51 protein-coding genes and 2 pseudogenes are annotated in these 51072 nt (G+C 60.7%); 26 read left to right on the top strand and 27 right to left on the bottom strand.

The window, feature by feature from the left end:
* Positions 1-274: 274 nt before the first annotated feature.
* From NKI58_RS29785 to NKI58_RS29775, 3 genes are all read right to left on the bottom strand, one after another.
* On the bottom strand, positions 275-568 hold the full coding sequence (locus tag NKI58_RS29785; RefSeq protein WP_352843855.1) for a hypothetical protein: 294 nt from the start codon (positions 566-568) through the stop codon (positions 275-277).
* Between the two features lie 483 nt (positions 569-1051).
* Positions 1052-1408 carry a hypothetical protein gene (locus NKI58_RS29780; protein ID WP_352854133.1) on the bottom strand — a complete coding sequence of 119 codons (357 nt, stop codon included), beginning with the start codon at positions 1406-1408 and terminating at the stop codon, positions 1052-1054.
* 682 nt (positions 1409-2090) lie between these two features.
* Positions 2091-2444, bottom strand: coding sequence for a hypothetical protein (locus tag NKI58_RS29775; RefSeq protein WP_352854131.1), 354 nt, complete (start codon positions 2442-2444; stop codon positions 2091-2093).
* Positions 2445-2620: 176 nt separating this feature from the next.
* Between NKI58_RS29775 and NKI58_RS29770 the strand changes: the two genes are divergently transcribed.
* Both NKI58_RS29770 and NKI58_RS29765 read left to right on the top strand, forming a co-directional pair.
* Complete coding sequence (locus NKI58_RS29770; protein WP_352854129.1) at positions 2621-2923, top strand: hypothetical protein; 303 nt, start codon at positions 2621-2623, stop codon at positions 2921-2923.
* Entirely contained in the window at positions 2910-3098 is a 189-nt protein-coding gene (locus NKI58_RS29765; protein ID WP_352503331.1) for a hypothetical protein, read from the top strand. Before NKI58_RS29770 ends, NKI58_RS29765 begins: the two co-directional genes overlap by 14 nt.
* 316 nt (positions 3099-3414) lie before the next feature.
* Here NKI58_RS29765 and NKI58_RS29760 read toward each other — a convergent pair whose 3' ends face one another.
* Complete coding sequence (locus NKI58_RS29760) at positions 3415-3852, bottom strand: KTSC domain-containing protein (RefSeq protein WP_352854127.1); 438 nt, start codon at positions 3850-3852, stop codon at positions 3415-3417.
* Between the two features lie 282 nt (positions 3853-4134).
* On the opposite strand from NKI58_RS29760, the gene NKI58_RS29755 reads away from it, so the two are divergent.
* The gene (locus NKI58_RS29755) at positions 4135-4644 is read left to right on the top strand and encodes a ferritin-like domain-containing protein (RefSeq protein ID WP_352594625.1); all 510 of its coding nucleotides are present in this window, start codon (positions 4135-4137) and stop codon (positions 4642-4644) included.
* 474 nt (positions 4645-5118) lie between these two features.
* Positions 5119-6651 carry a hypothetical protein gene (locus NKI58_RS29750; protein ID WP_352594623.1) on the top strand — a complete coding sequence of 511 codons (1533 nt, stop codon included), beginning with the start codon at positions 5119-5121 and terminating at the stop codon, positions 6649-6651.
* 933 nt (positions 6652-7584) lie between these two features.
* On the opposite strand, the gene NKI58_RS29745 is transcribed toward NKI58_RS29750, so the two are convergent.
* The 8 genes and pseudogenes from NKI58_RS29745 to NKI58_RS29710 form a co-directional block, all read right to left on the bottom strand.
* The gene (locus NKI58_RS29745; RefSeq protein WP_352854124.1) at positions 7585-7767 is read right to left on the bottom strand and encodes a hypothetical protein; all 183 of its coding nucleotides are present in this window, start codon (positions 7765-7767) and stop codon (positions 7585-7587) included.
* A gap of 393 nt (positions 7768-8160) precedes the next feature.
* The gene (locus NKI58_RS29740; RefSeq protein WP_352643334.1) at positions 8161-8544 is read right to left on the bottom strand and encodes a hypothetical protein; all 384 of its coding nucleotides are present in this window, start codon (positions 8542-8544) and stop codon (positions 8161-8163) included.
* Positions 8545-8987: 443 nt separating this feature from the next.
* Positions 8988-9758 (bottom strand): hypothetical protein, encoded by a 771-nt coding sequence (locus NKI58_RS29735; protein WP_352643332.1) that lies wholly within the window; start codon positions 9756-9758, stop codon positions 8988-8990.
* Complete coding sequence (locus NKI58_RS29730) at positions 9755-10624, bottom strand: hypothetical protein (protein WP_352854122.1); 870 nt, start codon at positions 10622-10624, stop codon at positions 9755-9757. Before NKI58_RS29730 ends, NKI58_RS29735 begins: the two co-directional genes overlap by 4 nt.
* Positions 10621-11016, bottom strand: a complete 396-nt coding sequence (locus tag NKI58_RS29725) for a phage holin family protein (RefSeq protein WP_352594613.1) — start codon at positions 11014-11016, stop codon at positions 10621-10623. The genes NKI58_RS29730 and NKI58_RS29725 overlap by 4 nt, the downstream gene beginning before the upstream one ends.
* Before the next feature lie 4 nt (positions 11017-11020).
* Positions 11021-11536, bottom strand: a complete 516-nt coding sequence (locus tag NKI58_RS29720; protein WP_352854136.1) for a hypothetical protein — start codon at positions 11534-11536, stop codon at positions 11021-11023.
* Between the two features lie 73 nt (positions 11537-11609).
* Positions 11610-12171, bottom strand: a pseudogene (locus tag NKI58_RS35645) (transposase); the annotation flags it as partial.
* 62 nt (positions 12172-12233) lie between these two features.
* Positions 12234-13274: a YihY/virulence factor BrkB family protein gene (locus NKI58_RS29710; RefSeq protein WP_352643326.1), complete on the bottom strand. Its 1041-nt coding sequence runs from the start codon at positions 13272-13274 to the stop codon at positions 12234-12236.
* Positions 13275-13523: 249 nt separating this feature from the next.
* On the opposite strand from NKI58_RS29710, the gene NKI58_RS29705 reads away from it, so the two are divergent.
* The 3 genes from NKI58_RS29705 to NKI58_RS29695 all read left to right on the top strand — a co-directional run bounded on the left by NKI58_RS29705 (position 13524) and on the right by NKI58_RS29695 (position 15272).
* Positions 13524-14189 (top strand): alpha/beta fold hydrolase, encoded by a 666-nt coding sequence (locus NKI58_RS29705; RefSeq protein ID WP_352854120.1) that lies wholly within the window; start codon positions 13524-13526, stop codon positions 14187-14189.
* Entirely contained in the window at positions 14167-14607 is a 441-nt protein-coding gene (locus NKI58_RS29700) for a hypothetical protein (RefSeq protein WP_352708776.1), read from the top strand. The genes NKI58_RS29705 and NKI58_RS29700 overlap by 23 nt, the downstream gene beginning before the upstream one ends.
* 86 nt (positions 14608-14693) lie before the next feature.
* Positions 14694-15272 carry a methyltransferase gene (locus NKI58_RS29695; RefSeq protein WP_352594603.1) on the top strand — a complete coding sequence of 193 codons (579 nt, stop codon included), beginning with the start codon at positions 14694-14696 and terminating at the stop codon, positions 15270-15272.
* A gap of 220 nt (positions 15273-15492) precedes the next feature.
* Here NKI58_RS29695 and NKI58_RS29690 read toward each other — a convergent pair whose 3' ends face one another.
* The 5 genes from NKI58_RS29690 to NKI58_RS29670 form a co-directional block, all read right to left on the bottom strand.
* Positions 15493-16080, bottom strand: a complete 588-nt coding sequence (locus NKI58_RS29690) for an alpha/beta hydrolase fold domain-containing protein (RefSeq protein WP_352843846.1) — start codon at positions 16078-16080, stop codon at positions 15493-15495.
* A gap of 231 nt (positions 16081-16311) precedes the next feature.
* On the bottom strand, positions 16312-17592 hold the full coding sequence (gene otnK / locus NKI58_RS29685) for a 3-oxo-tetronate kinase (RefSeq protein ID WP_352594601.1): 1281 nt from the start codon (positions 17590-17592) through the stop codon (positions 16312-16314).
* Positions 17589-18401, bottom strand: a complete 813-nt coding sequence (otnI, locus tag NKI58_RS29680) for a 2-oxo-tetronate isomerase (protein WP_352643371.1) — start codon at positions 18399-18401, stop codon at positions 17589-17591. Before otnI ends, otnK begins: the two co-directional genes overlap by 4 nt.
* A 16-nt stretch (positions 18402-18417) precedes the next feature.
* Positions 18418-19365, bottom strand: a complete 948-nt coding sequence (gene ltnD / locus NKI58_RS29675) for an L-threonate dehydrogenase (RefSeq protein ID WP_352843854.1) — start codon at positions 19363-19365, stop codon at positions 18418-18420.
* A 29-nt stretch (positions 19366-19394) separates the two neighbouring features.
* A complete protein-coding gene (locus NKI58_RS29670) occupies positions 19395-20708 on the bottom strand; it encodes an MFS transporter (protein ID WP_352843845.1) in 1314 nt (437 codons plus the stop codon).
* Between the two features lie 246 nt (positions 20709-20954).
* Between NKI58_RS29670 and NKI58_RS29665 the strand changes: the two genes are divergently transcribed.
* The 13 genes from NKI58_RS29665 (at position 20955) to NKI58_RS29600 (ending at position 38684) form a co-directional block, all read left to right on the top strand.
* Positions 20955-21932, top strand: a complete 978-nt coding sequence (locus NKI58_RS29665; protein WP_352708783.1) for a LacI family DNA-binding transcriptional regulator — start codon at positions 20955-20957, stop codon at positions 21930-21932.
* Positions 21929-22594 carry a 3-oxo-tetronate 4-phosphate decarboxylase gene (otnC, locus tag NKI58_RS29660; RefSeq protein WP_352594593.1) on the top strand — a complete coding sequence of 222 codons (666 nt, stop codon included), beginning with the start codon at positions 21929-21931 and terminating at the stop codon, positions 22592-22594. Before NKI58_RS29665 ends, otnC begins: the two co-directional genes overlap by 4 nt.
* Before the next feature lie 191 nt (positions 22595-22785).
* Positions 22786-23229, top strand: a complete 444-nt coding sequence (locus NKI58_RS29655; protein ID WP_502897023.1) for a hypothetical protein — start codon at positions 22786-22788, stop codon at positions 23227-23229.
* Positions 23230-23535: 306 nt separating this feature from the next.
* Complete coding sequence (locus tag NKI58_RS29650; protein WP_352708787.1) at positions 23536-25812, top strand: PAS domain S-box protein; 2277 nt, start codon at positions 23536-23538, stop codon at positions 25810-25812.
* Between the two features lie 1423 nt (positions 25813-27235).
* Positions 27236-28243, top strand: coding sequence for a LacI family DNA-binding transcriptional regulator (locus NKI58_RS29640; protein ID WP_352594645.1), 1008 nt, complete (start codon positions 27236-27238; stop codon positions 28241-28243).
* A gap of 262 nt (positions 28244-28505) precedes the next feature.
* Complete coding sequence (locus NKI58_RS29635; protein WP_352594587.1) at positions 28506-29297, top strand: 3-methyl-2-oxobutanoate hydroxymethyltransferase; 792 nt, start codon at positions 28506-28508, stop codon at positions 29295-29297.
* Positions 29298-29304: 7 nt separating this feature from the next.
* On the top strand, positions 29305-30309 hold the full coding sequence (locus NKI58_RS29630; RefSeq protein WP_352594585.1) for a sterol desaturase family protein: 1005 nt from the start codon (positions 29305-29307) through the stop codon (positions 30307-30309).
* A gap of 105 nt (positions 30310-30414) precedes the next feature.
* A complete protein-coding gene (locus NKI58_RS29625) occupies positions 30415-31356 on the top strand; it encodes a substrate-binding domain-containing protein (RefSeq protein WP_352594583.1) in 942 nt (313 codons plus the stop codon).
* 67 nt (positions 31357-31423) lie between these two features.
* The gene (locus NKI58_RS29620; protein ID WP_352594581.1) at positions 31424-31750 is read left to right on the top strand and encodes a MocE family 2Fe-2S type ferredoxin; all 327 of its coding nucleotides are present in this window, start codon (positions 31424-31426) and stop codon (positions 31748-31750) included.
* Positions 31751-32319: 569 nt separating this feature from the next.
* Complete coding sequence (locus NKI58_RS29615) at positions 32320-33357, top strand: YncE family protein (protein ID WP_352594579.1); 1038 nt, start codon at positions 32320-32322, stop codon at positions 33355-33357.
* A gap of 1222 nt (positions 33358-34579) precedes the next feature.
* Entirely contained in the window at positions 34580-35722 is a 1143-nt protein-coding gene (locus tag NKI58_RS29610; RefSeq protein WP_352594643.1) for an MFS transporter, read from the top strand.
* A gap of 802 nt (positions 35723-36524) precedes the next feature.
* Positions 36525-36716 (top strand): DUF6494 family protein, encoded by a 192-nt coding sequence (locus NKI58_RS29605; protein ID WP_023679340.1) that lies wholly within the window; start codon positions 36525-36527, stop codon positions 36714-36716.
* A gap of 750 nt (positions 36717-37466) precedes the next feature.
* The gene (locus NKI58_RS29600; RefSeq protein WP_352594577.1) at positions 37467-38684 is read left to right on the top strand and encodes an OmpP1/FadL family transporter; all 1218 of its coding nucleotides are present in this window, start codon (positions 37467-37469) and stop codon (positions 38682-38684) included.
* 345 nt (positions 38685-39029) lie between these two features.
* Here NKI58_RS29600 and NKI58_RS29595 read toward each other — a convergent pair whose 3' ends face one another.
* Positions 39030-39305: a hypothetical protein gene (locus tag NKI58_RS29595; protein WP_352594575.1), complete on the bottom strand. Its 276-nt coding sequence runs from the start codon at positions 39303-39305 to the stop codon at positions 39030-39032.
* Positions 39306-39427: 122 nt separating this feature from the next.
* Complete coding sequence (locus NKI58_RS29590) at positions 39428-39712, bottom strand: hypothetical protein (RefSeq protein WP_352594574.1); 285 nt, start codon at positions 39710-39712, stop codon at positions 39428-39430.
* 155 nt (positions 39713-39867) lie between these two features.
* On the opposite strand from NKI58_RS29590, the gene NKI58_RS29585 reads away from it, so the two are divergent.
* Together NKI58_RS29585 and NKI58_RS29580 are read left to right on the top strand one after the other, a co-directional pair.
* Entirely contained in the window at positions 39868-40110 is a 243-nt protein-coding gene (locus tag NKI58_RS29585) for a hypothetical protein (protein WP_352594572.1), read from the top strand.
* A 68-nt stretch (positions 40111-40178) separates the two neighbouring features.
* On the top strand, positions 40179-40682 hold the full coding sequence (locus NKI58_RS29580; RefSeq protein WP_502898412.1) for a recombinase family protein: 504 nt from the start codon (positions 40179-40181) through the stop codon (positions 40680-40682).
* Positions 40683-40870: 188 nt separating this feature from the next.
* Here the strand turns inward: NKI58_RS29580 and NKI58_RS29575 are convergent, their stop codons facing one another.
* Genes NKI58_RS29575 through NKI58_RS29550 form a run of 6 tightly spaced genes read right to left on the bottom strand, consistent with a single transcriptional unit; the run spans position 40871 to position 47198 of the window.
* Complete coding sequence (locus NKI58_RS29575; protein ID WP_352594571.1) at positions 40871-42019, bottom strand: response regulator; 1149 nt, start codon at positions 42017-42019, stop codon at positions 40871-40873.
* A gap of 12 nt (positions 42020-42031) precedes the next feature.
* Entirely contained in the window at positions 42032-42397 is a 366-nt protein-coding gene (locus NKI58_RS29570; RefSeq protein ID WP_352594569.1) for a response regulator, read from the bottom strand.
* Complete coding sequence (locus tag NKI58_RS29565) at positions 42394-44502, bottom strand: sensor histidine kinase (protein ID WP_352854118.1); 2109 nt, start codon at positions 44500-44502, stop codon at positions 42394-42396. The genes NKI58_RS29570 and NKI58_RS29565 overlap by 4 nt, the downstream gene beginning before the upstream one ends.
* Positions 44468-45055 (bottom strand): SCO family protein, encoded by a 588-nt coding sequence (locus NKI58_RS29560; protein ID WP_352854116.1) that lies wholly within the window; start codon positions 45053-45055, stop codon positions 44468-44470. Before NKI58_RS29560 ends, NKI58_RS29565 begins: the two co-directional genes overlap by 35 nt.
* Complete coding sequence (locus NKI58_RS29555; protein ID WP_352594565.1) at positions 45052-46161, bottom strand: ABC transporter substrate-binding protein; 1110 nt, start codon at positions 46159-46161, stop codon at positions 45052-45054. Before NKI58_RS29555 ends, NKI58_RS29560 begins: the two co-directional genes overlap by 4 nt.
* 32 nt (positions 46162-46193) lie before the next feature.
* A complete protein-coding gene (locus NKI58_RS29550; protein ID WP_352594563.1) occupies positions 46194-47198 on the bottom strand; it encodes an ABC transporter substrate-binding protein in 1005 nt (334 codons plus the stop codon).
* Between the two features lie 700 nt (positions 47199-47898).
* Between NKI58_RS29550 and NKI58_RS29545 the strand changes: the two genes are divergently transcribed.
* Positions 47899-48348, top strand: coding sequence for a GNAT family N-acetyltransferase (locus NKI58_RS29545; RefSeq protein WP_352854114.1), 450 nt, complete (start codon positions 47899-47901; stop codon positions 48346-48348).
* Between the two features lie 346 nt (positions 48349-48694).
* Here NKI58_RS29545 and NKI58_RS29540 read toward each other — a convergent pair whose 3' ends face one another.
* Together NKI58_RS29540 and NKI58_RS29535 are read right to left on the bottom strand one after the other, a co-directional pair.
* On the bottom strand, positions 48695-48961 hold the full coding sequence (locus NKI58_RS29540; RefSeq protein WP_352828142.1) for a YjiS-like domain-containing protein: 267 nt from the start codon (positions 48959-48961) through the stop codon (positions 48695-48697).
* A gap of 167 nt (positions 48962-49128) precedes the next feature.
* Positions 49129-49290, bottom strand: coding sequence for a hypothetical protein (locus tag NKI58_RS29535; RefSeq protein ID WP_167522729.1), 162 nt, complete (start codon positions 49288-49290; stop codon positions 49129-49131).
* Between the two features lie 224 nt (positions 49291-49514).
* Here NKI58_RS29535 and NKI58_RS29530 point away from each other — a divergent pair, with 224 nt between their 5' ends.
* From NKI58_RS29530 to NKI58_RS29520, 3 genes and pseudogenes are all read left to right on the top strand, one after another.
* Positions 49515-50186, top strand: a complete 672-nt coding sequence (locus NKI58_RS29530) for a Crp/Fnr family transcriptional regulator (protein ID WP_029356805.1) — start codon at positions 49515-49517, stop codon at positions 50184-50186.
* 224 nt (positions 50187-50410) lie between these two features.
* Positions 50411-50656 carry a hypothetical protein gene (locus NKI58_RS29525; protein WP_352594028.1) on the top strand — a complete coding sequence of 82 codons (246 nt, stop codon included), beginning with the start codon at positions 50411-50413 and terminating at the stop codon, positions 50654-50656.
* A gap of 105 nt (positions 50657-50761) precedes the next feature.
* Positions 50762-51072, top strand: a pseudogene (locus tag NKI58_RS29520) (IS110 family transposase); the annotation flags it as partial.

Raw genomic sequence — 51072 nt, 5'->3', positions numbered from 1 at the left:
TATCGAAATGCACGGCCTGCCGACATTGTCGATCAGGTAACGGACAAACGTCCGACAGGGTGGGCATCTGCGCGAGCGCAGGCATATATGGCCTACGAATGGAGCCGTGGTTCTACGACATCGGCTGTTTTTGCATCGAAAGCGACGGGCACACCGTGAATTATGGATGCCGCCGCCAATAGCTCCTCCTGGAGAGGACATAGGCTTCGGCGGCTCTTTCAACCGTGACGGTGTGAAAAGTGTTAGTGATGTGAGTTCCTCCCTGAAACCCAAATCAACACGATTTATGGCACCAATTCGGCCGCCTGCAAGAGTTTGTCCGATTCCGAACAGTTAGGCGGAGGCGAGGCCGAAGTGACTTTGCTCCTCGTCGCCGTAGGCACCATGTGTGAGTTGTATCATTCCAACCGGTCGACAATTGTGATCTCGCCGCGCCTGGCGTGAACCAGCCCCCGATACTCAGCATTTGGAGGGCGGTGGTAACGCCCGGGCGCCGAGTGCCAAGCATGGTCGCCAGAAACTCATGCGTCAGGTAAATCTTGTTTCCTTCGACCCGGTCTTGGACCATCAGCAACCAGCGGGCCAGCCGCTCCTCGATTTTGGAGTGGCCGTTGACCAGTGCCGTCCGGGACGACTGGATGAGGAACGCGTGGGCATAGCGAAGCAGTGACTCGCGAAGGAATTGGCTCTCTGCAATCGCAAGGCGAAGAGCTTAAACCGGGAAGATCCAGCCATTACCTGCGACTTGGATAGTACTTAATGTCTATTTTAGACAGTCGCCGCGACCTAACTTTTGATAACAGGTCAGGGTCGCGGGATGCCGAGCTGCTTGAAATACCGAGTTACGTCCGGATGCTCGCGATCGTCCCGCCTCAACCGCGCAAGCGCGTCATCATCGCCGACGAGCGCCATAGCCAAACCAGGAGCGTTATTCTCCACGGAGCACCGGGCATTGTCTGGTTGTGAAGACGGTGCTTGATCACCAGCCGCCTGAGTGTGTCTTCGCTTACGTTGTAGTCGTACCTGAACAGATCAATGGCCCTCTGGACCGTCATCGCCTCTGCCGTGGGATGTAGAGCGGCCGAAGCCGTTCGCCTGTTTCCGGCGCTGTTTTAACAGGGCGCGCATTGGTCATTCGGCCCATCGCGCTTTTCTGCGGCCCGCCGTTTCGCCCGACATCAGGGAACGATATCGCCCCCCATGTCTTTTGACATCGGAAGTTGCCAATGCCAGGCAGCGCATCCACCGGACCGAGCTCGCGCTTCAACGCACTGAAGAAATGCTGGCCGAAAATCTCGCGCTGTGCAGCAGGATACGAACTGCGGTCGAGGCCGCAGACCGCTTGGTGAAGATCGATCCCCCCAGCTTTGAAGGACGTCGCGCGGGTTGAACTGGGCCGGCGTTTCATTCGTCGCGACCTTCAGGCCACCGGCGCCACGACTCGCGCTCAAGCACGGCGGCAACCAGGTCGACAGACGGCGAGCGCGGCTCATCGTGCGCGGCCTGGTGCTCGGCGAGGAACCTGTCATACGCAGCTTGTCGATGAGGCCTACTTTGATCAATCGCAGGCCGTTCATGAGTTCCGCCGTTTTACAGGTCTGACACCCACGGAATTTTGCGAGCTGGCGAGACGGTCCGCTCACTTCTACGAGGTTGAGATCGCCGACTTTGGCTCGCACCAGTCAGTAGTGGGTTGAGCCCGCCAGGCAACGCGGCGGAAGCTCCGTTCCTCCGGAACCCACTGCAAGCCGGCCGCAAACGATCAACCCCGAAAACGTTTGTCCGATGTAGGGGTTCGAATCGCTCTAGCGCTATCGGCAATACGGCGCGTCGATCGAAATCACCTGTTAGCCTCTCCTCTGAGCGCGGCCGCAGCTCCCTTCAGCAAGATGCGGGAGCAGACGGATATCTATCTGACCGAAAGCAAACACAAGCCAGGCGTGCCCCACTGAAAGCACAAGCAAGCGCAAAGGTTCCTCGACTGATGCTCGGCTGGCGGCAACTTGCTCGCCAGCCGAGTTGAGTTCAGGCGGTGGTCAGGGGAGGCTGGCCAGCCACACTGGTGATTCCAACCTGTGCCGATGTACCAATCAGCAACCTTCGTCGGTCTTTTTCACCTGGCCTGGCGCGGCGGTGTTGGCTGTCGTGTCCTGCTGGCCAGGCGCCGCCTGCTGAGCGCTGCCAGTCTGCTGGCCGGGCGCGCAGTCTCTGGCCGAGTTCGGATTTGTGGTGCCGCTGGTGGTGGTCGTGTCGGTGCCCTGATCGCCGGACATGTTGGTCCCGCTGCTCGTCGTGCCGGTGCCCTGATCCGTCGTGCTGGGCATGGTCGTCGTGGTCGAGGTTCCGCTCGTTGAGGTTCCGCTCGAAGTTCCGCTGGTCGTCTGGGCAAAGGAAAGCCCGGCCGACAGCGCCAGCACGGCCGAAGTCAAAAGGATGCGTTTCATCTTCTTTCTCCTGTCTGAATGCGCGGGATGCGCCTGGCAAATTGAACAGGCAGACAGAAAGAGTGTTCCCCGATCAAGTTCAACTTTTGTAACTCTGGTCGTAGGTCAGCCTTAGGATGGCTGGCGTATATTAGAAGCCTCTTGAAGAAGACGCTGCCCGCACCAGAATCCATGGCATGGCTCGGAGAATAGGCATTGGTGACCAGGTGGCGATTACGGCCAGGGTTCTGACGCGGGTAACAGAGGACCGCGTAAGGGTCTCGATCCCAGGTTACGACTTCCCACATTCCATTATCGATCACACCAAGGTGAACCGAGGCCAGCAAATCGACCTAAAAGGCGAGGTCACGCGCATCGACGAGAACACTGTGACGATCGACCTCGGGCCATTGGTCCCGGTCGACCGTGAGAAGGTCCGGTTGGTGGAGAAGTATCGGCCGCCAAAACGACCAAAGGCACTTGCAGATGCCCCGGATTAGAACCGACAACATCGCGACCGGCTATGAGGGCAGGCCGCATGACGGGCCGGTCGAGGACGAGTCAAAGCACTTGGTCTACTGCCCAGTCTGCGGCCAAACGTTCGACGCGCGCGATCTTGGACAGGTGTTCCACCACGCTGAGCCGCAGCACGAGCCGCTTCCGGTCGAGCAATAGTCCAGCTAGTTGAGCTCCGGCGGCAGACCGACGTTGAGACCCTTCAGCGCGCCACCGACGTACGTTGTATGAGAAAAGGGTCCTGCGTGCACCGCGCCTTCCCCGCGCGCCGATGTTCCACCTGGACCGCAAAAAAGTCCCGCCGCACTGCCAGAACGGCGGGACCGATCAAACGCTTTGCACCAGGCGGGGGGATGCGGGGGGTTGGGCTTGCCAAGTGAGCGCGGACCGTAACCAACCCTAAGCGCAACAGTGGCAACGCGTCCACCAACCGCCGGTTGGAGCGACAGGACGATTGAGCCGCCGGCAGGTCAGGTCATCCCGGGTCGCTATCGCTCGCAACCACACGGTAGCGGAAATTGTTGCGGATGTGGTCGTTGAAATAGCGGCCCTTGGCGAACGCGGCCCGGAACGCGGCAAAGGTTTCCGGCGGTACCCCCTCAAACTCGTACCGCTTGCCGCTGGCGACGAACCACACCGAGAGGGTCCTTCTATCCAGATCATATTCCATCTTGCGGATCGATGTGGAGGGCATGACGGCGGCTCGATTCGAAAACCAATCAACGAGCGGAGAGGCCGTCGCGTTCCTTGTGACTGCGGTGGTGCGGTGAGGCACAAGGCTCAATGCGGAGCGCCAGCCGCCGCGATCAGCGCCTCGTCGAGAATCCACTTCAGCTTCGCCGAGCGCTGGTAGCTTCATCTGCTTGCCGTTCTTACTTGCCAGGAACGACATGCAGCGGTCGCAGTATGCCATGCGGGGACCTTCAATATGTCGCCGTATGTCGCCGCGTCGGATGGCCAGGAAGCGGCCAGTGCCAGTTGGACTTTGTAATGGAGCGGCGCAGCGGCGAGCGTCCACGGGCCGTTTTCCTTGCGCCGGTCTTCCGCGATCTTGGCGTTTCCCACGCATCGCTGCAGGATTTTCGCGAGGTGAATTGAGACCCGGCACGACTGTCAAGAGCCGTTCCGCGGGCTCTGCTCCGGAACAATGTCCTCTTCTGAAAGTTTTTTCCTTAGACCGCAAAGGAGATTCGAAATGTCAGAAAGCCGCGAATGGTTTGTCCAATGGCTTAGAGATGCTCATGCCATGGAAGAGCAGGCCGAAACGATGTTGAACGGGCAGTTGAGCCGTATCGAGAATTATCCCGAACTGAGCGACCGGATCCGACAGCACCTCGACGAAACGAAGCAGCAGGCTGCCCGGCTGAAGACCTGTCTCGATCAGATGGACGAGGGTTCATCCACGATGAAGGACGCTGGCGGTAAGCTGACGGCGATGGCGCAATCGCTGAGCGGCGTCTTCGCCGGAGACGAGGTGATGAAAGGATCGCTGGCGAGCTACACGTTCGAGCACATGGAAATCGCCTCCTACACGATCCTGATCGCCGCTGCTCGATCGCTCGGCGAAACCGAGGTCCTTCGGGCTTGCGAAGAGAATCTGCGAGAGGAAGTCGCGATGGCGGATTGGCTGAAAAGCCATCTTCCCTCCACGACCGAGCAGTTCCTTGCGCGGGCCGAAGCGGACAGCGACAGCGCCAAGCGGTGAGCGGGTCGGAACGTAGGATCGTGAACTGGGTGATGGGGATTCGTCCGCTAGCGAGTCCCCTTCGTGAACGCTGGGCGACGAACAAGGCTGACTGTAGCAGGCGGTCGTCGAACTGAGCATTTCGAGAAATTGCTACGACGAGCGACTTGCGGCGTAAAGCGTTCGTCTGCGCAAGCCTGGTCAAATACGCATGGCAATAGCCAGATCGGAAGGGCTAGCGCCGCGCTCGGCGAGATCAAGCTCGAATGGGCGTGTTAAAACGTTCGGAACGAGGTCGCGAGCGGAGATGCCCGAGAAAATGACTGAGCAGTTGCGTGGGCGGGCACCGACGAACGCCAAGCCGGATCGGAGAAAGTTCGTCCCGAGCGCGGACAGAGGGCGCCAGCGACGGGCAGAGGTCCCTGTCAGCCCAGCCCAACCAGGGAACTTACATGGAAAACTGGCGTTAATATCGCGCAATGCGGGAGCGTGCAGATGTTTTTGCTCGCAAAAGATACAATTAAGTTCAGCATTCTTGTGGCGCTTTCGGCCATATTCGTCGATGCGTCCATCGCGCACGGCCTGCTTTGGGAGAATGATCCATACTGGACCTATTGGATAACCAAGACTTTCCTGATCGCAACCGTCTTTCTATTTGGTACGGCTTTTCTCGGCATCGGGATCATTCCAGGCTTGGTCCTGACGGCGGTCCACACGCTCATTCTGGAGATTTACTATCAATGGCTTGCGCCCGTGGGGCTGCCGCAGGAACCCGAATGGCTCGACTTCAATCACCTGTGGATTACCGGCGTGCCGGTGCACTTCTTAGCGATCCTAGGTGGTTATCTGATGGCGCTGTGGCTTTGGCGGCGAAACCATGTTGTTGCTGAGACCGAACGTGGGGAGACGTGGCGGTTCGTTGTCTACGGGCTCGTTACTGCTGTGATCATCGTTGCGGCAGACGGTGTTTTGACCCAGACGGTGCTATTGCGCGACTTCCCAGGCATCACCTTCTTCGTCCAGCACCTTTTGATCAGCTTCGTTTTTGTCTGTGTCTGGACTGCTTACGCCGGTGCCGGCCGGCTGGGCTGGACCATCGGCGCGCTCATGCTCGCCTTCGTCTGGACCACTTACAGCATGTATCTGGGCCCACGTGGCCTGCCGCTCGATCAGCCTCATTATTCCGGCTACAGGGATCTTTGGTGGCTGTCGTTTCCAGGCGGTTTCGTTTCGGCACTTATCGGCTGGTGGGTCGGCGGTTGGCTGATGAAGAAGCGACGGGTAATCGGCCTGGCTGGGATCGGCACGCTAGCCGTCCTGCTGGGTGTCCCTGCCGAACCTGCCCACGCTCAATCGAGGGGCACCGACGGTTTGATCGCAACCGCACGGGCTTCAGGCGAGGGCATGCGGGTGACCGGGGCCGATCCGTACGCAATGAACAGCACCGTGCCTATGAACGGCACCATTGCAATCCAAACCGTGGAAATGGGCAACCGCTGGTCGCACGTTCAGAACACGGATGGTTTGCGAGTCTCGGCCGGGTTCACCTCCGGCGACGTCGCCTATACGGTCAGCATTGACAAGCCAATGCCGCGCCACCCGCTCGGAAAATATACGACATGGTCAGGCGTAGCGTATGAACACGAGATGCACGGCAACACTGGCATCGGCACGGGCAAGCTGCCGAAGGTACGGCCGGAAATCGCCCTTTGGGGCTGGGCACAGGTGAGCCGCAACGGGGAAGTGATCGCACGAGAAGCTCCTGCCCATGTCATGGTGATGACGAAGGGCCCCATCAAAGGCGTAATGCTCGAAATCGACACGGAGGACCAAGGCCTAATCGCAGAGCCGGATGGTTATATCAACGTGATGTGGCCGAAGGTCGAGGCGCTTCAAATGCCCGAGGGGCAGGAGCGGATACGACAGATCATCGGCTGGATCGCAATCGTCGGTTTCGTTGTCCTCTTCGGGGGCTTGGCCATTGTTGACCGGAACGACGTCTCGCGCGCACGGGCCAAAGAGCTCTGAAAGGTTGCCAAAGGCATTCGGGTCCACGGCGAAGCGCCAGCATCGCCGCCGGCTTGAGCTGCCAGTCGTCGCTCGACCACCGCCGAGCCAAACTGACTTTGCCTTTCATGGATTTTGCCGGACAAGGCGCGCCCGCCGCCATCCAGTTGTCGATTGACTCGTATGTCTCCTCCGCCGAGCTTGGCGCGGGATCCCGATCCGCTCCGGGGCCCAGCCGCAGGTAACCAATTTGTCGTCGCGCACATGCAGCGCCACATCCTGCAGGCTGCGCCCGCTATTGAGGGCGGGACCCTTGATCTGGGCGCAGATTTCCGGCGAGGACTTTTCATGGGAACTATCGGTATTCGAGTGGGCTGATCCGGCTGGGTCGGCTCGACGGCGGCATCGAGCCACGGCTGGTGCCAGGGAAGTTCGACCTCCACATCGAACTCATTCCCTGGCGATCCTCTCACACAGAGCAGACATGCTGGAAGCGATCCCGCGGTCCAATGCTTCGTAACGGTGCTTCGACGAAATTGGAGGCTCAGGGAGTCTCGAGTACATCTGCAGTTGGATGTAGCGACCGCCGAGAGCTACGCGGCTTGGAGCGCGGGCGTATCGTCTGTGAAGCGACCGGGTGCGTCGACTGGATCAACTCGCAGGTTTGGAGAAGCTTATGGCTTGGCAACTGCACGGCACGTCACCGGCAAACCGAGACGCGTTCTCTATCAAATACCCGAGCCCCATTCGCGGCAAGGTATTCCAGAAGCGTTCCTGAGGGTGGCGTGTGCCGGAATGAAGGGGTACGGGGGCTTCCCGCGAGCCAGTTATCCAATCCCCGCTCAAAAGTCTCTACCAAACATTTTGACCCATCATTGCACACGAAATCGCATGAGGGCGCGCCTGTCCTGCATGAATACTAGGGAACAATTCCGCTCGAGCGGGAGTTCGATCCTATTTCGCCGGCAGGCCCCAGCCGAGACCGCTCTCGAAGAAATAGACGGTGTCAATCGGGACCGAGGCCTGCTCCAGATGCGTCCTCAGTCCCAAGTGACGGGCTTCGAGGTGAGGCTGCAGCAACGCCAGATCCGGCGCGCTCAGGCGCCGCAACAGTTCGTTTTTGAACGAGGTTTCCATCTGCGCTGTCTCCCGATCGGGGCGGAAGCGCGATGGTCGCTCACAGCTGACGACGCCCAAACAAATTGTCGACAGTCAGGGAAAGTATACTAAAAGGCGGGGAGTCTCAAAAAGCTACTATGCTGACCAGAGAATCTCGTCAGTCTGGCGATCATCAAGATGCTGCTAACAAGCAGTCTCCGCCCTACCGGTCGAAGGTTGCCTTCCCAATCTGGTGTGCGCCTTTTGTCGAAGCATACGGCCCCAAACTGATTCATCCTCTGGGGAAGCCAAGCGGATATCGACGCTGCCTGAAAACTTACGCGCAAGCGCTCCACACTCTCGGGGCGGCGCTTTGTCGATCGCCCAGAGTAGCCAAGCACCCCTTCTCTATCCCATAGTATTCGTCTTCGCCTATTGCTCCGGAACGGCAGAGGTTTGCGGACGATTTCGTGCTGCTTCGGCAATTTCCGGGATGTATTTCGTCGCCGTGCAGCTTCGGTTCACATTGGCGCGTGCGTCGAATACCTCTTTCTCGCAGACCCGCTTGGCGAGCTCGATAGGCACATGAACTGCCAGAGGCACTTCTACCTCGGATATTCCAAGCTCCCTTGCGACCTGCTGTTTCACTTCGTGCCTGCCAAGCGAAACGTCGACGCCGACATCCTCGGCATCTTCGGTTGTCGATGATGCGCCTTGCCCCGGCAGATCTTGCTGCTCGGACTGAGCAAATGACTGCACGGCAAAGAGTTGCAACGCGAACACGGCGAGCGGCAAAATTCGTTGGAATACTCTCATGCCCGGCTCCTGCAAGTGCCTTTAACAACGGCAAAGTATTTGAAGCGTTCCAGAGGCGGGGATGCGCGCGCTCAGCGGCAGTCGAGGCGGGTTTTTTCTGTTGGCGTGGAACACGATATGGCGACCGTGGTTGCGTGCCGACAGCCGACTGTGCTGGCACATCGGAGTGTAGGAAGTTGGCTACCGAGAAAGAAAAACAAGCCAGAGACGTGTCAAACGGCTTTCGGCGGTTTCGCTGAAAGCCGTGACCGACCGGCCGACGATCATCATGCTCGAAGGGGTTGACCGCTTTGTCCGATCTTCTCCGCCGCGCGCATTGTCATCGCGCCGTTCGTGGTTCCAGAATATGCAATCCGATGGCTGAACTCGTCGGGACTCGATAAATGTGAGCGCGGCATCATACTTTGCCTTCAGGACGACTGTTTCTCTGCAATGACCTCTGTCTACGCTCTTCCAGTTCGGTCGGTGTCCATCTGCTCATTCAGACGTCGTTGATAGGCAAAGCCGACAGCCGCGGCGACTGCTAAACCTGCCGCCGCCAGAAGGAGTTTGTCCTCGGTATGCTCATCGCCCGATGCGTCTTGAACAGCTAACGAAGCTTCATCGAAGGGTGCGGATGCTCTTGCGGCAGTCTCGCCCTCGTGCGGCCCAACGCCGCTATGGCGGATACCCGCAGCCAGGCGTTCTGTCTTCTCTTTAACAGTTTCCTTGGCCACGCCGGTCAACTCGGCAGCCTCGCGTTTTATTTTACCAGCCGTTTCAAGAGCGAAATCACTGACGCTTTCCGCCAAATCACTAGATTGCTCCTTCAGGCGCTCCTTGGCGTACGATAGATGATCCACCTTCTGCTCGCCGGGTGGCCGGGCTGAATTGGTCCGCAATAAGCTGAACAATCCCGCTCCGACAAGTGCGGTTGCGATCGGCGGACGGCGGAGGAAACGCCACCCCAAACCGGCCCCAATCGCCAAAGCAGCGCTCGGATTGGCAGCCGCCTTTGCCTTGAGATCGTCAATAATCGCCTGCGCCACCGATTGCATTGAGGCTCTTGCTTTCTCCACTAGCGCATCCTTTGCCTCAAGCGCTTCGTGTTTCAAATCGTCGGTAAACTCGGAGAGCATGTTTGGCGACCGAAGTGTCGACAAGTCCTCGGCGAGCTTAGCCCGGGCGGCCTCAACTTCGTATTCAAGATGCTCAAGTTGCGGATCGGCCATCATAAATCTCTCTTGCCACCGGGGCGGGCAGGTTTGCTCGACCGAGGGTTGTCCGACCGCTGCGATTTGGCCGTTATTCCTTCCGAAGGGGTGGCGCTGCCCGGTTGCAGCTTGGCGGTGGATGGACCGCTCGATCCACTTGGGCTTGGCGAAGACGGCTGCACGGGTTCACTTGATTGCTCTTCTGATAAGGCGCTTCCAAAGGCGCCCGCAACGTCCCTTGCGACCTCCTTGAGGCCGTCCGAATTCAGCCCACGTTCCTCGGCTGCGCTCTTGAGCCGTTCGCCCGCCTTTGCTGTCGAAGACTTCAATCGGTCCCCAGCTTTTACCGTCAATCGCTCTCCTACTGGGCCGAGCGTGCGCCTCTCGACATCGCTGGCCGGTAAAGCAGCAGCTATAGCGGCACCGGCTGCGAAGCCGGCCAGGACAAAAGCCAATGGTTGTTCTTCCACCATGCGGCCAATCGTGTCCTGGAACGTTGATTGAGCTTGCTGCACCACGCGCCCTGACTTCTCGGATACGGTGCGACCGGCCTGTTCTGCGTATGCCGCGGCCGATGATGCGTAGTGACTTGCGGTTTCACTCACCTTCTCCCCAATGCCGGCTAAATTGTCGCGCATGGCCTCTGCTGTCTCGCTAGCCTCTTCCTGCGTTTTTGACGCCCCGCCGCTGGCGGTGCGTACGTGCGGAGCATTTTGGCGCCCGTTGGTTCCACGGGATTGCTCGCGATGCCCGGCACTTGAACCGCGGCTGCGCATTAGCAGCGCGCACCCTGCTGCGACGAGCAGAAGGCCTTCGGGATTGTTCCTAGCGGAGCTGAGAAGCCATTCTTTCGTTCCAAAATCCTGGACCTGTGAATTGCGGCTCATGTTAGTTGCTCCTTGGTTGTCGCAATATCCTGCTTTATCTGGCTTATGGAGTGTGTCGGCAGAAGTTCTTTTTGCGCATCAGCGCGGCCCCTATAGTAGGCGAAAGCAGCGGCAGCCGCCGTTGCGGCCGCGACGATCAGACACGACCAGTGCAGAGCTATCCCTAAGCTCGCGATTCCAAGTACGAGGGCTTGCATTAGAAGCAGAGCGGCGACCACTCCCAGCGCGCCAGCAGCAGACATCCACACACCTGCTTGGAGCTTCGTTGAGACGTTGGCGGACAGCTCCGCATGCGCCAGGCGCAACTCTTTCTGAAAGAGGTCCGCGACGTCCGCCAACACTGCCGACAGTGCTTGAGGGAGAGGCGAATTCTTCAGTTGTTCCTGTGCCATCAGATCAGTTCGCTCCCTGCCGCCTTTCCTTGATGGATTCTGGAGCGGGAGGCGCGCTCTTCAGTGTGCGGAATGTCAAAAAACCCGCTACGGCGGCCAGCCCAAACACCAAACCCGGCTTGCGCCTGGCCAAATCGGACGCTGCAAGAACCAGTTGATCGACGGATCTGTCTCGCAGGTCGTCTGCGTATCCATCAAGCCTATTCGCGAAGGTGCGCACGACCCCAGCGACTATCGGTGCATTTGTGTCGAGGTCCTCGGCCGCACGTTTGGTCGAGCTCGCCAGTTGGCCGATCACCTCGGCGCCGCTGCCGACCTGACGGTCCAACATCTCCTTCACCTGATTGGTCACGGTCGACGCGCCACCAGCGGCCGCCCGTTTGGCGGTTCCCGCTGCCCCTTGTGCTATGTCCGACGCTTTGGATAACGCGCCGCTTACGGTCGCTCCTATGTCTTCCGAGGTACCGTCACCAGCTCTTACCGCAGTCGGGGGACGCCGTTCAGAATTCCGGTTGTTCATGGTTTCCTCCATTCGAGGAGCAAACGGAGGTAAGGCCCGTTGGTTCCCAATGAGCGACTGGCTGGGGTGTCCAAGTTGCATTTTCCAACTCGGTGCGCGCATCGCGTGCCTTTGCATTCGGAATGACGAGTAGCTTGCGGGCGAGCGCAATGCGAATCACCACCTTTTCCTTTCCTGCCTGCTTCACTCTGATGGAAGGCGCCGGGGCGGGGACCATATCTGGCGACGGTGAGCGCGAGGAGGGAGAGGCTGGAGCGCGGACCTTCACGGCCGCCGCGCACCGGTCTTCGACCGCTGCGCCTGCCGCTGTCACTGGCGATCGGCGCCAAGCCTACGAGTTTGGCGATGGCCTTATTGGAAAGGGCGCCAATCTCGGGCAACTCGGCCATCAGGAGTATCGGGCGACACCCTTGACCGAACGGAAGACCTAATCGAGACAGGCCCACAGCGGGTCGTCGTCGATTAGCGAGGCGATCTCGCCCTTCAAGTCGGCGGCTCTGACGCTTGAGCAGAACAATGACCTCGTCGAGGCTGGCGAGGGGTTCGGCATCGGCGACGGCGCTTTTGCGTTGCTTCTGGATGGTGAGATCGCCAGTCACCTGGGCAAGCCGGGCGATCAGCGCCTTGAGCCGTTCTGGCCACGCTCCGCGGCGTTGGTTACAGCCGCTTGACGATGGGGTGCAAAGTGATCTGCGCGCTACGCGTTGCGCTCGTCAAAACGCGACTGCTGGTCGGCGGCATCGGCCGATCCGCCCAGCGTGTCGGCGACCGTGGCACCTCGCGCACCCATCGGCTGCTGCGCACCTGTGGTGGTGTCCATCGCTGTCTGATGCTCCATCTCGGAATTTAGCTCCGCACCTACAACCAGGATAATCACAGAAATCCAAGTCCACATCATCAAGCCGATGACTGCCCCAAGGGCTCCATACGTCGCGTTGTAGTTGGCGAAGTTTTCAAGATAGTAGGAGAATCCTATCGAGACTGCGATCCAGACCACAGCCGCGAGGAAGGCGCCCCATGTCGCCCATTTCCACTTTGCCCTTTCACGGCTGGGCCCGTAGCGGTAAATCAGCGTGGTCCCGACGCCAACCATGATGAGCATCATCGGCCACCGAAGGATCCGCACAAGGGCTTCGATCCAGCCGCCGAGGTTCAGCAGCGCAAGCACGGCCGGCACAATCCCCACCGAGACGATAAAGCCGATGCCAATGAGGATGGCGCCAAGTGTGAAGCCCAAGGCCAGGAGATTCAGGTGAATGAAGCCGCGCTTTTCTCTCTCCTCGTAGGCGATGTTCATGGCTTCGAATAGCGTCTTTATGCCGTTACTGGCGCTCCACAGTGTGACGGCAAGGCCGAAGATGAAGCCGAAGCTGAGCGCGCCAGTCTTCTGAGCGGCTAAGGACGCAAGCTGAGATCTGATGATATCCAGACCTCCCGAGGGCAGTACGCCGCCAAGGAACGCAACGTGCTCAGCGATGGTCTGAGGATCGGCGACGAAACCGTAGATGGACACGAAGGCGGCAAGCGCTGGAAAGAGGGCAAGAAGCAGATAGAATGCGGCCCCGGCCGCGATAAGCATAACACGGTCCTCGGTGAGCTCAGCGAAGACCCGCCACAGCACGTCCTTCCAGCCGCGGCCAGGAATCTCTGACGGCCATTCGGCATTGCGTCCGCGGCCCTCCGGGTCGGGCGGCCGCACTTTACCTTCGTAAGGGTCCTCGGTTGTTTTCTTCGACATAGCCGCCGGTCCGGAGCACCTTCGTCGCGGGGAAACGTATAATAGCGCCAAAGGATGCAGGTGCAGACCTGCGCTTGCAAAATAACATCCCGGCTTCAGAAACACTGGCGTCATCCCACTTGGACCTTCGGCTCCCATGCCCATCTGGCGGGGGATGCGACGGCTGAGCGTGCATGTTGTCGGGACGACGCAGCCCGATCTAAATCCTCATTGCGCTGGATCAGTTTTAGGACACCCGGGTTTCCAGCCATGATCTCACTCGCGCCTGAACATCAGTTCGTCAACGCCGGAAGCATTCGGCTTCATGTCGTTCAGGCCGGGCCTGCCGGGGGTAAGCCGGTCATGCTCCTGCACGGCTTCCCGGACTTCTGGATCGGCTGGAGACGGCAGATCGGTACGCTCGCTTCCGCCGGATATCGGGTCATCGTTCCCGACCAGAGGGGCTACAACACCAGCGACAAGCCAGAGGGCATCCGCGAGTACACGCTCCCCAAGCTCCTCGGCGATGTCGTCGCCCTGGCCGACGCGCTCGGCATCGGAAGGTTTCACGTCGTCGGCCATGACTGGGGCGGCATCGTCGCTTGGGCCGCCGGGGCAAAGTTGACTCATCGCCTGGACAAGCTCGTCATCCTGAATGCGCCACATCCCGAGGTGCTGTTTACCCATGCCCTACGATCTCCGACGCAGTTTCTGCGGAGCAGTTATGTGGTTTTCTTCCAGATCCCATTGCTGCCCGAAGCCGTTTTGGGTGCGCGCCGCTCGGCCTTGCTCGCACGAGCACTCATGACATCCAGCCGCGATGGTGGGGCAGTGATCCTCGCCCGGGCGGTTGACGACCCTGCGTTTTCCGATGAGGTGCTGGAACAGACGCGTGCCTGGATTTACGCAGGGCTTGATCAACAGTCAGCCAGCTAGTCACGGTTTCGACGTCGAATACCAACTGGGCACGTATATCGGTCTGGTCGACCATGCTACTTCAAACGCTCGTCGGTTCCGTGACAAACTTCTGATCGCCGGTCCTGGATCGTGGAAGGGATATGGTATGGTGGATTCTGATCGGATCGACAACCTGATCGCAGCGGTGCCCCCCGCCTTGGCGCTTCGCGCCGGGCTGGACCTCGGCATCTTCACCGGGCTCGGTGGCAGCGCGATGACTGCTGACAGCCTTGGGGCCGCGCCCTCTACGCGCTCGCCAGCATTGGTCTCCTCGAAGTCAAGGATGGTCAATTTCGCAACGGAGCCGAAGCGTCAGCCTTCCTCGACGCGTCCAAGCCGACATATCGCGCCGGCGATCATGCGCTCCTGCTCGAGCTCTGGCGAGCCGATCTACTGACCGCGGAGTCGCTGCGACAGAACCGGCCGGCTGCGCTGCACGACTTTTCCGAAGCGGGGCCCGAGGCCGCGGCGGCCTTCAGCCGCATGCTCGCACCGGGCGGGGTGATTTTTGGCCGACATCTGGCCCGGGCGATGGACCTCTCGGCGATCGGTTCGGTGATCGACATCGGCGGGGGCCGCGGGACCATTCTCGTCGGACTTCGCGAGCAGCGGCCGCAGATTGCGGCGACGCTGATGGAACTGCCAACGGTCGCAGCGGTCGCGCCAGATATCCTGTCAGAATACGGTGCCGACGACGTGGTTGTCGAAGAGGGGGACATAACCGTCGCGCCATCGATCGGTCGGCACGATCTGGCGATCCTGAAGGCCGTCGTCCAGGTCCTTCCGCCGGACCAGGCGCGCAGTTCGATCCTGAACGCGGCGCGTTGCCTAACACTCGGAGGCGAGATCGCAATTGCGGGGCCGGGCGTCGTCGATGACGACCGCCTTGGCCCGCCTGAGGGTGTCTTTCTGAATCTCACCTTCTTGAACCTCTACCGCCACGGTGAATCGTACACTGAAGGTCAATATCGCGCATGGATGACCGAGGCTGGATTCCGGGATATCTCCAGGTCGCGCCTGACGGACGGCTCCACGTTGTTTCGTGCGCGCCTCACGGGCTGATCGTGGCTGAACAGTTGGTTTTGGATCTCCGAGGCGCCCCGACCCTATCCGGGCAGCCCACAACCTCAGCGTCGAGAGCATTGCTTGTCCTGCGTCAACCCGGAGAGAGCCATATCTCGCGCGGTACGTCCCCGGGGCTGGTCGGCTTGTCGCGCCCTGTCGTGCGTTCCTTCAGCCGCGCGAGGTAGGCGCGGGCGGCTGACCTGTCGCGTGCGTCCGTTCAGCCGTCCTTGAGTGCTTCGTCCAGTGCCGTCGTCTGGGCGTTGACGAAGGCCCGGGAGATGGCGGCTTTCGCTTCGATGGAGTCGAAGTTGTGGTAGGCGCCGGGCACTACGTGCAGGGTGCTGGCGACGCCGGCCTGCTGCAGTCGCCGGGCGTAGGTGACGTCCTCGTCGTGGAACAGGTCGTTGGTGCCGACGCCGATCCATGCGGGCGGCAGGCCGGAGAGGTCGTCGTAGCGGGCCGGCGCGGCCAGCGGGGGCACGTTGCCGTCCGCGGTGGTGGGGCCGAGGTAGGAGCGCCAGCCGAACCGGTTGCTGGCCGGGCTCCAGAGGCGGAGCCGCCGCGGGTCGATGTCGGTGCGGGTGGTGGTCCGGTCATCCAGCATTGGGTAGGACAGCAGTTGCAGAACCGGATGGATCACGCCACGTTCCTTCGCCAGCAGCGCCAGCGCGGCGGCCAGACCGCCGCCGGCGCTGGCGGCACCGATGGCGATGCGTGCGGGGTCGATGTCGGGTAGCCCAGCTGCACCTGCGGCCCATGAGCAGGACGTCTGTGGACCGCATCTGGACGGCCGGCGATCGCGCATCTTTGATGCTTGGCGGCCGGCACATCCGCCCAGGCCGAGGCTGTCGCTCCCAACTTGCTTGCCGCTGAACTCTGTAGCACATTCAGACGGACCGTGTGCTTCGTCCGGAGGTGCCCCGCCGATCGTGAGGATGATCTGGACGTCAGCGGGCTGATCACCCACCGCGTCGGCATTCACTACAGGCTAGGGGGAGGTCCGACAAGCGGGACAGCCAATTGCGCGATTTGTCGCTTACGCAATGATGGCCAAGGCGTCCGCAAAGAAGCCTTCGCCACCGAAATTGCCTGATTTGAGGGCCAGCGCCATTTCGCCGTACTGAGTTCCCAATGTTCGCAACACGGGTACGCCCGCCGCGATTTCCGTGCCTAATTCGAACGCCGGAATCGCCAGGCGATCGACGACCGCGCCAGATGTCTCGCCACCGGCAACGACCAGCCTGCGGACTCCCAGCTCGACCAGCCCCCCTGCAATCATCGCGAGGGTGCGCTCGATAGTGTGGCCGGCCGCCTCCCGTCCATGGCGCTCCTGGAGCCTGGAAACCTCATCCGGGGGCGCGCTGCTGGAGATCAGAATAGGACCTTTGGTAAGGTGCTCCGTCGCCCAAGTGAGGGCACGTTCTACTGTCTCCGAAGGGTCGGTTACCAGCTTTTCCGGATCAAGCCTCAGTACAGGCATGGTCTGCTCGGCTTTGGCAATCTGCGCCAGCGTCGCCCGTGAGCAGCTGCCGGCAAGGCACGCTGCCGGACCTCCGATCGGTTGTTCACGAATGGTTACCCTTTGTTGGCGCCGTGCGGTGCCGGCGGCGATCAGGCCGCGAGCGAGGCCCAATCCCAGCCCGGACGCTCCGACCGACAGGCGCTGGGCTAACGCTGCCGTGCCGATTGCTTCGAGGTCCGTCTCGAAGACGGCGTCGGCAATAGCCGCTCCGGTCCCGCTGGTAGAAAGCAGCTCTAGTCTAGTGCGGATTGCATCCGCGCCCTGAGCAACTGTAGCGAGCTCGACAAGTCCAACTGCCGCGGTGCTCTGCCGAGCCAGCACGCGGACCAGATTGGCATCGCGCATGGGATTGAGAGGATGATCCCTGAGCGAGCTCTCATTCAGCGGAACCGCACCGACGAATAGATTGCCCTTGTAGACGGTGCGATCGGTTTCAGGAAAGGCCGGTGTTACAAGGACCGATGTTTCAAGGGCATCAGCGCGCAAGGCATCGAGAACCGGGCCGATATTGCCTGCATCGGTAGAATCGAAGGTCGAGCAGATCTTGTACATCACGTGCGCCGCGCCGCGGGTGCGGAGCCAATCTTGGGCAGCGCGGGCTCGTTCAACCGCATCAGATGCGCCAACCGAACGGATTTTCAGCGAGATGACGATAGCATCGACTTCGGGTAGCGGCAGGTCAGCCGATGGAATCCCGATGGTCTGAACCGTACGTAAGCCTTGTTTCGCCAGGGTGTTCGCCAAGTCTGACGCGCCGGTATAGTCGTCCGCTATGCAACCAAGGGCGAGGGTCATAGAAGAGATCCAACAGCTTTTGAGACCCGGTCCTGCTCCACGGCAAAGGAGGCGAACCAGCCGAGCCCGTCAAGCGTCTTGGCCTTGGGACGATATTCGCAGCCAACAAAACCGCCATAGCCCAGCCGGTCCAACTCCGCGAAGATGAATCGATCGTCAAGTTCTTCACAGGTGGGTTCGTGCCTAGAGGGCACGCTCGCGATCTGGATGTGGCCAATAATCGGCAACAGGCTCCGCAGAGCCATGGTGACATCCCCATGCAGGATCTGACGGTGGTAGATGTCGAACTGAAGCTTGAGATTGGGCAGCGCAAGGTCGTGGATCAGCCATTCCGCAAAGGCGAAATCGTTCAGAAAATAGCCCGGCATGTCGCGGCCATTGATCGGTTCGATCACCAGGTCCATGCCGCGATCCGCCAGTTTTTCGGCGGTCCAGGTCAACGCTTCTCGATAGGCATCGACGGCGCCCTTGTCCTCGCGCGAGCCGAGCCCGGACATCAGATGGAGGCGCTGTGCGGCGGTGGCTTCGGCGTAAGAGAGCGCGGTCTCCACGCCGGCCTTTAGCTCATCGAAGCGCTCGGGCAACGCGGCAAGGCCGCGTTCACCTGCGGCCCAATCGCCAGACGGGAGATTGAACAGGGCCTGGGTCAGACCGTTCCGCGCCAGGCGCTCGCCGATCGCTTCCGGCGTGTGCTCGTAAGGGAACAGGAACTCTACCGCCGTGAAGCCGGCGGCCGCGGCCGCTTCAAACCGGTCGAGGAATGGCCATTCGTTGAACATCATGGTCAGATTGGCGGCGAAGCGAGGCATGATCATGCGTTCCTGGTCAGGGTTGCGTTGTGCCGGGCAGATCGATGCCGGTGATGCGGGCGTAGACCCGGGCGACCGAGGCATCGTCGTCGCGTCCCATTCCGCCAGCCGACGTCATCAGGAACATCTGCAGCGCGGCGGCTGCAACCGGCACCGGGTATTTGGCGCTGCGGGCCATGTCCTGGATGATGCCGAGATCCTTGACGAAGATATCGACCGCGCTGCGCTGCGTGTAGTCTCCGTCGAGCACGTGCGGCATCCGGTTCTCGAACATCCAGGAGTTGCCGGCCGAGGCCGTAATCACCTCGTAGACCTTGCGGAGGTCTAGCCCCTGGCGGGCGGCAAACACGATGGCTTCGCTCGCTGCGGCGATATGTACGCCAGCGAGCAACTGATTAATCATCTTGAATGCGGCGCCGGTGCCCGGTTCGTCCCCCAGTTCATAGAGTTTGGCTGCCATGGCATCGAGCAACGGGCGCGCCTTTGCGAACGCGGCAGGGCTGCCGGACGCGAGAATGGTGAGGGCGCCTTCCGCGGCCCGGACCGAGCCGCCACTGATTGGCGCGTCGAGATAGAGCCGCCCCGTCTCTTCCAGGCGGGCCGCGAACTTGCGTGCGAGATCGGGGTCCATCGTGGCCGAGGAGACGAAGACCGCTCCTTCGGGCAGTGTCTCGCCAACGCCATGCTCACCAAAAAGGATGGCTTCGGTTTGTGCCGCGTTGACGACGACCGAAACCACGACATCCGCATCCTGAGCCGCCTGGGCGGGGGTCGAAGCACCCCGCCCGCCTTGGGCGACGAAACGCGTAACCGCAGCTTCATCGACGTCGAAGCCGGTCACCTCGAATGCTGCGCGCTGCAGCGACTGGGCCATCCCGAACCCCATCGAGCCGAGGCCGATCACGGCGACCCTGGTCGCTTTGGTCACCACGGGGTTTTCCCTTTGCACAGCCTGAACAGTCATCATGGAAACTCCATTTTCCGTCGGTGTCATCACTTGTTGACCAGCTTGGCGGGCGTCGTCAGCACCAGGATCGCGCCGGCCACGAGGATGGCGGCGAGCGCGTACATGGCGACGTGCGTCGTCCCGGTCAGGTCCTTGAGGTAGCCCACAAGGTAGGGACTGGCGAAGCCGGCCAGATTGCCTACCGAATTGATCAGCGCAATGCCCGCTGCGGCGCCGGTTCCCCCCAGAAAGGCTGTCGGCAAAGACCAGAAGAGCGGCGCGCAGGTGATTGCTCCAGCCGCTGCCAGCGACAGGAAGGCGATGGCGATCGTCGGGTTCGAGGACGTTGCGGCGACGATAAAGCCGACGGCTCCGAGCAGCGCCGGCACGACCAGGTGCCAGCGGCGCTCGCGGTGCCAGTCCGCGCTGCGACCGAACAGGTTCATGGTGACGACGGCACAGATGAATGGGATGGCGCTGATCAGCCCGATGTTGAGATTGCCGGTGACGCCGGTCGCCTTGACCAGGGTCGGCATCCAGAACGTCAGCCCGTATTGGCCCATCACGAAGCAGAAATAGATCAGGCACATCAGCCAGATGCGGCCGTCGCGGAATACCCCGGCGACCGAATGCGCTTCCTCCTTGCGGCGTTCCTCGCGCTCGATCTCTTCTTCGAGCACCCGCTTTTCCGCTTCGCTCAGCCACTTGGCGTCACGGATGCCATTGTCGAGGAAGAAGAAGACGGCGATGCCGAGCAGCACGGCGGGAACCGCCTCGATGAGGAACATCCACTGCCAGCCGGCAAGACCGCTATCGCCGTGGAACGAATCCATGATCCAGCCGGAAAGCGGGTTGCCGAAGATGCCGGATATCGGAATTGCGGACATGAAGACAGCGATGATCTTGGCGCGGCGGTGCGAAGGATACCAATAGGTCAGGAAAAGAATTATCCCCGGATAGAAGCCTGCCTCGGCAACGCCCAACAGGAAGCGCAGCAAATAGAACATCGGAGCCGATTCGACGAACATGAAGCCTGCCGAGATCAGACCCCAGGTGATCATGATGCGCGCGATCCACATGCGCGCACCAACCTTGTGCAGGATGATGTTGCTCGGCACCTCAAACAGAAAATAGCCGATGAAAAAGATGCCGGCGCCGAGGCCGTAGACCGTTTCGCTGAAGCCGAGTTCGGCGGACATGTCGAGCTTGGCGAAGCCGACATTGACGCGGTCTAGATAGGCGACGACGTAACACAGCATCAGAAACGGCACGATTCGCCAGAAGACCTTGCTGTAGGCGATTCTTCGGGTCTCGATTCCTGCCACTGTTTCAGCTCGCAGCGTTGGGGTGAGCACCGTCATTTCATTCCTCCCTGATTGAGGGCGTTCGTCGCCAGTTTCGCGCCACTCATCCTCACTTTTGGCAGCGCTTGCATTGACGGATAACATGGATTGGCAGCGCTGCCAACAGAAAAGTGGCAGCGCTGCCAAAAGTTTGTTGAGTTGGCCACTGCGACGTGCCAAAATGGGGCCAGACAGCTCAGAGGCGGCGGTGGATAGGGGCTCGGAAATGGTCGACCAAATAGCCGAGGGATGGGAGCGGTGCCGATGATTACCCTCACCGACGTCGCGCGCGCAGCCGGCGTTGGCGAGAGCACCGCCTCGCGCGTGCTACGGGGGCATGGATCCTTCTCGGCAAAGACGCGCGAGAGCGTTCTCAATGCCGCCACAAGCCTCGGCTATGTGCCGAACCGCATTGCCGGAACGCTGGCTTCCACCGGTTCCAGGCTCGTAGGGATTGTCATCCCCTCGCTCAGCAACATCGTCTTTCCGGACATGCTGCGGGGGGCGAACACAGTCCTCGTCGGCGCCGGCTTTCAACCCGTCATCGCGGTAACCGACTATGAATTAGGACGTGAGGAGAGCCTCATCGAGTCGCTGCTGAGCTGGCGCCCCGCCGGCGTCATGGTAGCGGGCCTCGAACACACCGAGCGCGCGGGCGCAATGCTGCGCAACTCTGGTATCCGCGTCGCCGAACTGCTCGATACCGACGGCGAGGGTATCGACATCGTCGTCGGCTTTTCCAACCGCGAGGCGGGACGCGCCACCGCGGGCCATCTGGTTTCGCGCGGCTACCGGCAGATCGGCTATGTCGGCCACGACCTTAACCGCGACCTGCGCGCCGCCAAGCGCTTCGCAGGATTTCGCTCGGCACTTGTCGAGGCAGGCCTCGATCTCGCCGGAGAAGAAATCATTCCTGCCTCGTCTTCGATCCAAGCTGGGCGCGACGGGCTGGCGCGCCTCCTGGAGTGCAGCACGAATTTGGACGCTGTCTACTTTTCCAACGACGACATGGCGATCGGCGGCTATTTCCACTGCCTCACCCGCGGCATCACCATCCCCGACCGGCTGGCGATCTTCGGCTATAATGGTCTCGACGTGGCGCGCAGCGCCCCGCAGCCGCTGTCGACTATTCTCACGCCCCGCGTCGCCATAGGGGAGATGGGCGCGCGGCTGGTGTGCTCTGACGGACCACCGACGGTGGTCGATCTCGGGTTCGAACTGGTCGAGGGAGACACGACATGACCGACGTGAGGTTGAGGGAAGAGATCTGCCGGTTCGGGCGTTCGCTGTTCGAGCGCGGTCTGACGCCGGGATCGTCAGGCAATATCAGCCTGCGGCTGGATGACGGCGGCTGGCTGGTCACGCCCACCAATGCTTCGCTGGGATTTCTCGATCCCGCCCGCATTGCCCGCCTCGACGCACAGGGAAAACTTGTCTCGGGCGATGCTCCGACCAAGGAAATTCCCTTGCACACGGCTCTCTATGAGACGCGGGCAGGGGCCCGCGCCATAGTTCATTTGCATTCGACCCATGCAGTGGCCATCACCATGCTGCCCGAAATCGATCCCAAGGCGGTATTGCCGCCGATGACGCCCTATTATCTGATGCGGGCCGGCCAGACGGCGCTGGTTCCCTACTTCCGCCCCGGAGACCCGGCTGTCGCGGATGCGATCAAGGGCCTTGCCGGACGCTACTCCTCAGTGCTGCTGGCAAACCACGGTCCCGTGGTCGCGGGCGTAACGCTCGAGGCGGCCGTATTCGCCACCGAAGAGCTGGAGGAGACTGCAAAACTCTATCTGCTGTTGCGCGGCCTAAACCCCCGCTACCTTTCGCCGGAGCAGGTCAGCGATCTCGTTCGGGTTTTTGGGCTGACTTTGCCGAGGCATGACGAGCATGGCCATTAAGCAAGCCGTCTTGTCGGATGCCGAGGATGGTTCGAGCGAGGTAGCGGGCCGAAAAATTCGCCCTCGAGTTCTGCATGGAGCACGACCTCAGATCATACATCTCATGGGGACAATTCTACTGCGGCCTGGCGCAAGTGCGCCATGGAGAACACCACAACGGACTCGACCTGATGCGAGCCGGGATGTCCGGCATGGACAAGATCAACTTTCGGATCCTTTGGACGGCTCATCTCGGCCACCTCGCCTGGGCGCTTGCGTCGGCGGGTAAAGTCGGGGAGGCGATGGACGTACTCTCGAAGGCATTCCGGGCCGTCGACCAGTACGGCGAGAAAGCGTACGAGGTGGAGCTTCACCGCCTCCGCGGCGACTTGCTCTGGCAAAGGGGCGCAGTCAAGGAAGCAGAGATCGAGTTCTGCAGAGCGGTTGAGATCGCGCGGGCTCAAAAGGCTAAGTCGTGGGAGCTCCGCGCCGCCACAAGCCTTGCACGGCTACACGCCGAGCGAGGAGATAAGGCTCAGGCCCTCGAAGTCCTCTCGCCGGTCCAATCTTGGTTTATCGAGGACTTCGACACAGCCGATCTACGGGCCGCCAGAACACTTCTCCACACTTTGGAGCTGGACGCTGGGGTTGGGTGAGCCAATTGCCGTGCGGTCGCAGCGCCAACTTTGGTCGCTCGGCTTGCCCTTGGCGAATGGCCCGTATGAGTCCGACTTCCGCTGTTCAGCCGCACAATGACTGGCAGCAAATGGCGCTCTGTGCTCGTTGCCGACGACCGATTCAAACGGCAAGGCTTGGCGCTCCTCGTCCTGCTGGTGCAAGCGCTTCCCCACCTCCGCACCGTACTGCGGTCGGATTCAGCATCTTGCCGGAACTCACGATAATCGACATTCTTGCCTGCCCGACGGCCAGCGTTCCGACGGGTCGTCACGGAGCGCCCGCCCTTGCAAGAAGACGACGCCGAAAACGCATTCCAAGAGGCGATCCTCGCTTCGGTGGTTCGCTCATCGCTCGACTGCGTGATCGTCACGGACGAAGCCGGATTGGTTGTGGAATTCAACCCAGCGGCCGAGGCGACCTTCGGCTATTCGCGCGCTGAAGCGGTCGGCAGACAGATCTCGGAGCTCATCGTCCCGCCGCATCTGCGCAAGGCGCACGCAAACGGGCTTGCGGCATATCTTGCGGGTGGCGCCCCGCGGTTGCTCGGGCGTCGAACAGAGCAGACTGCCATGCGAGCGAACGGCACCGAGTTTCCGGTGGAACTAACGATCACCGAAGCCCGGAGCGGCAAACGTCGTTTCTTCACGGCGAGCTTGCGCGACCTGTCGCAGCGCCACGCTGCCGACGCCGCTCTGCGTGCCAGCGAAGCCCGGTTGGCGGCGTTCATGAAGCATGCTCCCGTAGGCATGTACCTGAAGGATACCGACGGGCGCTATCTGATCGCCAATCCCGAAATGGGAAAGGTCTTCGGCCGGCCGGCCGAGAGCGCGATCGGATTAAGCGCGGCCGACATTTTCGGACCCCAGGAGGCCGCGATGATCGCGGAAAACGATCGCCGCGTCCTGGAATCGGGACAGGCGATTGCAATCGAGGAATTTCTAAACAACGCGGTCGACTATGCCTGGAGCCTTGTCGTCCGCTTTCCCGTTCTGGGGGCCGATCAGCAGCAGGCGCGCATCGGCGGCTTCGATATTGACATTTCCGAGCAGAAGCGCGCGGCCGAGCGCCTGCTGCGAAGCGAGCGGCGCTTCCGAGACCTCACTCACCATCATCCGGTTCCGGTCGTGTTCATAGACTCGCGAACGAGGCAGCTGATTAGCGCCAATCCCGCCTTCCGCGAGATCATGGGCATAGGCCCGGATGACGAGGACCGCTTCCGGCAGCACCGCTGGTTCGCCACACGGGAAGACTATCGGCGCCTCAAAGCCCTGTCACGTCAGCAGCCGCGCGCCGACGGCGTGGAGGCTCAACTTCGGCGTCTGGACGGCTCCGCGTTTCCCGTGTCGCTGAGTTGGCGCCACATCGAGATGGACGACCGACCGGTGATCGTCGGCAGCATTCTTGATCTCACCGCAACCAAGGCGGCTGAAGCCGAACTGGCGCGGTCGCGCGAGGCATTGGCGCAGAGCGAGCGGCTCAACGCACTTGGTTCGCTGCTTGCCGGCGTCTCGCACGAACTCAACAACCCCCTGGCGGTCGTCGTCGCGCAGGCCCAGTTGCTGGAAGAATTTGTAGCCGGAACCGCCCACGCACAGCGGGCCGGCAAGATCAGGCTCGCCGCCGAGCGCTGCGCGCGCATCGTGAAGACCTTCCTGGCAATGGCGCGACAACGCCAGCCGGAGCGCCGCAGTATCGACGTCAACGATCTGATCCGCGCGGTTCTGGATATCGCCGGCTACGGTTTGCGCACGGCAGGCATCGAGGTGCAATGCCGGCTCGCCGAGGGCCTGCCGCCTCTGGAACTTGACCCTGACCAGATGCATCAGGTGTTCTACAACCTGATCGTCAACGCGCAACACGCCCTGCAGGAGATACCGGGACCGCGGCGGATCGAGATCGAAACGGCGCTTGAAGGCAATGACCTCCAGATCGTGATCGCCGACAATGGCCCCGGTGTGCCCGCCGAGATCCGGAATCGCATTTTCGATCCGTTTTTTACCACCAAGGCTCAGGGTGCGGGCACCGGGATCGGGCTCGCTTTCTCGCTCGGCGTGGTGCAGTCGCACAATGGACGGCTGGCCCTGCTTGACCGTGCGGACGGCGCGCATTTCCGATTGCTTTTGCCGGTGGAGGCCTGCACTTCGTCAGATTCAGTCGAAGGTGTTGCGGCGCACTCGGTCGCGGGCATCGGTTGCACCGCCCTTGTGGTCGATGACGAGCGGGAGGTTGGAGAAACGATGGCAGAACTACTACAGGCTGAAGGTTTTGCCGTCAGGATCGTCGAGGACGGCGCCGGCGCCAAGGCAGCGCTGATGAGTGCTGTTTTCGATGTGATCTTTTGCGATCTGCGGATGCCGAACATCGACGGCCCCGCCTTGTTCGACTGGGCCTGTCAGGCAAGCCCGGGCATAGCGGAGCGATTCGTTTTCGTTACCGGCGACACGCTCGGCGGCGCTGCGGCGCGCTTCCTTGAACGGGCCGGTCGACCAGTTGTCGAGAAGCCGTTTTCGCGCGATTCCATCCGCCGGGCACTAAGCTCGTTGGCAGACGTTCCGCGCTAGCCAACGACCCTCTTTGCGCGCTGGCGCCTTCGGACAACACCGCAGCTTCAGCGAACACGCATCGCAGTCCAGCTTGCTCGCGCAATACCGCATAAAGCCTTCATCATCGACACTGCGTTGGCGCATGGGCTCTGATTATACCGCGATGGAGCGTCCTACGTCTCAATCGGGTCGACTCAAGCCCTAGCGCGAAGGTCAGGTTTGGAGAAGCGCCGGGAATGGCAGCTCCTGGCGCATTTGGGTCCTTATCGGCTGCCGGAGAGCCAATCGCTCTCGAGTGCAGGCACTCCAGTGGAGTCCAGACGTTGCATTGGACCCTCGACCTCTACAAAAGCACACTAAGCTTCCGGTCGGGCTACGACGGCATTCCGAAGCGATCGCTTCGGCGAGAAGTCGTCGTTCTCAATCGGGCGATGGGGATACATCGGCGAAGACGGCATAAGGGAGGATGGGCCAGACCGAGCCGACGGAAAGGTCGTAGCCAAGGCGTTGGAGCGGATAGCGCCTGGCCGGGAGGCCGCCGCCAGCCAGACTTACGCGGCGCGTCGTTGAGCGAGGTGAAGACCCGAACGGGCTCGACGAGGGTCCACGGCGGTCACAATGTTGTGGTGGTGATCGCAGTAGACGCGATCCGGCGAAGTTGGCCCAGCACAAAAACGATAACCGCCGGGTACAGAAGGGTCTTCGCTCACCGGGAAGCGGCACTGATAGAGGCCTAGCTGAATGAGGGGGACGTCTCGCGAAGTTAGTCTGATATTTTCAGGCATCATGATGGTTTCCTAGTTCACAGCAATTGCCGGCTGACGGCCGCAGTGCGACCCGTCAGGGGCGAGCTTCTCTCGTTTGGGAGGCTATGGATCACCATATGGTGTTGGCAGCACCGTCAATGAAGCCCGACGCCCTGCTTCTGAAGCCAATAGTTTGCGACTTAAGGCCACACCCATAAACGCATTGGCGATCTACCATCGTGTCCCCGAGGACCCGCCCGCCGCGGTTTGTTCGGCGGGGGTGGGCCTCCTATGAGACGCGCTCTGCCGACCCCCTCGTTCACAGTCCGGACCACCTCATGCCGGGCCGCTCTAGCCGCCAAAACCCAAATCACTCTAAAACGACCGAGTTCCGACCCCTTTAATAGATATGGGCATGATGGCTGGCTATCTCCGCGAGCGGCCTTGGACTGACGGTGTCCTTCGATGATTGTCGCGCCCCGCAGAGTGGCCGGGCTTCAATTTTCTCGTTCCCGGAATGCACGGGTAACCCAGAAGCCGACATTCTCAAAGCTCAGGAGCAACCGACAGCCGGACCGGTGCATTCGATGACGTAGATCCCTGGGATGGGCCCTTTGAGGAGTCGGCAAATCATCGGTCTTGGAAAAGCGGACTCGGCTGGCTAGGCTTCGGCTTCGTGACTGGGAGGTGACCAGATTCCAAAGCCCACCTTTCTTGACATCGCCCGCCGCGCCGGGGTTGGCACGGCGACGGTTGAGCGCGTGCTGAACGGCAGGGGTGGCGTCACGCCTGCCACTGTCGAGAAGGTCGTCGCCGCCGCTCGCTCGCTCGACTATCCTCGCCGCTTGCCGGAAGCTCATCACGGGGTGATCAGGATCGAGGTCATCCTGGTGCGTCCGGACGCCACCTTCTTTGCCCGACTGTCTCGCGCTTTCGAGCGCATCGCCGCGACGCTCGATCGTTCCATCGCCGTCCACCGCACCTTTCTCGACGAGGCGGACCCGGCGGCGATCGCCAGGCGCATCCTTGATCCGGACATGCGCCGCGCCGGCCTGATCCTCGCAGTTCCCGACCACCCGCTGGTTGGCGCCGCCTTGAGGAAACTCGAGGCCGAAAACATCCCGACCGTGCAGATTGTCACTGAGATTTCCGGCACCAGCGGGGCCTATGTCGGTATCGACAATTATGCCGCCGGGCGCATGGCAGGGCTGTTGTTGTCGCGCATGCAAAGGCGGCCAGGCAAGGTGGTGGCGGTCTGCCACAGCCAGATCTACCGCGTGCACCGCGACCGCGTGCGCGGCTTCTTCGACTACCTGATGGAGACGGCGACCGAACATTTCGAACCGATCGGGGCGCTGTTCGGCCATGACGATGGAGACCGCAACGCTGAGCAGCTTCTTGAAGCCTTGAAGCGCTGGCCGGACCTTGCCGGCCTCTATAATGCAGGCGGCGCCAATTCGGCGCTCAACGATGTCCTGCGCCGAAATCCGCTCGGACGCCAGGTCTTCTTCGTCGGCCACGAGCTCACCGAGCGCAGCGCCGTTGCACTTCGCGAGGGTACGATGGATGTCGTGCTCGACCAGGCACCCGAGGCGCAGGCGAGGCGAGCCATGGACCTCGTGCTGGCGACATTGAACCTGCACGACCTGCAAGTCGAAAACCCGCCGATCCGCTTCGTCACCTTCACTGCCGAGAACCTTTGATCTGATTTGATCAAGATAGAGCGAGCTTCGCCTCCGTCACGGTGCTAACTCCCTGCGAACGGACGGGGATCGCATATGAAGTTCGCCCCCTCATCCAGCCGCTTTGCATCCGCCTTCCCCGTTGGGAGAAGAGGCTGGCGCCAAGCGCAGACGATCTCCCTTTCCCCTCGAGGAAAGGTCGGATTGCCACAAATCGGATGGCAATCCGGGTGAGGGGGCATTCTTTCACATGCAATGGCGCTCCGCGAAGGGAGGACGACTAGTGACGAGACGGCTGACGGCCTACGATCTGAGGAGCGCCAAGGGCAGCCGCAAATGGCTGCAGCTTCACGTCGACACGCCGGCTGAGGCCGCCGCGGCTGTCGCCTGCAATATCGTAATCCTCTCCAGCGAGTCCGACCACAATCTGGAATTGATCCGTGAGGCGGCGCCTTTCGCCTTCTTGTCGGTCGGCATGCCGCATGGCGCGGTCGCCTCGCCCGACGAGGCGGTACGGCTCGGCTTTGACATGATCGAGCGCGGCGCCGACGCCGTCTATTGCTCGCATTCACCGCGCTTCATCGAGGCGATGGCGGCGGAGGGCATTCCGGTTACCGGCCATGTCGGCCTGGTGCCGAACCGCGCTACTTGGACGAATTTTCGCGCCGTTGGAAAGACCGCCGAAGAAGCCTTCAAGGTGCTCCGCGCGGCCAAGGACCTTGAGAATGCCGGTGCCGCCTGCATCGAGGTCGAGGTCGTGCCGGTGCGGCTTGCCGATCACATCACGCGCTCGACCCCACTGATCACCATGGGCATGGGCTGCGGCAGCGCCTGCGACACGCAGTACCTGTTTTCCAGTGACGTGCTCGGCACCCACACCGGTCACTATCCGCGCCACGCCAAACGCTATGCCGATTTCGTGACACTAGACGCCGACCTGCAGGAAAAGCGCATCGCCGCCTTCCGCGCCTTCGGCCGCGATGTGACAGCCGGCGCCTATCCCGAAGCGAAGCACCAGGTCGACATGGACGATGCCGCCTATGACCGCTTCCTCACCCTTTCCCAATCCCTGTGAGATCGACATGGACGACCTGAAATACGGCACGCGCAACAAAAGAGGCGACTGGGCTCCGAGCGAGCCGGCAGGCACCGCGCCGCTGTTCGCCTTTCCGCCTCGTCCGCTGGCGCTGCTGAAATGGCTGCCGCACTATTTCCTGCCCTACAATCTGCTGTTCGCGCTCTCGGCGGTCGCGTGGTGGCACTACGTGCTGCCCGACGTCGAGGTCATGAAGACGCTGAGCGTCGGATGGATCTTCAGGCTCTTCCTCGTCAACTGCGCGGCGCTGCTTGTCTTCTTCGGCGTCTTCGAGCTCCGGCTCTACATTTTGAGAGTCCAGGGCAATCGCTTCAAATACAACGGCAAATGGCCCTCCGAGCAGAAGAGCAAGGCTTTCTTCTTCGAGAACCAGAACCTCGACAACATGCTGCGTACCTTCGGCACCGGCATGCCGATCTGGACGGCGATCGAGGTCGCGATCCTCTACGCCTATGCCAATGGCTACGCGCCGTGGCTGACAGTCGCCGAGCATCCCGTCTACCTGTTTTGCCTGGCGCTGGTAGTGCCAATCATCCACGAGACGCATTTCTTCTTGCTGCACCGGGCAATCCACTGGCCGCCGCTCTACAAATGGGTGCATTCGGTGCACCACAACTCCGTCAACCCGTCGCCCTGGTCGTCGCTGTCGATGCATCCCGTCGAGCAGTTCGGTTATCTCGGCGTTGCACTCTGGCACCTGGTCATCCCGTCGAACCCGCTGCTTGCGCTCTACCAGCTCCACTATGCCGGCTTCGGCGCCATTCCCGGTCATGTCGGCTTCGACAAGGTCGAACTCGGCGAGGACACCAGCATCGATAGCCACGCCTACATCCATTACCTCCATCACAAATATTTCGAGGTGAACTACGGCGACGGCCTCATCCCGTTCGACCGATGGTTGGGCACTTTCCACGACGGCAGCAAGGAAGGCGAGGCCCGCATGCAGGCCCGCTACGAGAAGAAGAAGGCGCGCGCCAACGCCGCCCAATGACAGCCCGATCAGACAGCCGAGCGAGGCGTCCGCGCAAGCCATCCCGCAAGGGCCGGAAGTCGAAGGAGGGGTGAACCGGCACTCCATCCACAAGGGAGGAAAACCGTGAAGAAGCTTTTCATTTCGACCGCGTTGGCGGCCTTGATGTCGACCAATGCGATGGCTGCAAAAATTGGCGTCAGCATCGTCAACTTCGACAACAATTTTCAGACGTTGCTGAGGGACGGCATGCAGGCCCGCGCCAAGGAGAAGGGCGCCGGCATCCAGGTCGAGGACGCGCAGAATGACGTCGCCAAGCAACTCGACCAGGTGAAGAACTTCATCGCCACCGGTGTAGACGCCATCATCGTCACGCTGGTCGACACCAATGCGTCAAGGACGCTCAGCGAGGAAGCTGCCAAGGCCGGCATCCCACTGGTCTTCGTCAACCTCGAACCGTCAGACATGGCGAATCTGCCGGAGAAACAGGTCTATGTCGGCTCTAACGAGGTGGAGTCCGGCACGCTGGAAGCGTTCGAGGTGTGCAAGATGCTGCGCGCCAAGGGCAAGTCGGCAGGTGCCAAAGCCTACATCGTCATGGGCAGCCTCGTCCACCAGGCGGCCCTGCAGCGGACCAAGGATGTCGAGCAGATCTTCGGCACCGACATGTGCAACTTCATCAAGATCGTCGACAAGCAGTCGTCCGAATGGTCGCGCGACAATGCCCAGACCCTGATGACCAACTGGTTGACCGCCGGCGGCGCGCCGGACGCCGTCATCGCCAACAATGACGAATCCGCCATCGGTGCCATCCTGGCGCTCAAGGCCAACGGCGTCGACATGAAGAACGTCGTCGTCGGCGGCATCGACGCCACACAGGACGGCTTGCAGGCGATGAAGGCCGGCGATCTCGCGGTCACCGTGTTCCAGAACGCCAAGGGCCAGGGTGGCGGCGGCGTCGACGCCGCACTCGCGCTGGCCAAGGGCGAGAAGGTCGAACGCGTCGTCTACGTGCCGTTCGAACTGGTGACCTCGGCCAACGCCGCCGACTACCTCGACAAGAACTGATCCCAGGACCGGAGCCTCCGGGCGGCATTGCCGTTCCGGAGGCCGACCGCAACTCATAGAGGAAAAAATGTCCAGCTGGATCACGGTCTGCGGCCTCGACGATATCGAACAGGAAGGTGCCCGCCGTTTTGACCATGAAGGCCGTACCTACGCCATCTTCCGCTCGCCCTATGATGAAGTGTTCTGCACCGACGGCCTATGCACGCACGAAGCGGTACACATCGCCGACGGACTGGTCATGGATTACGAGGTCGAATGCCCCAAGCACGCGGGCGCCTTTGACTATCGCACCGGCGCGGCAAAGCGGCTGCCGCCTTGTGTCAATCTCAGGACCTATCCTGCGAGGGTCGAAGAGGGCTCCATCCTGGTTGCGATGCCAGTGACAGGAGCCTGAGGCTTGGTGGGGCAGTCGACCTGCTCCCGTACCGCTTCGGTCAGTTAACTACTATGCAAGCGGCGTGCCTAAATGTGCGCTTCCGACTATTTCTGCCTGAAAACTGCCGGTCCGCTATTCGGCCCAAAACCGCCAGGCGGCAACGCGCCTGATATCGCACTTTGAGATCAGCTTTGCCGTTTCCTGAAAACTGACATCGCAGGCGACCCCACTGGAGGTCATGGTGGCGCCATTTGCCGACCTTCATTGCGTTTCTCCAAACCTGCCGTTCGCGCTACAGCCTGATACGACCATCAGCGGGCATGGCTGCGTCCTTGGCTCCGCGCTATCAGTAATCAGTGCCGCTATCGCTTGGTTACGTCATGGTAAAAATCTGATGCTGGACATCAGAGGTCGAACGGTCGGAGTCGACCACCCAAAGCCGAAGTTCTATCCGCGACACTATCCAATTGCCCGTCGCTTGTAATCAAGAGGTCATTGGCCTAATCTGAACTGAGGGGATGAGCAGTCTCCCCGTCAGACGGCTTCCGTCCAAGCACTGCGCAAGATCCTATTGAGGGATGGCGCGCGTGAATGGTACGTTCCTTTCGATTGCACCTCACTTATTGTCGCGAATTGTCGCAACTGCTTTGATGGCTGCGGCAAACCTGCCGGTTGCGACGTTTGACGCTGCGGGCCAAGGCACGGAGCCGCCATTACGGCTCGAGGCCAGAATCCCACTCGGAGATGTGCGCGGCCGCATCGATCACATGGCGATCGATTTAAAGAGGCGGCGCTTGTTCGTTGCAGAACTCGGCAACAACAGCATGGCGGTGGTCGATCTCACCCATCGAACCGTGCTTCGCACAATCAAGGGATTACGGGAACCACAAGGTGTCGCCTACCTGCAAGGGACCGACACCCTGTATGTCGCGAATGCCGGCGACGGCTCGGTTCGATTGTTTCGAGGAGCCGATTATGCCGCTATCGGGAAAGTCGACCTAGGGGAAGATGCCGACAATGTTCGCGTGGATAGCGCGACCAATCGGGTCTTTGTAGGGTATGGCAGCGGTGCGCTGGCTGTCATCAATCCCACGACTAACCGGAAAACCGGCGATGTGCCGCTAAAGGCGCATCCCGAAAGTTTTCAGCTCGACGCGAGGACGAGCCACGCCTTTGTGAACCTGCCGGACATACATTCAATCGCGGTCGTCGACCGCACATCACTGGCTCAAATCGCAACCTGGCCGACCGCCGGTTTAGCCGGTAATTTTCCGATGGCGTTGGACGACCCTCACCAGCACGTCCTTATAGCTTTTCGCCACCCTGCGTGGCTCGGCATCTTCTCCATGGGAGACGGTTCGCTCGTCGCGACTGCGAAGATTTGCGGTGATGCCGACGATGTTTTCGTCGATTCGAAACGGCAGCGAGCCTACATCAGCTGCGGAGACGGATTCATTGACGTGATGGATACCTGGGACCCGCCATATCGACGCATCGCGCATATTCCGACTGTGTCCGGTGCACGCACTTCGCTCTTTGTTCCCGCGCTTGACCTGCTTCTTCTCGCGGTTCGAGCGAGCGGAGAGCAGCTGCCGGCAATCTGGGCGTTTCGTCCAACACCTTGAGGTGCGCACCCGTGTGGACGACACGCTCCAGATTGCCAATCGTTTTCCTGTTGAGCTGCACACCGATTGCCTATTCGGGCCGGGCGGAGATGCTTCAATGGCCAGGACCTCTAAGCCCTCAATTTCTTGCATCACGTTTCCAGCGATACCTTGCAAATCGCCGTACATGCCGACGGTCGACTCGATTACGCCTTGTTGGATGATGCTGAGCTCTATTGGATCATGCAAAACGGCATAAAATGACCGGGATGCCTGCGTTTGGTCCAACGCACAACCAGGAAGAGCTATGGGCGATGGTGGCCTTTACCCGACGTCTTCCAGAGATGTCGCAATCGGAATACGAGAAAATCACCGAAGCCTTTGAAGGGCATCATCAGGCTGGAGGTGAAGACGTGCACCGGCTGCGTTTCGCAAGTGAGTCGTACAGGGACTGCGGAAGGGCGGTCGTGATCGCTGTCCGGTCGTGAGGACGAAGGGCCGCCTGATCCTCGGCTGTAGATCGTGTTCGCGCATCAGGTGACGAATCTTCCCTGCCGCGCAGGGCGGTGACGCTTGATAGCCAGGTTCGAATTTGTTGCGGAGGGCGCTGCTGGGATCACCGGTCCTAACTTGGTAAGACGTGGGTAGGTTGGATTGTCCGGTTCAATTGGTCATGACTGCGACGCAACGTCCGCTTCCGAGACCGCGATCTGACGGAACTTCTTCCGCGATGGCAGCCTTCTTTTCAAGTTGCGACAGACGCAGGACCTCTTCGAGACAGAGCGCGCCGCCATCTCCGTTGCCGACCGTCCCGCGCCGCGAATTCACGCGGGCCAACTCGAGGACGACCTGAGGACAACCGGGGCGACGCGCGTTGGTGTGTATGACGATCGGCACGGTGAAGTGGGTGGAGCTTGGTGTCCGCACGCCCTGTATGCAAGGTCACGGGCAGGTTCTGCCCCTATTCCCGACCTTGACAGCCAAGCGCAATATGCGCCAGTTGCGTCTTCGGTCGTTGCAAGCCGTTGACACGATATGATTCAGCATTGTTGGGCAGCAGCCTGAGGATTGAAACCGATATTCACCTCGTTGGAAGTCTAACGCGACTCCGTCATGATCTTCCGGCCCTGTCGAGCGACGCTGCCAAAGCCGTTGACGCCAACGCAGGTGATGAGGGCAGGCTAGATCAGTGCAGCAGATCCGCCCGGCGACTTATCTTTTCGCGGCCCGAGCCTTGCGCGACATGGGCGACGGCTTCGTGGCCGTTCTGTTGCCGGTCTATCTCCTCGCATTAGGCTTCGCGCCTCTGCAGGTCGGCATCATTGCAACCGCATCGCTGCTCGGTTCAGCGCTCTTGACCATCGCCGTCGGACTCCTTGGTGCCCGACACGATCACCGCCAACTCCTGCTTGCCGCCGCCAGTCTGATGGTCGCCACGGGTGTGGCCTTTGCTGTGGTCCACGACTACGCGCTGCTTTTGGTGATCGCCTTCGCAGGCACCATCAATCCGTCGGCCGGCAGCGTCAGCGTATTCGTGCCCTTAGAGCATGCCGTGCTCACACGCGAAGTCACCCACGCCGCGCGGACCAAGATGTTCGCGCGCTACAGCCTTGTGGGTGCGCTCGCAGCCGCGGTTGGCGCGCTCGCTTCGGCGACACCTGATCTTCTGGCTCCAGCCGGCCTCGATCAACTCACCGGCATCAAGGCGATGTTCGTGCTCTATGCGTTGCTGGGCCTGCTCGGCGGTCTCCTTTACGCGCAGATCCCGCAGCGCCGTCCAACGTCGGACCCTGGCAGCACGTCCGCGCTTGGCCCCTCGCGGAATATCGTTTTCAAGCTTGCGGCCCTTTTTAGCCTTGATGCCTTTGCCGGCGGCTTCCTCGTCCAGTCGCTGCTTGCCCTGTGGCTTTTCGAAAAATTCGACCTGTCGCTTTCGGAAGCGGGCTTTTTCTTCTTCTGGTCCGGCGTCCTTTCGGCGTTCTCATTCCCCGTTGCCGCCTGGCTGTCGCGGCACATCGGACTCATCAACACGATGGTGTTCACACACATTCCGTCCAGCATCGCCCTGATGCTGGCGGCGCTTGCGCCGACGCTCCCTCTGGCGCTCGCCCTGCTGCTGATCCGTGCCGCGCTTTCGCAGATGGACGTCCCGACGCGCTCATCTTACGTCATGGCGGTCGTCACGGAGGCGGAGCGGGCAGCCGCCGCGAGCTTCACATCGGTCCCGCGCAGTTTGGCTGCCGCAGCCAGTCCCGCCCTGGCGGGCGCTCTGTTCGCTGCCTCGTTCCGGGCATGGCCCCTCCTCATCTGCGGCACACTCAAAATCATTTATGATCTGCTGCTGCTGATGCAGTTCCAGAACGTCAAGCCGCCAGAGGAACGCTGATATTTCTTGAGCGGGAGGGGTCAATCGCGAAGGCAAATGTTGGAAAGGTCGTCGATCACTTCGGCTCTGACTCCGGACTTGTCGAATGCCTAATGTGACCCGACATCCTCGACGCGATGCCTGCAGACCATCACCCGCTGCGCAGCAGACAACGAAAGTCTCCGCTGGGCTCTGCCGATCAGGTAGGCCGTGCTTTGTAAAAGCGGCACCAACCATCGGGGCTGATTTCACCCGCGACAATCTCGGATGCATTCGGCTTCAGGAAATGGGTGCACCCGGCACAGCGGCGACCTTTGTTTGGAACATCCTAATAAAGCGCCACAGGCTTTGGGGTTGTTTCGGCGCCGCGCGCCGCAGGCTGACCTGTCATGCAGGAAGGACACCTGCACCGGCAAATCGCCGCGCCGGTCATCGACACCTTAAGAAATTTCCGGCGAGACAGCGCTTGCCCTGGCTCACGTTGTGCCGACCCGCAATTTATCTCACCGCGATCTTCTTTAATGATCTTTCCTCTCAATCGAACCCAAAGAAGCGCCGAGTGCTGATCAGATCGATTTGAGGTACTCGATCAGATCACTCTTTTCCTGATCGGTCAGATCAAGGCCGAGATGGCCGTCATCGTGCTCCTTCTGCGCAAGACGTCGATCGGTTCCACTCCTCCTGCCAGGGGTCGATCAAGTTTAAGGACCCGACGTCTCCTCCCGGCTCGAGGTCTATTTCAATAAAACCGTAGGTCACCGTCCTGCTTCCTTGATCCCTTGCCTTCCCTTACAATCCCTTCCGGACACAGAGGAGTTCCGCCATGAGCGAAGACGCCGTCAACATGTCGATCCGCAAGTTCCTGAAGGAAGTCGGCGTCACCTCCCAGCGCAAGATCGAGGAGACGGTGCGCGAAGGGCAAATCGGCGGCAAGAAGCTGAAGGTCCGCATGACGCTGACGGCGGAAGGCACCGGCCTCAACCACGTGGTGGACGGCGAGATCGAACTTCCATAAGCCGGGCGAAGCGACCTAGCGAAACGTCCGACGCGGCCGAAAGCGGTCGAGACGGATCAGCGGTTGGAATGGCGTTTGGCCGGGTCGATGTAGTACCGCTCACCCTACGCTCTTGCGATTCTGAGGGAACGGCTCGCTCCGGGTCAATTCACGGCCATGACCCCAAGCGGACGCTCATTCGCCCAGGCGAGGTCGTGGAGGCGCCATTTCAGGCCGCTGGCGCCGTTGATCAGGATGGCCACCCCGCATCAAAAGCGCACGTACCGATTTACCAGTTGCTCCGCTTTTCGCGTTCAAATGCACAGCTTTTGGTCTCCTGCCGTTCTCTTAGGGGATGGCCGGGGAGGTTTTTCAGGCAAAGATGACTTCGGCGAACTCTCATCAGTTGGTGGCTCTGTGGCCGATGTGTCACACAGCAAGACGCAATGCCGGTTCGGGTCAAAAAGCAATTGATTGGTACGCAATGATAATTCACCTTCATATCAAGGTGGGCTTGGCTGGATGATGCAGAGGGGGACCTCTGAATGCGCCTGAGCCATTTTGTCCGTGACGGTTTGGCAAGTAGGGCACCTAGATTTGCTCTCATTCCATCATTGACGTGCCAGAAGTGCTGGCCGCCTGCCGTCGACACCAACAACAGCTTCCGATCTTCTACTTCTTCTGACTTGACACTGCCGTCGCCTCGATGCGCCGGCGGCCATCGAGAGTAGCGAGATGCGCTCAATACCCTTTGTTTCGACGATAGTGGCGATGGTAGCGGAGGTCGCGACAGCGGAGGCCGGGGGCTTTGCGGTCCGCGAGCAATCCGCCTACGGACAGGGCTCGAGCTTTGCCGGCATGGCAGCGCCGGGCGATTCGATCAGCTCGATGTTCTGGAATCCGGCGGCGGTGACCACGGTGACCAATCCGACCATCGAGGGCAATCTGACAGCCATTTTCCCGCGCTCGGAGCTTGATGTCGACCCCACGCGTTCAACGCTTACGGCGTTGGGCATTACAGGCAATGGCGGCAACGTTGGCGAGACCGGCATCGTGCCGGCGGGCTATTTTGCAGTGCCGGTCACCGACGAGTTCTATATCGGCTTGAGCGTCACCGCGCCCTATGGCCTCGCTACGACTTCGCACGCGCCATGGGTCGGGATGTTCAGCCATCTCGACGCGAAGGTGGTGTCGGTCAACGCGACTCCGGTGCTCGGCTTCAAGCTCAATGACATGATCAGCGTCGGCATCGGCATGCAGATCGAGTATTTCGACGTCGACATCGAAACGGCGCTCGCACCGACCGCCACGCCGCCACGGCAACAGCTTAAGGGCGATGACGTCAATGCCGGTTTCGTTGCCGGCGTGACGTTGACGCCTTTCGACGGCACTACCATCGGCATCGGCTACCGTTCGATGGTCAAGCATTCGCTGAACGGCAGCCAGTCCTTCGGCATCCCCGTCGTTACGCCGATCGGCACGATACCCGCGGGAACCTATCCGGTCTCCGCCGACATCACGCTACCTGAAACTGTATCGATCGGCGTGCGTCAGCGCATCAACGACGCTTTCACGGTCATGGCCGGCATGGAGTGGGCCAATTGGAGCCGCATTCAGACCGTGCCGTTCGGCGGTTCGCCGGCCCGCACGAGCTTGGCACTCGATTTCGACGATGGATGGTTCTTCTCGCTCGGTGGCGAGTACAAATACAATCCCAATTGGACGTTCCGGGCCGGTCTCGGCTATGAGATCGCACCAACCACGGACGAGCACCGCTCCATGCGCCTGCCGGATGCAGACCGCGTCTGGGCCAGCATTGGCGCGAGCTACAACTGGAACGAGCGGCTTTCGATCAACGCCGCCTATACACACCTCTTCGTAGACGATGCGCCGGTCGACGAAACGACGGCAAACATTCGTTATGCCGGTGCGGCCGACGGCCGCGTCGACATCATCTCGCTCGGCGTGCGTTACAAATTCGGCGGATAGGAGTTCAATCCCTTGGCGCGCAGTTCGGCAGGGCTGCAGGAACAAGGTCCGCGCCGTCCTTTGATGGCAGCCTCGGCCTTCAGGCGCTTGCAGGCAGCCTCCGCGAGCCTTCAGAAAAATACCTTTGGCTCACCGCCGGAGGAGTCGATCAAGTCCAAGAACTTCCGGCAAGGTAATAGCTAGCTGAACTCCGCGACGCGCAGTTGTCGCTCAAGCCATTTGGCGAGCATTGGGAAGCGATCGACCATCTGCATCGGGACATAAAGCGGGCGCTCAATCTGCTTAACAATAGGCCGGCGGACTACGAGGAGCCGCATTTCGCGCCCATGTCGCGAGGGTGAAGAACTAGCCTATCAGTTTAGTGAAGTCGTGGCGCCGCGCGCGAACATGTGCCAGCAAATTCGTTTCGTTTACGACCCCTGATTGAAAGAGATTCAGCGTGGTCGAGGCCAGAATCTGACCATCTATCGGGGTGCTGTACCATTTGGCGTCGGCGGTTACCTGGTCGACAACCCGCTGGCAGATCGCCCGATCTTTAGGTCTAAGGAACTGACTGTTCAGTGCTCGTAGCATCTCGACGCCTTGAAACGGGGAGTCACCTGTCTCCCGCGCGATACCCATGCGTGGTCTCCGAGCATGGACCCTAAACGCATTCAGGCAGAAAATTGCCATTCGTTTGAGTGGTACCGATGTCGCGTGGATAAGCGGCGGTCCGCGAGCTAATCCACCATGTCGCGCAGCGGCTACTTGCGCTTTGGCGTCCTGTACTTCTCGACCAGCCTGACCTTGTCGATGTCGATCGTCACCAGCGGTCCCAGATCGACGGTCACCCTGCCGCCTTCCTCGTCTATGCGCGTGATCTGTCCGGTAAGCTCGATCTGCTGCCCCTTCTTCACCTTGGTATGATCGATGATCGAATGCGGAAAGCTATAGCTCGGGATGGAAACGCTGACGTGGTCCTCAGTGATCCGTCTGCGGACTGTGGCTGTGATCGCCACCACGTCACCAATACCTATGCCCCGCGCCATTCCATGAGTCTGGTGCGCTCGGCGCCTTACTCAAGATATTGCTAATTATGGATGAGCCCGCTTCCTCCAATCGATGGATGAAACCGATCGTGGGCCGGTGCTACTTTGATGCATCTCGCGACTTACCCGACAAGAGTTGGCTCCAGGGGCAAAATATGAGCAAGGCGACTCTCATTGCTATCGCAATCCTCGCGATCAGTGTCGGCTGTGCCGAAGCCAAGGACCGTAAGGTCGAAACCGCGACGCTCGGCACGTACGCCAATTCGAAGAACCTGCCGGTTTGTACCGCGTCAAGCTCACTCTTCGAAGTCCTCGGTGATAAATGTTTTCTCGTCACAGGTTCGATGATCTATGGCGACATCGCCGAACTCTCCCGGACAATCACTTTGAGTTGGTAGCAACAACCTCCCAGCGCGGCCTCCATTCTCCGGTATGAAGTTGCGTCGCAGGGGCTGCCTTCGCCCAGATGTCGACCCAGTCTTGGAAGATAGACCGCATCAGTCGTCTACCTTTGCCTGAAGCTGAAAAGCTGATCGAAACAATTCGGAATAAGGGTGCTCGTTTTGCCGTACCTGGTGTGGTGGATCTTAGCGACATCGCGGCCAGCGCCGACGGCGTCGCCAAGATCGTGCTCGAGTCCATTCAGGAAATGTTGCTGAAGCTCGCCCTGCAAATGGCTCGAGACGACTTCGAGGATCGCCGAGAACGCCAGAGGCAAGGCATCGAATTGGCAAAGGCGGGCGGGAAATATGCTGGACGCCAAGCTGACCTGGTGACACACGAACGCATTATTGTCTTCCGGTCTGGCGGCAACAGTATCAGCAGGACGGCGAAGCTGACCGGCTGCAGCGAAGCGCAGGTGAAGCGCGTCTGGGCTCGACATCAGAAGGAAAGCGGGAAGCAGGAAATGTTGTCGCAAAAGTTGAGTTCTGCGACTGTGCAAAAGTCCCATGCAAAACCGTTGCCTTGATCGGGAGTTTTCGCGACTAGGGAAGGTCGCGAGAGGTGGTTTTCTTCCGTAGCTCCCTCGATCGGAACGAGAAAAAAGCGCCAATTGCTGCCGTTCGCTTGCTGCCGACGAACGACCGCTTTCCACACCGGTCATTTCATGCCGTCGCTCGGTTCGCCCGCGGGTCACTCATTGGGCTGCGTTCATCACTAACTTGACCGGCCAAGCCACCGGACAACTTCGTAAGCCAGCATAGGGCGGCGAAACCCCTTCAGCCTCAGTTCGCCAACTGGAACGGATTCGACCAATGATTCAACGGCACCAAGAACCCGTTGGCTGACGAGAATCTGGCGAGACTTGGCCTCCTCGCACAATCGAGCCGCATGATTCGACACAGTGCCAATCACCGCATAGTCCGCGCGCTGATCGAAACCGATCCGCCCTATGGTGGCGTGGCCCCGGGCGATACCGATTCCGAAGCCAAGCAAGTAGTCCCGTTTGCGCCATCGCTCTGAATGCTCGTCAATTGCGTCACGCATCGCCGCAGCCATTGAGACAGCCCTCTCGGTGTGATCGGCACAGGGCAGCGGATCATTGAAAACAACAACGATACCGTCGCCCACGAACCGCTCCAAAGTCCCCTCGTGACGGACGATTTGTTTGCCGAGACAGGAATGGTACTCGCCAAGGACCATCATTACCTCCTCGGGCTCGGCAGTCTCGGCGAAGGCTGTAAAGCCGCGCAAGTCGCAGAAAACGACGGTCACCTCGCGACGGTGGCTTTGAAGAAGCGCGTCTCCATTGCCTGCCGCAACGACAAGGTCGGCGACCTGCGCGGGAAGAAAGCGTCGGAGCCGGCCGATTCGCTCGATCTCCGTAACCTGCTCCGCCACTGTTTGTTCAAGAGAGCGATTCCATGCAGCCAATTGCGCTGCCTGATCCTCGAGGAGCCGCGTCTGGCTCTCCACGGTATCGTATAGCGCCTTCTGGCGCAGCATCGAGCGTACGCGCGCCATTAGTGCCCTGTGCTCGAACGGCTTGGTTAGATAGTCATCGCCGCCGGCATCCAACCCCTCGACCACATCTCGTGTATCGGCTTTTGCGGTCACAAGGATAACGGGGATCGATCGCAGGGAAACGTCTGCCTTAAGCGTGCGCACGACGCTTATCCCGTCGAGCTTCGGCATCATGATGTCGAGGAGGATCAGGTCCGGCTTGAGGCTGCGCACCATGGCAAGCCCCTCTTCGCCGTCCGCTGCAGTCACCACTTCGTAGCCATTCGCCTCGAGGCGCATGCGCAGGATTTCGAGATTTTCCGGCGTGTCGTCGACGGCGAGAATGCGAGGCGGATCGTGCAAGGCCCTGTCTCCTCAGGAAAGCAACTCCCGGATCTTGGCAAGCAGCTGGCGCGGACTGAATGGCTTGGCAATGTAGCCATCGCACCCTGCAGCAAGGGCCTTCGCCTCGTCGCCTGACAATGCGTAGGAGGTGACGGCGATTATCGGAATGTGCCGGAGCGCCGGGTCAGCCTTTATGCGGTTGGCAGCTTCATACCCGTCGATCACCGGAAGCTGAATATCCATCAGGATCAGGTCCGGCTTTTGCGCTGCGGCGGCAGCGACGCCGGCAGCACCGTCCGCGGCCTCGATCAGTTCGTATTCGGTGGTCGCGATGAGATCGCGCACGATCTGCCGGTTGTCCTCGGTGTCTTCCACCATCAGGATTCTCTTCCTCATGCTGCCTTCACATCCTCTCCCGCTCGGATCGGTATCTTCATGCGGAATGTCGAGCCTGAACCCGGCACGGACACGACGCTTATGGTTCCACCATGCATTTCGACGATACGCTTCGAAATCGCCAGGCCGAGACCCGTGCCACCCTTCTGCCTGGTGCTGCTGTTGTCGACCTGTTGGAATTCATCGAAAATGAGCGCCTGGTCTGTGGGTGCAATGCCGGGACCCGTGTCGCGTACGATTATCTCGAAGTGGCCGTCGACCGCGTCGGCAAGGATGTCGATCGCGCCCCTCTCCGTGAACTTGACGGCATTGCCGGCAAGGTTGAGCAGGACTTGGGTCAGGCGGCGTTCGTCCCCGCGGCCCAGCGGAAGGTTTTCGGCGACGGTCACAGCGAGCGAAAGCCCTTTTGAACGCGCCAGCGGCTCCACAGCTGTAACGGTCGATCGAACAATTTGCCCAACGGAATAATCCTCGAGCGCCAGCGTGAGCTGACCCGCTTCGATCTTTGAAAGATCGAGCACGTCGTTGATGAGCCCCAAGAGATGACGGCCGTTTGCTTGCACGCGCGCCACGGTTGCCTTTGCTTTGTCCGGGAGCTCCCCGTAAATCCCGTCGACCAAAAGTTCGGTAAAGCCCAGAACCGAATTGAGCGGCGTCCTCAGCTCGTGGCTCATATTCGCGAGGAACTGAGACTTATGGCGGCTGGCCGCCTCTAGCTCCCGGCCTTTTTCTTCGATCTCGCGGAACAGCTTCGCGTTTTGAATGGCGAGCACCGATTGGGCTGCAAAGGTTTCCATCAGATGGACGATTTGCTGGTCGAATTCACCTGGGTTGCGTCGCCTGACGACGAGCGCGCCGACGATCTTGTTCGGCCTGAGCAGCGGAACCACCAGGACGCCGCGATATCCGGCGTCGAGGACGATCTTCTGAGCGGGAGAGGGCGTTCCTTCGCTGAGATCGGGTACCTGGACAGGCGCACGGCGCCGTGCGGCGTCGCCAATCCCGGGATCGTTCAGCCCGATGGCCTGGTCGGAAATCGCGGCAATGAGCTCATCGCCCATCCCATAAGTCGCGCGTGAGCGGAATTGTTGTCTGGTGCTGCTGAACACATAGATAGTGCCCGCATCCGTGTCCGAGAGTTGAACCGCCTTCGCCACGATCGTCTGTAGCACCGTGTCGAGATCGAGCGTCGAATTGACCGCCTTGCTGACTTCCCCGAGCGCCTCCAGTTCGCCGACTGATCGCGCAAGCTCGGCCGTGCGCGCCTGCACCTCTTGATATAGCTGCCCCAGCTGCTCGGACGTCTGGTTGACATTGCCGGCAAGCACTCCGAGCTCGTCCCGATTGACGACGGCAACCTGCTGCGCAAAGTCGCCGGCTGCTATCTGGCGCAGACGCGTCTCAATCTTCTTGACCGGCTCGATCAACGACCAGGAGATGATGTAGCCAAGCGCCAGCGCCAGCAGAATGCTACCCACCGCAAAGGAGACCACGATCAGCCGGGAGGTGCCGTACGCCCCCTTGGTCGTTTCGATGGCGGTCACCATGTCGGCTTCGGCGATGTTGACCAACTGGTTCGTCAGCCGTTCGAGGCGCTCGGCCAATGGCATGATCTCAGTTTGCTGAACCTTGCGCGCCTCGTCCGTGCGGCCGGCGCGGATGAGCTCCACGACCTGTGTCACCCCCGCCGTAAACCGGTCGTACTCTTGCCGGACCTGGCCGAGCACTGCCGCCTCACTTTCGGCCACGAACTCCATGCGGTCGAGGTCGTAGCCAAACTGGCTGAGCTGGCGCAGCGCTGCATCCAGCATCCGGTCGTCCTGAAGCAAGAGCGCGGTAGAGATGCTGTAGAGTTGGTTCGTCGTGTCGTGCTGAACCTGGCGGTAGGCTGCGATCCGGCGCTGCAGCTTGATCAACTCATTTGTTTGATCGTTGATCCCGCTCAACACCTGCAACCCGACGGCCCCGAGCACGATCAGCAGGCCGACGATCGACAGAAAGGCGATCAGCAGCTTGGTCTGCACGCGCGCCGGCAGCCGCGCAACCCAGCCCACCAGCCGGTTTGTGATGTTATTTGGATTCGTCCAAGAGGCTGAGAAGGTCACCCCGGAACTCCTCCAAGTCGAACCGGACGCCGAGATACTGTACGCGCAAGGTGCCGGTCGGGTCTATGAGCGACGTCAGGAATGTGTGATCGACGTCTCCTTTCGCCACCTTCCTCGCGAAGATGCCGTACTTGCGTCCGACCTCACGGATGGTTGTCGGATCGCCTGTGAGAAACGCCCAACCGTCCAGATCAGCGCCGAAGTCCTGTGCATATTGCTTCAGCACTTCGGGCGTATCGTGCTCCGGATCGACGGTGATCGAAACGAAGGCAACACTGGGCCCGAACGCAGAACCTAGCTTGTCCTGCACGTGCGCCATGTTGGCGGTCAGCATCGGGCAGAGGTCGGGACAATAAGTATAGATGAAGGTGACGGCGACCACCTTGCCGCGAAAGTCGTGGAGCGACACGGGCGCTCCATCCTGCGACGTCAGCGTAAAATCGGGGGCCGGTCCGATCCTCGGCAGGCGCTGGTCGTGCGGCGCGTCGTGCGCGTGCGCTGGCCAGGGAACAAGCAGCGCCAACAGCAGAGCGCCGGCCAGCCACCTGCTCATATCTTCAACTCGCGCTTCAGTTCGTTGAGGAAACGCCAGTCGGTGCCTTGGGCCAGGAGCTTCTGGGGGGCGCTCTTGAGCATCCCGACCTCGTGTAGGCGCAGGGCGTAGAAGCGCAGGGTGTCCTCCGCGCTATACTCGCGCCACTGACCGTAGGGGATCTCCTTCATGACCTGGACGGCAAGGTCGTAGCGCTTAGTAAAGCCCTGGTCCAACAGGAACTGCGCGGACTGCTCGGGCTCGCTGGCGCAGAAATCCGCCGCTTTCAAGATGGCGCGGAGGGCGCGTTTGGTGGCCACCGGATTCGTGCGGACGAACTCCCGGTTCCCAGCCAGCATGCAGCAGAAGTATTGCGACCAGGGCCGGTCCACGGTGCTGCTAATGACCACATGGCCGATCTGCTGCTCCCGCATCTCCTGCGGTTCGGGGGGAAAGCCTAGGTAGGCATCGATCTTCCCCTCACTTAGGAGCCGGATGGACTCGGATCCCGGATGCGTGACGAAGTGTATGTCCTTGTGGAGGTCCAGGCCCACATACGCCGTCATAGTGGCGAGAAAGACGTATCGGCTGGAATCCAGCGCCGGCACGGCCACGGTCTTCCCCTTGAGGTCGCGAATCGCCTGGACGCGATCGGTCCCGAACAGCTCAAAGCAGCCGACGTGGAGTCCTGCCAGGATGACGATGGGATCCCCCGCCTCCAGGCGGAGAAGGAGCGGGGCGGCGAAATGGTTATTGAGGTCGGCTTCACCGGAGGCGAGGGCCGTCTCGATATCTGCGGTCCCCTCTTTTTGGAGGTAAGTGACCTCGGTGAACCCTTCGCTGCGCAGCAGTTCTTCGGCTACATACTGGGGGGCCTGACAGATGCTGGGAATCCGGACGAGCCGGATCCGCGTCGTCTCAGGCGGTGGCTCCGCAGCGGCGGCTCGCCTGGGGTGCCACCCCAGTAGCCCCGCTGTCCCCGCCAGCGTTATCCCACGCAGGAACCTCCGTCGGCTGAATCGTCCGGGGTATAGGGTATGCATGGGAACCTCCCTTCCAAATGCTGGCCAGTGTGACACCGAGAACGCTGACCGGTGGACAAGCCCGAGCGTCGGCCATGCCAGCATGGCGAGCTCCAGGCCATATATTTACTAGTTGCTCACGTCTTCAACTCGCGCTTCAGCTCGTTGAGGAAGCGCCAGTCCGTGCCCTCGGCGATGATCGTCTGTGGGCTTGACTTGATCATGCTGGCTTCATGTAGGCGCAGGGCGTAAAACCGTACGGTGTCCTCGGGCTCGTATTCGCGCCACTTGCCATAAGGCACGTCATTCATCGTCTGCAGGGCATAGTCATAGTTGGCGGTGAACCCGTTATCGACGATCTGTTGCGCGACGCGCCGTGGCTCGGTGAAACAAAGGTCCGCCGCTCTGAGAATGGCGCGCAATACGCGCTTGGTGGCAGCCGGATTGTTCCGAACGAACTCCGCATTGCCCGCCAGCATGCAGCAGAAGTACTGCGACCAGGGACGATCGATAGCACTATTTACGACCACACGGCCGATGTTGCGGGCGCGCAGCTCCTGAGGCTCGGGCGGAAAGCCGAGGAACGCATCGACCTTTCCTTCTACGAAAAGCTCCATGGGCTTTGCGGAGGGACTGGAGACCCAGCTGATGTCCTTGTCGGGATCGAGCCCGACATAAGCTGCCATGCTGGTCACGAACACATGCGGGGTTGATCCCAGTCCTTGTATGCCGACACTCTTGCCCTTCAGGTCTGTGATGCTGCGGATATTCTCTTTTCCGAAGAGTTCAAAGCAACCGGGGTGCACGCCCGCCAGCACCGTGATCGGATCTCCGGCATCGATCGCAAGGGCGAGTGGTGCGGCGAAATTCAGACTGAAATCCACCTCGCCGCGCGCGATCTTCTCCGATTGCCCGACGCCTGCTTCCGCTGCCACATAACGGACGTCGGTGAAGCCCTCTGCCCGCAGCAGTTCCTCTGCTACGTACTGCGGCGCAATGCAGATGCCACTGATCTTTGCAAGGCGGATGGAGGTGGTCTCAGGCGGGGGCTCGGCCCGGGCGCTTGTCGCTCTGCCGAGAAGGCGCGCGAGACCAGCTGCCGCAGCGCCGGCTAAGAAATGGCGGCGATTCTGGATCTGCATCGGATGCTGCTCTCCCACAAGCTGCAAACAGATTGCAGTCGGAACGAACAAAAGAGGTTCCGGCAGAAGCGGATAGTCTCGTGAGCGCGCCGAGTAGTCAAAGCGCGCCCAGTCCAGATGTGGGAGTCTTGCGCTCTCAGTCGCCGGACCAGGAATGTCCCAACCAGCGATAAGCAAATATACTCCTGATTTGCGTTTGGAGCGAGGGTAAAGCTCAATCGCTGCCAAAACACAACCTAGAGCAGCGGGGCCCGTTTTGGGTCCACATTCTACCTGAGCCACGCGAACACAGATCGCCACATCGGCTGCCCCGCAGCCTCCGACACCCGAACGTCCGCCGTACTCTTTTTCGGACCTTCGACAGCGTGTCGACGATCGTCTGCATCGGATCATGGGTTTGAATTCGACCGCCGTCGAACGAACTTCTGTTTTGGCTGTGGAATGTTGCCCTTCGCCTCGTCAATTGGAACGAGCAAGTTGCGCCATGTTCAGACATTCGCGGTGCTTCTCCAGAGCGGACGTTAGACTAGCTCATCGGTAGGAGTCGACCTGCGGACCATGCCTGATGGTAGGTGTAAGGGAACGGCGTGACCCCCATGCGATGAAGCGGCGGTAGGCCGCCGCTCCGAATTTGAGCGGCCCGTCCGGCAACGCTATAATTGACCGGCAGGGGACGTTATCGATGACGCAAATCAGAGCGATGACTGAGCAGGACGTGCCGTCGGTATCGCTGCTCATTGGAGAGTCTTGGCGCAGGAAGTACTCGCCAATCATGGGTGCCGAGACCGCGGCCCGCATTTCGGATGAAGATCACACGCTGCAGCGGATTGCGGCGGAACTGACAGACACCAACAAAATGTCGTTCGTGGCAGAACGGCCAGACGGCTCGATTGCCGGCTACGCGATGGCTAAGATGAATGAAGCCGGCGACGTCGTGCTTGACCGGCTCCACATCGATCAAAGCGAGTACGGCACCGGGCTAGCCGCTAATATATTGCACGCTGTCTTTGCCGCCCATTCCGGCATCCCGAGCATCGCACTCGAAGTGCTCGAGGGAAACGACCGGTCAATGGCCTTTTACTGCAAACATGGTTCGAAGTGGTCGATCGCAGGGCCGCGTCGCACGGTGCAGAAGGCCATGCATCGTTGATTATGCGCAATCTGCTATCTCGCGCCTAGTCGGAACTCGCGCATCGAACAGTACATCACGTCTTCCGTCCCCAGCGCACCGGCGGCCTCCCCGCTCGCAATCCAAATAGACGTCTTTCAGCTGTTTGATTAGCATGTCAGCGTGAGCGAACGCGAGGTCCTGAGCGTCAGAAGCCGACAATGAAGCCGGACTGATTGCGATCAGCACGGTGCCGAGCGTCACAGGCGCGAGGACTTAACAACTGACATGATCATTTTGAGATCCTCCCCAGCTCCCGTCGGTCAACATTCAGTCCTTGGGGTTGCAGGTGTAGTGCCGTTCGAAGGTCCCGTCCGCGCGCCGCTGCTTATCGAAGCCGCGATGTAAGGCTCGATCGCGCGCTCGTGGACCAGCCAAAGGGGATCTCGGCCGAGGCGTAGCCACTGCCGGCGGCCAACCGTTTCGGGATCGAGGCCGAAGCGATCCTGGTGCGCTCGATCGTCGTGCCGGCCGCGCCTGCCTCCGCATGACGGTTGGCGCGGCTTCGCAAATCGCACATGATTTCGTCACGTGAGATGCCGATGTCGCCAAGGACGTCATCGGGTAAACGGCTCAACTGGTCCGTTGCCGACAAGCGAGCTTTTCGCTCGGCGCGGAGGCGTAACCACCTGCGAAATGGACCAATGGCGGCAGCATGAATTATAACCATGATCAGATCGTCCCTTCATTGATCTGAATTGACCGGTACGGAACGGCGCGAACGGCACTCCCGGCGAGAGCGTCAGCCGTCCGCGAGGCAAATTAGGCGTAGTGGTCGATGGATTGGTTTTGCCGCGGCGTGCCCATACGGCGGGCGGTGGCTGGCCCCGGGCCACGCATGTAATAAAGCTCCGGGCGGTAGCGCGGCGCGACGAATTTGCGAAACCCCGCAGCAAGTTTTGTGACGGGAGCCAAGAATTTCATGACTGTTCCCTTTCCCTTCGCCGGCTTGCACACGAGCCGGCGGGCCTGACGTTGCAACAAGGATATGACAGTCGAACCAGGCTCGGCTGTGGGAATTCCCACACCGGGGAAAACATTGGCGAAATCCGCTCCCAGTTTGCATCCCGGAAAGCGGGGCCCGCGGCCATCAAATTTCCTTGGATAGGGAGTAAGGTGAAGTGCACTTGATTGAACAAGAGACCGTTGTGACAGGCTCTCTGGCCTTCATCTCAAGACTTTGCGATGCCGACCTCGCCGCGCTGACCAAACGGTGGCACGAGCGCAGCTATCGACACAACGAGCTAATCATTTCCCACGGCGACACTGGTCGCGATGTCTTCTTCCTGCTGGAAGGACGGGCTCGCGTGACACTGGTTTCAGCGGACGGCAGGGAGATAGCGTATCGCGATGTCGAACCGGGTGACATTTTCGGGGAGCTCGGAGGCATTGACGGGATTGCACGCTCTGCCAGCGTAGTCGCGCTGGAGGCAACCCGCGCTGCACGGCTGTCCGGCACAGCATTCCGGGATATCGTGATGACCCACCCGACTTTTGCCTGGATGCTGCTTGAGCATCTGTCTGCCCAGCTCCGGCGCATGACCGAGCGGGTATTCGAATACAGCACTCTGGTCGTGCGAAAACGGCTGATCGTCGAGCTCCTGCATCGGGCGGAGAAAGCCGCACTCGTGGACGGCGAGGTGTCCATAAGCCCGGCACCGACGCATTCCGAGCTGGCGGCAACGATGAGCACGCACAGGGAAGCGGTCTCGCGCGAAATGAGCGACCTCGCCAAGAGAGGCCTGATCGAAAAGCGCGGCAGCAGGTTATTGCTGCATGACGTCTCGGCACTACGGGCGCTGGTCGACAAGAAGGAATAGCGAAGGCTGTCGCTGCGGCGGGGGGCACCGCACGTTTCATACTCCTCGGCCGCAAGTGATTATTCCTTCCGGCAAACCGGGCAACCTAGCGTGCCAGCGCGCGGGTCGGGCTTTGATCGCTTCACCCCTTGCAAGAATCATGACTCGGCTTCTTGATGCGGGCGCGGAACGTTATCCCCAGCCTGCTTGCAGACTTACAAGGGCGGATCGAAGGGTGAAGCCGCATGGACGTTAAATACCAAATCTTCGTCAGCTCGACCTATGCCGATTTGGTGGACGATGCACGCATGGGTCGCGGCCACGTCCCGACCCTACAGTGGCAGGCCGGCGTCTTCATAGCCATCCATGAAATGTTGTCGATCGGCCTCGTGCCGGAACGGTTGTGTGCTTGCCCAGTGCTGTATCGAGAAATCCGGATTGGAGGCGAGGAATTGCCTTGCTTCCTCCCTGGCCTCTTCCATATGCCCTAGACGTCATGTTCCGAGGCGGAGAACGGTGGCCCGCCCTTTCGTGCGATTAAAAGACGAGGGTTGCTCGGATGGGCCGAGCCGATCCTCACGCACGGAGAGCGAGCCATGGGAGAGTATAGCGAAGCATTTGTCGCGTTTGATGTAGCCAAGAAGAAGCACGCGGTTGCGATCGCGGAGGGCGGCCGCACCGGCGAGGTCCGGTTCGTCGGCGAGGTCGAGAATAGTCCGGCGGCGATAGAGCGGACGATCAAGAAGCTGGGAAGAAAGTATGATCGACTGCACGTCTGCTTCGAGGCTGGGCCGACGGGTTATGGGTTGTGCCGGCAGGTCCGCGATCTTGGTCACGACTGCATGGTGGTTGCGCCGGCCCTGATCCCGAAGCGGCCGGGCGAGCGCGTCAAGACCAACCGGCGGGA

Source organism: Mesorhizobium sp. M0522, from assembly GCF_040321085.1.
GTDB lineage: Bacteria > Pseudomonadota > Alphaproteobacteria > Rhizobiales > Rhizobiaceae > Mesorhizobium.
Note: the sequence above shows the minus strand (reverse complement) of the source record. Positions and strands in the feature narration are given on the sequence as shown.

Coding starts and splice junctions, on each gene's coding strand:
- NKI58_RS29760 (WP_352854127.1), bottom strand. CDS start 3,852: ATGGCATACTGCGACCGCTGCATGTCGTTCCTGGCAAGTAAGAACGGC.
- NKI58_RS29780 (WP_352854133.1), bottom strand. CDS start 1,408: ATGAAACGCCGGCCCAGTTCAACCCGCGCGACGTCCTTCAAAGCTGGG.
- NKI58_RS29730 (WP_352854122.1), bottom strand. CDS start 10,624: ATGAGCCGCAATTCACAGGTCCAGGATTTTGGAACGAAAGAATGGCTT.
- otnC (WP_352594593.1), top strand. CDS start 21,929: ATGACCGACGTGAGGTTGAGGGAAGAGATCTGCCGGTTCGGGCGTTCG.
- NKI58_RS29775 (WP_352854131.1), bottom strand. CDS start 2,444: ATGAAACGCATCCTTTTGACTTCGGCCGTGCTGGCGCTGTCGGCCGGG.
- NKI58_RS29765 (WP_352503331.1), top strand. CDS start 2,910: ATGCCCCGGATTAGAACCGACAACATCGCGACCGGCTATGAGGGCAGG.
- NKI58_RS29670 (WP_352843845.1), bottom strand. CDS start 20,708: ATGACGGTGCTCACCCCAACGCTGCGAGCTGAAACAGTGGCAGGAATC.
- otnI (WP_352643371.1), bottom strand. CDS start 18,401: ATGCCTCGCTTCGCCGCCAATCTGACCATGATGTTCAACGAATGGCCA.
- NKI58_RS29705 (WP_352854120.1), top strand. CDS start 13,524: ATGATCTCACTCGCGCCTGAACATCAGTTCGTCAACGCCGGAAGCATT.
- NKI58_RS29630 (WP_352594585.1), top strand. CDS start 29,305: ATGGACGACCTGAAATACGGCACGCGCAACAAAAGAGGCGACTGGGCT.
- NKI58_RS29750 (WP_352594623.1), top strand. CDS start 5,119: ATGTTTTTGCTCGCAAAAGATACAATTAAGTTCAGCATTCTTGTGGCG.
- NKI58_RS29720 (WP_352854136.1), bottom strand. CDS start 11,536: ATGAACAACCGGAATTCTGAACGGCGTCCCCCGACTGCGGTAAGAGCT.
- NKI58_RS29655 (WP_502897023.1), top strand. CDS start 22,786: ATGGACAAGATCAACTTTCGGATCCTTTGGACGGCTCATCTCGGCCAC.
- NKI58_RS29585 (WP_352594572.1), top strand. CDS start 39,868: ATGAGCAAGGCGACTCTCATTGCTATCGCAATCCTCGCGATCAGTGTC.
- NKI58_RS29710 (WP_352643326.1), bottom strand. CDS start 13,274: ATGTCGAAGAAAACAACCGAGGACCCTTACGAAGGTAAAGTGCGGCCG.
- NKI58_RS29545 (WP_352854114.1), top strand. CDS start 47,899: ATGACTGAGCAGGACGTGCCGTCGGTATCGCTGCTCATTGGAGAGTCT.
- NKI58_RS29740 (WP_352643334.1), bottom strand. CDS start 8,544: ATGAGAGTATTCCAACGAATTTTGCCGCTCGCCGTGTTCGCGTTGCAA.
- NKI58_RS29770 (WP_352854129.1), top strand. CDS start 2,621: ATGGCTCGGAGAATAGGCATTGGTGACCAGGTGGCGATTACGGCCAGG.
- NKI58_RS29620 (WP_352594581.1), top strand. CDS start 31,424: ATGTCCAGCTGGATCACGGTCTGCGGCCTCGACGATATCGAACAGGAA.
- NKI58_RS29555 (WP_352594565.1), bottom strand. CDS start 46,161: ATGCTGGCATGGCCGACGCTCGGGCTTGTCCACCGGTCAGCGTTCTCG.
- NKI58_RS29725 (WP_352594613.1), bottom strand. CDS start 11,016: ATGGCACAGGAACAACTGAAGAATTCGCCTCTCCCTCAAGCACTGTCG.
- NKI58_RS29610 (WP_352594643.1), top strand. CDS start 34,580: ATGGGCGACGGCTTCGTGGCCGTTCTGTTGCCGGTCTATCTCCTCGCA.
- NKI58_RS29665 (WP_352708783.1), top strand. CDS start 20,955: ATGATTACCCTCACCGACGTCGCGCGCGCAGCCGGCGTTGGCGAGAGC.
- NKI58_RS29560 (WP_352854116.1), bottom strand. CDS start 45,055: ATGAGCAGGTGGCTGGCCGGCGCTCTGCTGTTGGCGCTGCTTGTTCCC.
- NKI58_RS29535 (WP_167522729.1), bottom strand. CDS start 49,290: ATGAAATTCTTGGCTCCCGTCACAAAACTTGCTGCGGGGTTTCGCAAA.
- NKI58_RS29690 (WP_352843846.1), bottom strand. CDS start 16,080: ATGCGCGATCGCCGGCCGTCCAGATGCGGTCCACAGACGTCCTGCTCA.
- ltnD (WP_352843854.1), bottom strand. CDS start 19,365: ATGACTGTTCAGGCTGTGCAAAGGGAAAACCCCGTGGTGACCAAAGCG.
- NKI58_RS29605 (WP_023679340.1), top strand. CDS start 36,525: ATGAGCGAAGACGCCGTCAACATGTCGATCCGCAAGTTCCTGAAGGAA.
- NKI58_RS29550 (WP_352594563.1), bottom strand. CDS start 47,198: ATGCAGATCCAGAATCGCCGCCATTTCTTAGCCGGCGCTGCGGCAGCT.
- NKI58_RS29785 (WP_352843855.1), bottom strand. CDS start 568: ATGGTCCAAGACCGGGTCGAAGGAAACAAGATTTACCTGACGCATGAG.
- NKI58_RS29755 (WP_352594625.1), top strand. CDS start 4,135: ATGTCAGAAAGCCGCGAATGGTTTGTCCAATGGCTTAGAGATGCTCAT.
- NKI58_RS29745 (WP_352854124.1), bottom strand. CDS start 7,767: ATGGAAACCTCGTTCAAAAACGAACTGTTGCGGCGCCTGAGCGCGCCG.
- NKI58_RS29525 (WP_352594028.1), top strand. CDS start 50,411: ATGGACGTTAAATACCAAATCTTCGTCAGCTCGACCTATGCCGATTTG.
- NKI58_RS29580 (WP_502898412.1), top strand. CDS start 40,179: ATGTCGACCCAGTCTTGGAAGATAGACCGCATCAGTCGTCTACCTTTG.
- NKI58_RS29595 (WP_352594575.1), bottom strand. CDS start 39,305: ATGGGTATCGCGCGGGAGACAGGTGACTCCCCGTTTCAAGGCGTCGAG.
- NKI58_RS29570 (WP_352594569.1), bottom strand. CDS start 42,397: ATGAGGAAGAGAATCCTGATGGTGGAAGACACCGAGGACAACCGGCAG.
- NKI58_RS29735 (WP_352643332.1), bottom strand. CDS start 9,758: ATGATGGCCGATCCGCAACTTGAGCATCTTGAATACGAAGTTGAGGCC.
- NKI58_RS29590 (WP_352594574.1), bottom strand. CDS start 39,712: ATGGCGCGGGGCATAGGTATTGGTGACGTGGTGGCGATCACAGCCACA.
- otnK (WP_352594601.1), bottom strand. CDS start 17,592: ATGACCCTCGCCCTTGGTTGCATAGCGGACGACTATACCGGCGCGTCA.
- NKI58_RS29600 (WP_352594577.1), top strand. CDS start 37,467: ATGGTAGCGGAGGTCGCGACAGCGGAGGCCGGGGGCTTTGCGGTCCGC.
- NKI58_RS29695 (WP_352594603.1), top strand. CDS start 14,694: ATGCTCGCACCGGGCGGGGTGATTTTTGGCCGACATCTGGCCCGGGCG.